Raw genomic sequence first — 50,907 nt, 5'->3', positions numbered from 1 at the left:
TAGATAGATCAGTGTTCGGTTTTGAAGGTACAAGAGATATGAAAGACCATGCAGAAGCATGGTATTTTGTATATAAGGTATCTTATAATCCTCCTTAGCTCAGTCGGTAGAGCATTCGGCTGTTAACCGAAGTGTCGTTGGTTCGAGTCCGACAGGGGGAGCGATAGTACTTAGCGAGGTCTTATCGAGCTTAGTACGTAGCCTGGATGATCACTTGGTGAGGTATTTCCGAACCTAGTGAGGCAGCCGGAGTTAGAGTCTGCACCGCTACTAAGTTAGTAGAGTGGGCAGAGCGAAAAGCACAAAGCACCGTAGCACGGTTGCAAAGCATATGGCTCCGTGGTCAAGCGGTCAAGACATCGCCCTTTCACGGCGGTAACACGAGTTCGATTCTCGTCGGAGTCATTCAAATGAATATGGTGACATAGCCAAGTGGTAAGGCGTGGGTCTGCAACACCCTGATCGACGGTTCAAATCCGCCTGTCACCTCTAGAAAAACCAATAAGTTTTTGCTTATTGGTTTTTTTGTGCTATTAGAAATAGCGATGATCTTACGACCATCGCTATTTCAACACAAACTATATTAGGAAGAGAGAATTGCTGAATTATAATTCAACGATCACAGTATCAAATGGAGCTATATCGTTGAAGGATTTATTTCCGAACTCAGTTGCTACTGTAGTTGATTGTACTGAGTCGGAGTTGTTTATTACGATCAACTTCTTGTTAGCAGGGAAATAAGCACATTCTGTTGCTGGATTATCAGTAATATAGTTCTGCTTTAATGGCTTATTGGTTGCAAATAAAAGGATATTAAACAGTAATCTGTTGTTTAAGGTTGTTGTTTCAAATGTTGAAAGGTAGATACCTTTTCCTTTTCCAAAGTTATTGCAGGTGAAGAGTGGATTACCATTTTTGTCAGCCAGGACTGTTGCATTTCCGTCTGTAAGATGAACGTGAGCTCTTTCAGGGATATTACTTCCTTCAGGAATCAAATCTTTAACATCTGAGACTTCATATGACCATTTACCATGGCAAACTCTTGCAGCGGTATCTTTGTCTACACCAAGGACGGAGGACATCTTAAATGCGGCGTCAAAGCCCTCTACAGCTGAAGGCTCATTGACACCAATAAACGTTCCACCCTCATATACCCACTTTGTTAGTATTTCTTCAACCGCAGGATCTCTCCAATTATCTCCGCCGCTCCATGCTGTACCTGCAGCGCCGGCATTGATGATAATTTGGTATTTAGACAAATCAGTTGTTTTAACATCGTTAAAGTTTATAAATGATACGTTTACAGGAAGTCCTGATAAAGCTTCATTGATATGAATAAGATCATTCATGTATGTTTCATGGAAGTGGCCGCTTAAAGTCCAGCTTCTAAGGCTTCCCCAGCTGTGAAGAACAGCTACATTGATATCTAGTGTATAAGGTGAGCCTGACTCATGAAGATCTCTGATTGTTCTGAATTCATCTGATATTTTTGCGATATAATCGACAAAGTCAGGATAATCCTGAACAAGATGTAAGTAACCACCAAGTCCGATACGATCGATTTTTGCGCGAAGTAAAGCTCTTCTTGTATGATTCCAGTACTCTTTTGCATCTCTTGTTGGATCTCCGCCGGGAGCGAAGGTTGGAAGACCGCCAAGTCCAACAGGGAAGAGGTATGGATGGAATCTCAGCTCGTGAGTTCCTATATCCGCACCAGCGCAGAGTCTAACCTCATAACCGGAAAATACGCATTTTATCAGACCATCAAAATTAAAATCTTTAAATCTCTTGCTGTATGGCTCAACACCAACCCAGCTGTCGTCGTAGAATACATAAGCTTTTTTGCCATATTCATGAACAATATCTACAAGCTTTCTTCCAAAAGATACTACGAAAGAATTTACGAAGTCCATGTAATCAAGCTGTGTTTTTACAGGTGGCATATGTGTTACGTGAAGATTGCCTCTGTTAATGAAATCTTCAGCGGTAAGTTTATAGCCATACTTATCTGCAAATGCATCAAGCATTTTTGGGCTGACAGTGAAATCGTATGAACCCCAGTCAGTAAAGAGATTACGATTGCGGGTGCTGCTACCCCAGATCCAGACAAAGTTGTAAAACATTGAAGTGAATCTTACTACCGTAGTAGCAGGATGAGTTTCGCACCAGTTGCGAAGCCATGTGAGCATATATTCCTGTGTTTCAGGATAAATGGGATCAATCTGCATAAGATGCTCTTTGTCCCAGTTATTTGTTGTGTGGTTGTACATGGAAATTTCTTCCCATATACGATAAGCCAGGAAACTTACAGTATATCTGTGCCAGGGAATAACATTGTTAACTATGACATTTCCTGCTTCTTTTTCGTAGGTCCAGAAACTGCTGCTGACTTCCTGATTAGTAGTTCTGTCAAATACCTGCCAATACTTCATGGAAGCCTTGCTGTCATTAACCATGAACTGTTCATCAAAAAAATCATCCAGCAAATGAAAAGTCAGGTAAGAATCTTCAGCAATTTTAGGCTGTGTCATTAAGAATGTCTGCTGAAGCTTGTCCATGTTTTCTTTTGCCCATGCATTATGATCTCTGATTATGCAGATGGTAGAGTAGATGCCATATCCGGAATTAAGGATTTCATCTGATAAAACAGTTCCGTCACTATCTCTGATTACATCTGCTCCCCATTTTTGTGCCAGATCAAGAGTGAGTTTCTCGTATCCTGATTCTCCTGGGAGAGTGAACCCTCCCTTAGTTTGACTATTTTGTGAATCCATTGGTTTGTCCCCCAAGTGTTTATGTTGATTAAAGCGCGCCATCGCTTCTTACCTTGTCGTAATTTAAAACTCCTGATAAGTAGGCCAGTGCAAGACCCTGTCCCCAACCCTGGATCCAGTCCCTTGAGATGTTTCTGTAGCCATCTCTGTCTTTCATGACAGCAGTACCACCTGAAACATTGAGGACTCTTCCATCTTCAGAGATGTTCTCAAGTATGCCCTTGGTAGCTTTGTTGATGTATTTGATGTGAAGAGGATTTCCTTTGTTGATCATTGCTGCTGCGATTCCGCAGGAAGCTGATATTTCCTCATATGAATCAGGGTCATCAAGAATAGTTCTGAAAAGACCATTCTCTGTCTGTAAAAGTTTGATTGAAGCAAGCTGTTCGTTAAGAGAACCAACGATATCAAGGAATTTTGGATACAGATAGCACTCTGGAAGAACGCGTCCGACTTCTGACATAGTGTATGCGGCCCAGGCATTAGCACGTCCCCAATAAAATCCAGACATATGGTCTTTGGTGATGTTATTGTAACCATGATAGAAAAGACCTGATGCAGGATCCTGAAGATATTTGATGTGCCAGTAGTACTGATTAAGAGCATCATCTATAAGCTTTTCATCTTTTAAAAGAACTCCGGCTCTTAAAAGGAAGAATGCAGCCATAAATAAAGTATCTGCCCAGCACTGCTCAGGGAAATCGTTATTAACTGAAACGGTGTGCTGGAGGACATTGTCTCCAAAGCGAAGAGCATCTTTTTCCAGATAGTCGATTTTGCTTTTGGCTATATCGAGATATTTTTCATCTCCTGAATATTCGTAAAGAGTAAGCATTGCATGGCCCATAGCGCATGTGTTAACGGTCCATGATGGAAGGCCAAGTTCAATGTACTCATCAATTCTTTCTTTGAGCATTTCGATATATTCCGTTTTTTCAGTAGCAAGATATGCCTCGCAAACGCCATAATATGCTACTCCACCAGGCCAGTCCCATGTAAGGTCCATTCTCATTGTTCTTTTTACGATCTGGTCAATAGCTTTCTCAATTTCTTTTTTGTCATAAATTAGATTTGCCATAGTGCCCTCTTTTTATCCCAAGATAATAGTATTTTGAGCAAATTATAGATTGGGATGGTCGAAAAGTCTATTCAAGTAAATAAAAAAACTATGCAATTTCAACTATTTGATATAGAATAAGTGAATATATGAAATAGACGATATTTTAACATCTGAAAAAGAGGGCAAAAGAATGTCTAAACCAAAGAAAACAGTCATAGAATACAGAAATTATGAGCTTCCTTTGAATTTTCCGATACTTCTTTTATCTGGGGACAGATGGCATATTTCAGACGTAAAGTCTGGAAAACTGCATTTTCACAATTGCCTTGAAATAGGAGTATGTCATTCGGACAGCGGAGTAATCGAATTTGACAATAGGCCTGTTCAGTTTAAGGCAGGTGATATGACCTTCATTTCGCGCAATGTTCCGCACACCACTTATAGTAATAAGGGTGAAGCGAGTCTTTGGTCATATATATTCCTTGAGCCCGCAGAGCTGCTGAAAGGCGACTTTGGCGGAGCTTCGCCTTATGCAAATATCTTTGAAGACATGATGCAGAACTTTCAAATGATAATAAATCGCAAGGATTATCCTGATATCTATTTCCTTATAACTGAGATAATCGAGGAATTGAGCCACAAAAGGATGAATTATCAGCTATCAGTTAAGGGACTGATGTTATCTCTTTTCATGAAGATGATGAGGATTTATTCAGACAATAAAGATCTGACTCAGGATGATAAGGAAACTCATGAAAACGCCATAGTTATCGCACCTGCGCTGGATTATATAAAGGATAATTATATGGTTAATTTTCCTATAGAAGATCTGGCTGACATGTGCCATTTGAGTCAGACTCATTTTAGAAGAGTGTTCAATGAGATCATGAACACAAGTCCTCTAAGTTACCTCAACACCACCAGAATACTGCAGTCGTGCATTCTTTTGCGTACAACAGAGGAATCAATCCTTTCAGTATCTGAGCAGGTAGGCTTCAGGTCTGTATCCAGCTTTAACAGGCACTTTTCTGAAATAATGGGCACTCAGCCCAGTGAGTGGCGGCATCGCATGGCCAAGGTGGATAATGCATCGATTCTTGAGTACACAGGATGGATGCAGGCACAGAATCTTTCTGAAGAAAAGAAGTAAAACGGAAAATCGAAGAGATTGATTTGTGAATAATTAACAAATATTACTCCTTCCAATTATTAAAATGCAACATATCGACCTATAAAGTTGATGATAAATGGTCGTTTATGCAAAGTTTTTTCGACTAAGTGATTAGATATACCATCTAAATTATTTTAGGATTTAACTTATAAAAGGGGAGGAGCAATATAGTATGAAAAAGAGTAACACCAAAAGCATGGGGGTAAAGACAACCACATCGTGGAAGAATGCACTTAAACGCGATTGGCAGTTATACCTACTTTTGCTTATTCCGTTGATTCTAGTTTTTGTATTTAGTTACGGTGCTTACCCAGGACTTAGAATGGCATTTATGGATTACAAGCCGGCTAAGGGATATGCAGGAAGCAAATGGGTAGGATTTGGCACGTTCCAAAAAATCTTTAAAGACGCTGATTTCATCAGAGCACTTAGAAATTCAATAGTATTCAATATTTCAGATCTCCTTGTTGGATTTCCAATGCCTATCATTTTGGCGCTTATCTTAAATGAATTACGTTTCCAGAAATTTAAAAAAGTTTCGCAGACAATACTTTATCTGCCACACTTCCTTTCATGGGCCATCATCGGTTCAGTAGCGCTTACAATGTTTAAGCCTGCATCAGGACTTGTGAACATCGCTCTTATGAACGGTGGATTCATTCAGGAAGGAATACCATTCCTTAATGAAAAGTGGCACTGGGCTGTAACATACCTGCTGATTGGTGTATGGCAGGGCATGGGCTGGGGCTCAATCCTGTATCTGGCAGCTATCACCGGTATTAACGGAGAGCTTTATGAGGCAGCCATGATCGATGGCGCCAACAGATGGCAGAGAATGTGGCATATTACACTTCCAGGTATCAGAAGCACTATCGTTACACTGCTTATCATGAACCTTGGCCGTGTTATGGGAAGTAACCTCGAGCGTCTTACAGCTCTTGAGAATACACAGGTAAAAGACTTCCAGTATCAGCTTGCTGTCTATATCTATAACAAAGGTCTTGGAACCGGTAAGTTCTCTATGGCGACTGCGGTAGGTCTTTTCCAGTCACTCATTGGACTTTTCCTTGTACTTATTTCAGATAGAATAGCCAAGAAGCTTGGCGAAGATGGTTTGCTGTAGGAGGTAGCCTTTAAATGTCAAAGAAAAATGTTCGAGGCGAAGAGGTGTCCACTTCAGCAGGTGGAGCTCACGCCGTTAATAAATTCAGAGTTAGTGATGCTTTAATGATATTGTTCATAGTACTGCTTTGTCTTACCTGCGTACTTCCGTTCATCCATGTAGCAGCTAAGTCAATATCAGGAAATACAGCCGTAATGTCAAAACAGGTTTATTTCTGGCCAAAAGACATTACTATAGATGCTTACACAAGAGTTTTAGCTGACTCAACAATGACTCACTCAATGTTGTTTTCAGCAATTGTAACTTTAGTATTTACTATACTTGGAATGATCGTGTGCACATGTGCTGCGTATCCGCTTTCAAAAAAGAGATTGAAAGGAAGACATGTATTTACTTTCCTTTTGATGGTACCTATGTACTTTAGTGCGGGCATTATTCCTGCATATCTTCTTTATCAGGATCTGCATGTGCTCGATACAGTATGGGTTTTGATATTACCACTTATCTATTCACCATATAACATGCTCATAATGAAAAACTATTTCCAGAGCACAATTCCTGACAGTTTGGAAGAATCAGCTTTCCTTGATGGAGCTACAAATTTTCAGATCCTTGGAAAGATCGTGCTTCCACTGTCAAAGCCAATCCTTGCTACACTTTCTCTTTTCTATGCGGTTGGCAGATGGAATTCATATGCAGATAACATGTACTTCACAAGAAGCGCAGACCTTAAACTCATTCAGTACAAACTTTATCAGCTTGTTGCATCTGCTGCAGAAGCTCAGACAGCATCTCTTGCAGATACAGGCGGAGCAACACAGTCAACACCTGAAGTACTTCAGGCTGCCAGCATTATGTTCGTAACAATACCGATCCTTATAATCTATCCGTTCCTTCAGAAGTACTTCGTTCAGGGAACTATGATTGGGGCGGTGAAAGGCTGAGCTGTGAGAACTTGCTGAGGTTTTTTCGAAGCTAGTTCGAACGTGTTAAACCGAACAAAGTGAGGTTTAACTTCCTTATTCCTTATTCTTCTAATGTAGTGGAATAAACATAGTGGAGTTTAATTTTTCTATGTAAAAGAGAAATAGAAAATATTAACATACATTTTCTTATATAAAGGAGGAAAGAAATGAAAAAGAAAATTCTTGCAACATTACTTAGCGCAAGCATGGTAATGGGAATTGTAGCTTGTGGCTCAACAGAGACTGCAACTACAACAGAGGGTGGAGACACTCAGGCTGCTACAGAGACAACAGCTGAAGCAGCAACAGCAACAGAAGCAACATCAGCAGAGGCTACAGCAGAAGCTGGCGCTGGTATGGACTCATGGGAGCCATTTGCTGAAACTGTAAGCATCAAGATCCCTGTATATGACAGAGGAGACAATGGTAACGGATGTTCAGATGTTGAGAACAACTACTGGACAAAATGGGTTCAGGAGAACTTCGGTGACAAGTACAACGTAAACATCAGCTATGTTGGAATCACAAGAAGTGATGTTATGACTGACTACGCTATGCTTGCAGCAGGTCAGGATCTTCCTACAGTATGTATGGAATATGACTATGATAAGCTTGCAACATGGGAGTCTGATGGATATTTACAGCCATACAGCCTTGATGAGTTCGCTCAGATCGCTCCTACATACTATCAGTCAATGGTAGATTCAGGAAACATCAACTACACAAAGTTTGAAGGCGATGACTATCTTGTTCTTGGTTTCAGACCATATGGTAACACAACATATACATTTGGAACATTCTATCGTCAGGACTGGCTTGAGGAAGCTGGATTCACAGAGTATCCTCAGACAACAACAGAGCTCCTTGAACTCTATGCAAAGCTTGTAGAGAACGGACATGAGCACCCAGCAGGAGGCACAAAGGTTTCAGGTGCCGGCATCGACCAGAACTATGGCTTCAGAGATTATCCACAGGATGAGATCACATGGTGCACAACTGGTGACTATCAGATCCCAGCTCTTTCAACAGAAGCTCAGAAGAGATTCTTAAAGCTTGAGAACGAACTTTACAACGATGGTTACAAGAACCCTGAGTACTACTTAAGAGATGCTTCAGAAGCAATTTCTGATTTCGTAAATGGCCAGTCATTCACATGGTCAGGCTACATTTCATCAACAATGGATACACTCGTAGCTCTTTATGACAATGAGCCTAACGCAAAGCTTGGTCTTATCGTTAACTCTGGTAAGTTCACACAGGATGAGACATGGGGATCAAACAACTCATACAGACCTGGTTCAAACATCGGTATGATGATCGGTTTCTCAAACAGCGCAACAGCTGATCAGATGAAAGCAGCAATGATGTACCTTGAGTGGCTTTCACAGCCTGAGAACCTCTTCACAATGACATGGGGTATCGAAGGTGTTAACTTCAACTACAACGAAGCAGGCGATCCTGTAGCAGTTGGTGATCAGTCAGGTCTTGCAGAGCAGCAGGGTCACAACAACAACGTTGACTACTGGTGCGCAGTAACAGCTGTTAAGACACTTGGTTCAATCGAAAAAGATATCGCTGCTATCGCTCCTCAGGGACTTCCTCAGGACTTCACAGCAGATATCCTTGCAAACTACAATGGACAGGTAGCTCTTTACAACGCTGGATATGCTAACTCAGACTGCATGTTTGCTCAGGCTCTTGAGTCAGTAACAGAGTACAACCAGACACTCTATGACCTCTATGCTGAGTACCGTGATAAGCTCACAATGTGCCCTAAGGAAGAGTTCGATGCACTTTATGATGAACTTTCACAGAAGTACCTTGATGCTGGATATCAGGCAGTTATTGATGAGAGAAAGCAGCTCCTTGATGATGGTCTTGCTACACATCTTCAGTAATAATTTTTACAAGTAAAAAGAAATTTCTTGAGCCGTTCGATGTATTCGGGCGGCTCAATTTGTTATAATTGATATTGAGCTTGGAAAGGGGGAACTATGGAAGAAATTCAGAAGCTAAAAGAACTAATAGATTCATCGGAAAACATTGTATTTTTTGGCGGAGCTGGTGTGTCCACGGAAAGCGGAATACCGGACTTTCGCAGCAAGGATGGCTTGTACAATCAGCACGATGTCAGGTTTGATAAATACCAGCCGGAATATCTTTTAAGCCATAGTTGCCTTGTGTATGAGCCAAAAGTCTATTATGAATTCCACAGACAAAAGATGGATACCAGAAATATAGAGCCCAACAATGCCCATAAGTATCTGGCAGCTCTGGAAAAAACAGGTAAGCTGAAAGGCATTGTAACTCAGAATATAGATGGTCTTCATCAGAAAGCCGGCAGCAGGGTTGTATATGAGATTCATGGAAGCGCGCTCAGGAACTACTGTATGAGCTGTGGAAAAGAGTACCCGGAAGATTATATATTTGAATCTGAGGAACCTATCCCTAAGTGCAGCTGCGGAGGCATAATAAGACCTGATATCACATTATATGAAGAAGGACTTCCTGAAGATCAGGTGTCAGGGGCAATAGAAGCTCTTTCTAAAGCCGACATGCTTATAATAGGAGGAACTTCATTATCAGTTTATCCTGCAGCTTCATTTATTAATTATTTCAGGGGAAAAAGCTTAGTGGTAATTAACGAGAGTGATATAGCAGTCAGAGGAGCTGAGAATACACTTATAATAAGAGAAAAGATAGGAAAGGTATTCACAGAATTGGCTAAATTACAGGGGATAGAGTTGAAATAATCTGACGAAACAAGTAACTGACAATATTACAAAAAGCCACAGAAAAAACGCAAAATAATACGGAAAAATGCTTGCATTTGTCACGCGGATATGATAACATACCATTCTGTGATAAATTCCTTGCTGCTTGACTGATACAAGTAGCCAGAGACCAAAAGGAGGTAACAATAGCATGAACAAATACGAATTAGCCGTTGTTGTTAGTGCAAAGATCGAAGACGATGCCAGAACAGCAGTCATCGAGAAAGTAAAGAAGACTATCGAGAAGCATGGTGGTCAGATTACTAATGTCGATGATTGGGGTAAAAAGAAGCTCGCTTATGAGATCGAGAAAATGACAGAAGGCTTCTACTACTTCATCCAGTTCGACGGCGAGCCTACTGCACCAGCAGAGATCGAAGCTCGTATGAGAATTATGGACGGCGTCATCAGATATTTATGCGTTAAGAACGAGGCTTAAATAGAAGAGGACGAAAATATGAATAAAGTTATACTATGTGGACGTTTAACAAGAGACCCAGACGTAAGATATTCACAGGGAGAGTCAGCTACAGCTGTTGCAAGATATACACTTGCAGTTGACAGAAGATTTGCGAGAAGAGATCAGCAGGATGCACAGACAGCTGATTTCATTGGAATCGTAGCTTTTGGTAAGGCTGGAGAGTTCGCTGAGAAGTATTTTAGAAAGGGAACCAAAGTTATCGTAACAGGACGTATCCAGACTGGTAGCTATACCAACAAGGATGGCGTTAAGGTATACACAACTGATGTAGTTGCAGAGGATCAGGAGTTTGCAGAGTCTAAAAACTCTTCTGCTGGAAACAGCGTTAGCTATGACAATGCACCTTCAAATGAACCTGCACCTTCTGCGGCTGGGGATGGCTTCATGAACATTCCTGACGGAATTGACGAGGAGCTTCCTTTCAATTAATTAAGGAGGTAATTAACCATGGCTTTCACAAAGTCTGATAAGTCCGATGCTCCTGTAAGGAGAAAGGGCGGAATGCACAGAAGAAAGAAAGTTTGCGTTTTCTGTGGCAAGGATAATGTAATCGATTACAAGGATACAGCAAAGCTTAAGAAATTCGTTTCTGAAAGCGGCAAGATTCTTCCTAGAAGAATCACAGGCAACTGCGCTAAGCACCAGAGAGAGCTCACATCTGCAATCAAGAGAGCTCGTCACTTGGCACTTATGCCTTACGTAGCTGAGTAATTACAGTTATATATATTGAGTTAATTAGAGACACTTTTTAGAAGAGATTCTAAGAAGTGTCTTTTTTGATATTTTTTCTCATATCAAATTCCGTAATGTTATTGACACTAAATCAGAACCGAGCCTAGAATGTTAGCTGTAGCTAACTATATAAAGCTAGCAAATTGCGTATTTTTGCTTTAGATGCATGAATATAGTGACAAAAGGAGGAAATATGTATGGAGGAAAAGAAAAAAAGTGATATTGCGATACTTTTGGGGTATGCAGGAAAATACAAGATCCTGACGTTTCTTGGACTTGCCTTGTCAGGAATTGCAATGTTTCTTGGAATGTTGCCTTATATTTGTATATGGCTTGTGGCGCGGGATCTCATTGCAGTAGCACCAAACTGGACATTGGCAACAGGGGTTCAAAAATACGGATGGATGGCATTTGTATTTGCAGTAGTAGGAATACTTGTTTATTTTGCTGCACTTATGTGTACGCACCTTGCAGCATTCAGAACGGCTTCAAATATCAGAAAGCAGGGAATGGCGCATCTTATGGAGGCACCCCTTGGATTTTTTGATTCTAATGCGTCAGGTCTTTTACGAAACCGCCTTGATGGTGCAGCATCAGAAACTGAAACACTTCTGGCCCATAACCTGGCTGATATTGTTGGAAGTATTGTTATGTTTGTTGGGATGATAGTCCTGATGTTTGTGTTTGACTGGAGAATGGGTGCTTCATGTCTTTTGGCAGCAGTTGTATCTGTGGCTGCCATGTTTACAATGATGGGCGGTAAGAATGCACAGCTTATGCATGAATATCAGGCTGCGCAGGATTATATGAGTAAGGCAGGAACGGAGTATGTAAGGGGAATACCGGTCGTTAAAGTATTTCAGCAGACAGTTTATTCCTTCAAAGCATTTAAGGATGCTATAGAAGATTACAGTCAGAAGGCAGAGCATTATGCAATTAAGGTTTGCCGCGTCCCTCAGTCAGTTAACCTCACAGCAACCGAAGGAGCATTTATTTTCCTTGTGCCGGCAGCAGTTCTTATCGCACCTGGAGCATTGAAGGACGGGAACTTTGCAGGCTTTGTGACTAATTTTGCTTTTTATGCAGTTTTTTCTGCTATTGTATCTACTGCCCTTGCAAGGATCATGTTTGCTACAAACGGTATAATGCTTGCAAGTAGCGCAATCAAGAGGATCGATCAGGTTATGGGAGCGCCGACGCTTAAAGTAACGGATGACCCCAAAGAGCCTAAAGATAACAGCATTGAATTCAAGGATGTAAGCTTTACTTATGAAGGGGCAGATATCCCTGCAATCGACCATGTTTCTTTTAGAGTGGAGCCGGGGCAGACAGTAGCGCTTGTCGGGCCTTCAGGAGGAGGAAAAACAACTGCGGCCAGCCTGATACCTCGTTTTTGGGATGCTACATCAGGAGCTGTGTATGTTGGAGGCGTGGATGTAAGGGAAATGGATCCACATGTCTTAATGGACAGGATTGCATTTGTTTTCCAGAATAACAGGCTCTTTAAAGCGAGCATTTTTGAAAACGTCAGGGCAGCAAAGCCAGGGGCTACTAGAGAAGAAGTACAAACAGCTCTGGATGCAGCACAGTGCGGCGACATTCTTGCTAAGCTTCCAAATGGCATGGATACAGTAATAGGAACAGCCGGTGTTTATCTTTCCGGTGGAGAACAGCAGAGAGTGGCGCTTGCAAGAGCAATCCTTAAGGATGCGCCTATAGTCATCCTTGATGAAGCGACAGCTTTTGCGGATCCGGAAAATGAAGCGCTCATTCAAAAGGCCTTTGCAACACTTACCAAAGGAAAAACAGTCATTATGATCGCTCATCGTCTTTCAACAGTTGTGAGCACAGGTAAGATAATCGTGCTTGACGAAGGAAAGACTGTAGAAGAGGGCTCACATGAAACCTTAAAGCAAAAGAACGGAATGTACTCACACATGTGGGCAGACTACAATCAGGCGGTTAATTGGCGCATATCTGCAGGGGAGGCGATGTAAATGTTTGGAAAAGAATTTCAAAGAAAATATGCACTTACCGATCATGGAATAGAAAATACAAAGAAGGCAACATTTTGGACGACTGTAGTAAATCTTGTTACTATGGGCGGAATGGGAATTCTCTTTTATATGATTTCCCAATATATGGATACGCTAACAAAAGGTACTGCGCTTCCTAGTGCAGTAATGATCCTTTTGCTGGTACTTGGATTTGTTGTGATATCTTTTGCTACACATTTTCAGCAGTATAGGGCAACATATGGGCTGGTCTACGGGGAAGTAAAAGATGTCCGTATCTCTTTGGCCGAGAGAATGAGAAAGCTTCCGCTTGGATATTTTGGAAAAAGAGATCTTGCAGATCTTACAGAAACCATTATGGGCGATGTTAACAGATTGGAACATGTGTGGTCGCACTGCCTTGGATATCTGTATGGATCATATATATCGACAGCAGTAGTAGCGGTAATGCTGTTTTTGTTTGACTGGAGACTTGCAGTCGCCTGTTTATGGGGAGTGCCGGTTGCGTTTATTCTTTTATTTGGAAGCAGGAAAATTAATAAGCGCAATTCGGAGATCACTAAAGAGGCTGGGATCCAGGTGTCTGACGGTATTCAGGAGACAATTGAGAATATCAGGGAGATAAGAGCTACTAATCAGGAAGAAAGATTCTTAAAGGACCTTGATGAAAAGATAAATGAGCATGAGAAAAAAATGATCTCGGGAGAACTTTCCTGTGGAATCTTTGTGAATGCGGCCAGTGTTATCATGCGACTTGGCGTGGCTACTACAATCCTTACGGGAACAAGACTTATCCTTTCCGGAAGCGTGGATTTCATGGTCCTGTTCATGTTTCTTATGGTTATTACGAGAATCTATGCGCCTTTTGATCAGGCACTTGCTCTTATTTCAGAAATGCTCATGTCGCAGATATCAGCTACACGACTAATGGAAATTTACGACACAAAGACAGCGGAGGGGGCAGGAAGCTTTGAACCGGCAGGACATGACATTGTTTTTGATAATGTTGGTTTTGCATATCAGGATAATGAAGGTAATGAGAATGGTAAAGCTGCCGGCGATGAGAAGGTTCTGAGCGGTGTCAGCTTTACAGCAAAAGAAGGAGAAGTGACAGCACTTGTTGGCCCGTCTGGCTCAGGAAAGAGTACCTGCGCAAGGCTTGCTGCCAGACTATGGGATGCTTCCACAGGATCCATTAAAGTGGGCGGCGTTGATATAGGCTCCGTTGATCCGGAGGTGCTTTTGTCTGACTACTCTATGGTGTTCCAGGATGTTGTTCTCTTTGATGATACGGTAATGGAAAATATCCGGCTTGGTAAGCATGGCGCCACTGATGAAGAAGTAATGGCAGCAGCAAAAGCAGCAAACTGTGATGAGTTTGTTCTGAAATTGCCAAAGGGTTATAACACGACAATAGGTGAAAATGGAGCAAAACTTTCCGGAGGAGAGAGACAGCGTATTTCAATCGCACGAGCTCTTTTGAAGAATGCTCCAATTGTCCTTCTTGATGAAGCTACGGCATCTCTGGACGTCGAGAACGAAACAAAAGTTCAGGGAGCTCTGTCACGCCTGCTTGCCGGCAAAACTGTTCTTGTTATAGCGCACCGCATGCGTACTGTTGAAGCGGCGGATAAGATCGTGGTTCTTGCAGATGGAAAGGTTGCTGAGGAAGGCAGTCCTTATGAGCTGATGAAAAAGAATGATGGAATCTTTAAACATATGACAATGCTTCAGAATGATAGCGCTGAGTGGAGTATTGCGTAAAATAATTATTATAATGAATTGAATATGATTATTTTGGAAAAGGTGCTTATTGGCACCTTTTTCTTTATTACCCCCAATCCTACATAATATGGTATACTAGTGGGGAGAATGTCCATAAAGTTGGGGAAGAGGACAATTATATGTCTAATAAGAATAGAATTAAATTAAAAGGTAAGTTAAAAACATATCTTAGTGTCTTTACATTTCTTGGAATTCTGCTTCTTGTGGTAAACATCGGTGTGTTTACCGTGGATTTCACGGCAGGACTGATACTCCTTGCATTTACGGGGCTTTATTTTGTGGCGGTTATTTATCTGAATTTCTATAACAAGCCCATCATCATGAATGAGCTTGTGAGCTTTGCTACGCAGTATGGACAGATCCAGAAAAAGCTTTTACGAGAACTGGACCTTGCCCACGCAGTTCTTGACGACTCAGGAAAGGTTGTCTGGTCAAACATAGCTTTTGAGAGAATAGTTCATCAGGAAAAAGGTTTCAGAAAGAATATCACAGCTCTTTTTCCAAGTATTACTCAGGATAAATTCCCTGCAGGATACGATGAAGTTTCCTATGAAATAGAGTATGAAAACAGTAACTACACTATAAAGATGAAGAGGATCTCCCTTAAGGAGATGGCTGACAACAGCGATATCATTGATGCGCCAAACTACGAGGGAAGCCTCATTGCGATTTATTTGTTTGATGAGACAGCGTTGAAGCTGGCTATTCAGGAAGTTGATAATCAGTCGCTGGCAGCAGGTCTTATCTACCTTGATAACTATGAGGAGGCTCTTGATAGTGTCGAGGAAGTCAGAAGATCTCTTTTGACTGCACTTATCGATAGAAAGATAAACAAGTACATTGCTTCCTGCAACGGTATTGCCAAGAAAATAGAAAAAGACAAATATTTTGTAGTAATGCCTAAAAAATCCTGTGAGATGCTAAAAGAGCAGAGATTTGATCTTCTTGAGGATGTTAAGACAGTTAACATCGGTAATGAGATGGCGGTTACTCTTAGTATCGGTATAGGACTTAACGGATTGTCTTATGCGCAGAACTACGAGTTTGCAAGGAATGCCATTGATCTGGCTCTTGGACGAGGCGGTGATCAGGCGGTTGTTAAGAGTGCGGATAACATCTCTTACTATGGTGGAAAGAGTCAGCAGATTGAAAAGAGTACCAGGGTTAAGGCCAGAGTTAAGGCTCATGCCCTCCGGGAGATCATTTCCGGTAAGGATTCAGTTATCGTTATGGGTCACAGAATCGGTGACGTAGACAGCTTTGGTTCATCTGTTGGTATTTACAGGATTGCCAAGACTTTGGACAGAAAGTGCCACATCGTGCTTAATGATGTGACCACATCCATGCAGCCGCTGGTTGACCTGTTTAAGAACAATCCGGACTATGAAGATGACATGATCATCAACAATCAGCAGGCTATAGATATAGCTGGAAACAATACAGTGTTGGTTGTAGTCGATGTTAATAAGCCCAGTATTACAGAGTGCCCTGAGCTTTTGAGATTCTGTAAGACTATTGTGGTTCTTGATCACCACAGACAGGGAACTGAGATCATAGAGAATGCCACACTTTCATATGTTGAACCTTATGCTTCATCAGCCTGCGAGATGGTTTCAGAGATCTTGCAGTACATCGGTGAAAACGTAAAGATAAAGAACGAAGAGGCAGATTCTCTTTATTCAGGAATGATCGTCGACACCAATAACTTTATGAATAAGACCGGTGTCCGCACATTTGAGGCCGCTGCTTTCCTTAGGAGAAACGGCGCAGATGTCACAAGAGTAAGAAAGCTTTTCAGAGAGGATGCCAATGAGTATAAGGCCAAGGCTGATGCCGTAAGTCAGGCCGAGGTTTACCGTGGTAGATATGCTATTTCAGTGCTTATCAATGATGACATTCAGAGCCCGACCATCATCGGAGCTCAGGCTGCCAACGAACTTCTTAATATCAAGGGAGTCAGGGCAAGCTTTGTTTGCACCGAGTATCAGAACCAGGTTTATGTAAGTGCCAGATCAATTGATGAAGTCAATGTTCAGGTAGTCATGGAGAAGCTTGGAGGCGGCGGCCACATGAGCTCAGCGGGATGTCAGATGGAAGGCGTATCCGCAGCAGAGGCAGTGGTCGTTGTTAAGAATACAATAGATAAAATGATAGACGAAGGAGAACTATAACAGATGCAGGTTATTTTATTAGAAGACGTTAAGTCTCTTGGAAAAAAAGGACAGATCGTAAAGGTAAGTGATGGCTATGCCAGAAACTTTGTACTACCTAAAAATCTTGGAGTAGAAGCTACTCAGAAAAACTTAAACGAGCTTAAGAATCAGCAGAAAAGAGATTCCATCAATGCTCAGCATGCTCTTGAGGAAGCTCAGGCTTACGGCGAGAGGATTAGCAAGGAAACAGTTCAGCTCACAATGAAGGCCGGAGAAGGCGGAAGAGTATTCGGATCCGTTTCTTCAAAAGAAATAGTTACAGCAGCCAAGCAGCAGTTTGGATTTGATATTGATAAAAAGAAACTCCAGATGCCTGAACCTATCAAGGCTTTTGGCACATATGAGATCCCTGTAAAGCTTCATCCACAGGTTACAACCACATTAAAGGTTAGTGTAAAGGAACAGTAAAATGGCTGATGAGACACTGTTAAAACGTGTCGCACCTAACAGTCTGGAAGCAGAACAGTCTGTAGTTGGTGCGATGCTCATGGATAAAGATGCTATTGAGATAGCGGCAGAGATTGTAACAGCAGATGATTTCTATAACAGGCAGCTGGGAACGATCTTTGAGACCATGGTTGAACTGAATAGAGAAGGCAGTGCGGTTGATGTGGTAACACTTCAGAACCGCCTCCGTGAAAAAAATGTTCCGCCGAATGTGAGCAGTGTTGAATACATCGGCGAGCTTGTTTCTGCGGTACCTACCTCTGCAAACGTTAAATACTATGCGCAGATAGTTGCAGATAAGTCTACACTCCGTAAACTTATCCACGTAAGTGAAGACACTATCAACAACTGCTATGCAGGCGGTGAGAACATGGAAGGCATCCTCAATGATGTTGAAAAGAATGTTTTCCAGATCACACAGAAGCGCAATACAGGCGACTTTGTTTCAATCGACCAGGTTGTAATGAATGCCCTGAACCGTATAGAGATTGCCAGCAAGATGAAGGGGAATGTCACAGGTCACGCAACAGGCTTTACAGACCTTGACTACAACACAGCAGGTTTCCAGCCTTCTGACCTTATCCTTATTGCAGCCAGACCTGCCATGGGTAAGACAGCCTTTGTGCTTAACATAGCTGAGCACATGGCCTTTCATGACAACAAATGTGTTGCCATGTTTTCACTGGAAATGTCAAAGGAGCAGTTTGTTAACCGTCTCCTTTCCATGGAATCACACGTAGATTCTCAGCATATCAGAACCGGTAACATGTCAGATATGGATTGGGAAAAACTTATTGAGAGTGCCGATGTCATCGGATCATCAAAACTGATAATTGACGATACACCGAGTATCTCAATCCAGGAGCTCAGGTCCAAGTGCCGTAAATATAAGATGGAGTTTGATCTTCAGGTTGTCATGATCGACTACTTGCAGCTCATGTCAGGTGGAACAGGAAGAAGCTCTGAATCAAGACAGCAGGAGATTTCAGAGATTTCAAGATCTCTCAAGGCTCTTGCCAGAGAGCTCAATGTCCCTGTCATAGCTCTTTCACAGCTCTCCCGTGCAGTTGAACAAAGGCCGGATCACAGACCCATGCTTTCAGACCTTCGAGAGTCCGGAGCCATCGAGCAGGATGCGGATATGGTAATGTTCATCTACAGAGATGACTATTACAATAAAGACACAGAGAAAAAAGGTGTCGCAGAAATCATAATTGCAAAACAGCGTCACGGCCCAATCGGCACAGTTGAGCTGCTTTGGCTTCCTCAGTATACCAAGTTTGCAAATTTGGAAAGAGGACATTAAGGGCATAAAAAAAGGGCTTCCCATTTGGGAAGCTCTTGTTTTTTACGATTAACCCTGAGCGATTGCTGAAACAGGGCACTGAGCTGCGCATGATCCGCAGTCGATGCATGTGTTTGCGTCGATAACGTACTGTGTATCTCCCTGAGAAATAGCTGAAACAGGGCACTGTGCAGCACAAGAACCGCAGCTGATGCAACCATCACTAATAACGTATGCCATAATACTAGTCTCCTTCCATATAGAAAAAATAAATTGTGTAGCAAAAAACAGATTGGCTTTGCCGTTACCAATCTTTGATACAAAAATATCTTATAATAAGAGAACTGTTTTTACAATACTATAATCGAAAACTTTTATCAGATGAAATCATTAAATAAAAATAAATTGGCTGACAATATAGGTAATCTGTGGTACTATTGAAAGCGGCAGAATACGTGCAATTCTCTCCGTCACATTGATTTTTTCTAGGGAGGAAAAAGAGTGTGAACGGTGTTTTTGTGCGACAATTTAATAAAGAGCCAAAATAATCCAAAAATAAGGTAGGAGGAAACAAAATGGCAAGAAACATGAAAACCATGGACGGTAACGAAGCTGCTGCATATGCATCATATGCGTTTACTGAAGTTGCCGCTATGTACCCGATCACTCCATCATCTGTTATGCCAGAGCATGTAGATGAGTGGGCAACAGCTGGAAAGAAGAATATTTTCGGCCGTACTGTTCAGATTACAGAGATGCAGTCTGAAGCCGGTGCAGCAGGTGCTGTACACGGATCACTGGTAGTAGGTGCTCTTACATCTACATATACAGCTTCTCAGGGACTTCTTCTTATGATTCCTGATATTTACAAAATTGCAGGTGAGAGACTCCCTGGCGTGTTCAACGTATCAGCTCGTTGCGTAGCTTCTCATGCACTTAACATTTTCGGTGATCACTCAGACGTTTACGCTTGCCGTCAGACTGGTGCTGCAATGCTTTGCGATTCAAGTGTACAGGAGGTTATGGACTTAACACCTGTTGCATATTGTGCAGCAATCGAGGGTAGAATTCCTTTCATTAACTTCTTTGATGGATTCCGTACATCACACGAAATTCAGAAGATCGAGGTTTGGGACTATAAGGATCTCGACGAGATGGTTAACCATGATGCAATCGATGCATTCAAGGCTAACGCTCTTAATCCTAACCACCCATGCCAGATGGGCTCAGCTCAGAACCCTGATATCTTCTTCCAGACAAGAGAAGCTTGTAACACAGGTTACAACGAACTTCCTGAAATCGTTCAGAAGTACATGGATAAGGTTAACGCTAAGATTGGTACAGATTACAAGCTCTTCAACTACTATGGCGATCCTAACGCAGAAGTAGTTATCGTAGCTATGGGTTCTGTAAACGATACAATCGAAGAGACAATCGATTACCTTGAGAAACAGGGCAAGAAGGTTGGTGTTGTAAAGGTTAGACTTTACAGACCATTCTCAGCTAAGGCACTTGTTGCTGCAATCCCTGATTCAGTTAAGAGAATCGAAGTTCTTGATAGAACAAAAGAGCCTGGATCATATCGTGAGCCACTTGCTCTTGATGTTATCGCAGCTCTTAAGGGAACAAAGTTTGAGTCAGTTCCTGTATTCTGTGGACGTTATGGCCTTGGTTCTAAGGACACAACACCTGCACAGATCGTTGCAGTATTTGAGAATGACAAGAAGGAAGAGTTCACAATCGGTATTGAAGACGATGTAACAAATCTTTCACTTGAAGTTGGTGCACCTCTTGTTACAACTCCAGAGGGAACAACAAACTGTAAGTTCTGGGGTCTTGGTGCTGATGGTACTGTTGGTGCTAACAAGAACTCAATCAAGATCATTGGTGATAACACAGACATGTATGCTCAGGCATACTTTGACTATGACTCCAAGAAGTCTGGTGGTGTTACAATGTCTCACCTTAGATTTGGTAAGAAGCCTATTAAGTCAACTTACCTCATCAAGAAGGCTGACTTCGTAGCTTGCCACAATCCTTCATACATCCGCAAGTTCAACATGGTTCAGGAACTTGTTGATGGAGGTTCATTCCTTCTCAACTGCCCATGGACAGTAGATCAGCTTGATGCTGAGATCCCTGGACAGGTTAAGAAGTTCATGTATGATCACAAGATCAACTTCTACATCATGAACGGTTCTAAGATCGGTGTTGAAGTTGGAATGGGTCCTACAAGAATTAACACAATCCTTCAGTCAGCATTCTTCAACATCACAAAGATCATTCCTGAAGAAGATGCTATCAAGTTCATGAAGGATGCAGCTCAGAAGACATACGGCCGTAAGGGTGAAGATGTCGTTAAGAAGAACTGGGCAGCTATTGATGCCGGTGCAGATCCAAAGAACCTTATCAAGGTTGAGATCCCTGAGTCATGGGCTAACGCACAGGATGAAGGTCTTGACTTCAAGAAGGCAGAAGGATCAAGAAAGGATGTTATCGACTTCGTTAACAACATCCAGTCTAAGGTTAATGCACAGGAAGGTAACACACTTAAAGTTTCTGATTGTCTTCCATACGTTGATGGTGCTACACCTTCAGGATCAGCTGCATACGAGAAGAGAGGTATCGCAGTAAACGTTCCTACTTGGGATGCTTCAACATGTATCGGTTGTGGATTCTGTTCACTTGTATGTCCTCATGCAGCAATCCGTACAATCGCTATGACAGACGATGAGATCGCTAAGGCTCCAGAAGGACTTCAGACAAAGCCACTTGCTGGAATGGATGGATATAAGTATTCAGTTGTTATTTCTGCTCTTGACTGTACAGGTTGCGGATCTTGCGCAAATGTATGTCCTGGTAACAATAAGGGCGAGACACTTAAGATGGGTGCTATCGCTGCTAACAAGGATGAGCAGAAGTACTTCGACTATGCTGTAACACTTCCTATTAAGGAAGATGTTGTTGCTAAGTTTGGCGAAGCTTCAATCAAGGGATCACAGTTCAAGCAGCCTCTCCTTGAGTTCTCAGGAGCTTGTGCTGGTTGTGGTGAAACACCTTACGTTAAGCTTGTTACTCAGCTCTTTGGTGACAGAATGTACGTTGCAAACGCTACAGGATGTACATCAATCTGGGGTAACTCATCACCTTCAACACCTTACACAGTAAATGCTAAGGGACAGGGCCCAGCTTGGGATAACTCACTGTTCGAAGATAATGCTGAGTTTGGTATGGGTATGGTTCTCGCACAGAACGCTCTCCGTGATGCAATCAAGGAGAAGGTTGAAGAGATCGTAGCTGCAGGCGGCGCTGCTAAGGATGCTGCTCAGAAGTGGCTTGATACATTCAACATCGGTTCTGAGAACACAGCAGCTACAGAGGCTCTTGTTGAGGCTCTTAAGAACGACAGTTCAGATGCTGCTAAGTACGTTGTAAAGAATAAAGACTTTGCTGCTAAGAAGTCACAGTGGATCTTCGGTGGTGACGGATGGGCATTCGATATCGGATTCGGTGGTCTCGATCACGTACTTGCTTCCGGTAAGGATGTTAACGTTCTTGTTGTAAACACTGAGGTTTACTCAAATACAGGTGGACAGTCTTCAAAGGCTACTCCTACAGGTGCTGTTGCACAGTTCGCTGCAGGTGGTAAAGAGATTAAGCAGAAAGACCTTGCTTCAATCGCTATGAGCTATGGCTACGTATACGTTGCACAGATTGCTATGGGTGCTAACATGCAGCAGACAATCAATGCAATCAAAGAAGCTGAGGCTTATCCAGGACCTTCACTTATCATCGCTTATGCACCATGTATCAACCAGGGTCTTAAGGCTGGTATGAACAAGGTTATGGACGAAGAGAAGAAGGCTGTTGCTACAGGATACTGGGATATGTTCAGATTCAATCCTCAGGCAGAGAACAAGTTCACACTTGATTCTAAGCCAGCTACAGAGGACTTCCAGAGCTTCCTTGATGGTGAGGTTCGTTACCTTTCACTTAAGCTCAAGAATCCTGAGAGAGCAGCTAAGCTCAATGCTATGGCAGCTGAGCATGCTAAGGAGCACAGAGCTTATCTTGAAAAACTTGTTACACTTTACGGAAAGCAGTAATAAGAAAATAAAGATAAAAGAAAAGGCCGGTTCGAAAGAACCGGTCTTTTTTTAAACTTGAAATTAAAGATCAAATCTTAGAAAGCGTCTGGATGGCATTTTCAGGAATAACTATAGAATAATGCTCATCTAAGAACTGCTGTGTAGCAGTGCTTCCTATTTCTGTCTTGCCATACTCTGTAAGTAGAGAACAGATGTTGGCGAATAATCCATCTTCGATATCACCCTGGTGAAGTATCAGATAGAACTTACCATTTGCTTCATTCTTATAAAGGGTGTTTGTACCATTGAATTTCCTGCTTACTATACTTGAGAATCTCATGACTTCATGCAGTGAGTCGAAGGAAAAGATCCTTGAACCTTTTCTGCTTGGTTGCCCTTTTTTGCGAGTGCCTGAGGTCTTCTCTTTTACCTTTTTGGAATCTGACAGAGGAGATGAACTAAGAGGTCCATCCAGGAAATCGGACATATTGCTGTGCTGAAGTCTTCTGAAAAGACTGGAGACATCTTCTTCCTCGTCCTCATATTCGTCATCGTCATACTCATCGTACTCCTCATCCTCTTCGTCATCTTCATGAACGGAAGGAGCAAAGTTGGAAAAACGTGTGTCAAGTTCTTCCGGATCGTCTACCTTTGTGATGATAAGAACAATGCACTCAGAATTGATAGGGATTGCCTCAATCATTAGAGGAGTATCCTCTGCATCAAAGCCATATTCTAAATTGGCTTGCTGCATCATGTCCTGAAAAAGCTCTTTTGCTTTATCAGTTCCATACGCAAGCTCTGTGATCTTAAGGTCGCGTTTCGCAAGGTCATCTCTGGTAAGGGTGCATCGAATCTGGTGATCATTGACTTTTTCAATCTTCATGATGCTTACCTCCTGACTTTGGAATACATAGATACTAAGTGAAATGGTATCCTATGTCAATACTTATATCGGCTTATTTTACTATTTAATTTAAAGATACACAATAGGTTTTATGCAATTAAAATCTTAAGAAAATCTTAAGAATTTTCGACGGTATTTCTTAAGAATTTAATGCTATCATGTTTTCTTGTGAGATGCCTCGCCGAGTATATGAACCCGGAAAGGAGGCGGTTAATCCAGGGTATTATTTATTTTCTACTATTCTTTTTTCTATGATTCCTTCATAGATGTCTTATGTTTAGTTTCGAAATAAAATCCCCAATTAACGAGTAAATTTTTACCAACAACATTGAGCATTAACAAATATAGTATTTCCTAATACTATTATACCATATTTTGTATAAGAAAATATGGCTACAAGACAGGGTTTGGCGTTGGCATCTTACTATATTAATATATGTCAATTTGAAAGGAATATATCAAAACAGCGAGATAAGGAATTATCACATATAAAAATCCTTTTGGCTTTTGAAATCCAAAAAAACAATCAATTGTATAAAGAGGCTACCCCGCCATGAACATACATATAATGTAATGATTGGATAAGATACTTTCATAATGACGTAAGATTAATTGTTTGATATAATATAGGGCGATTGTAAAGGAGCTAGAACATGAAGAAAAAGGTGATTCCGGCGATTATTATAATCGCCCTTATTTTTATTATAGGAGGAATCTATGCACTTCAGATTGTGTATCAGCATTACTCTTACAGCAACGAGAAAGCAGATCTGAACGAGTATTTTGATATATCAGGTGACACTGATGTTGCTATTATTCTTGGCAACGAGAGAATAGGCGAGAGAGCATTTCTTTTAGATGACACCTATTACATGGATTTTGATTCAGTACAGAAGTACTTAAACGACAGATTCTACTACGGACAGGCAGACGGAATACTTGTTTATACAACACCTACCAGGATAATAACAAATGAAATCGGAACATCCACTTGGTCAGATTCAGACGGCGGCTCTGGTGATGAGGGCTACATCATATCAAGAATGGAGGGTGATACATTCCTTGTCGCTCTTGATTATGTAAAAAAATATACCAACTTTTCTTACGAAGCTTTTACCGAACCTAATCACATACAGCTAACAACAAGCTGGGAAGATCAGCAGGTAGCTACAATTAAAAAGAACACTCAGCTCAGAAAGCGCGGCGGCGTGAAGAGTGAGATCCTTGAGGAGCTTTCTGCGGGAGACACGGTTGTTATCCTCGAAGAGCTTGAGGACTGGGTGAAGGTAAAGAGCGCAGATTCTTATATAGGATATGTTGAGAAAAAGAGACTTGAGAACGAGACAACATTTAGTCCTATTCCTGTAACTGATTACGTTCCTGAAGAATATACTTCACTTACAAGAGATCACAAGATAAACCTTGGCTTCCACAATATTGGTGGCTACGCCGGTAACGAGACACTTATCGCTTATATCGAGAATACCAAAAAGATAAATGTTCTTTGCCCTACATGGTTTGCTCTTAAAGATAATGATGGTAATATTAACAGCATTGCTTCTGCAGCTTACGTTACTTCTGCCCACAATATGGGTATTGAAGTATGGGCCCTTGTGGACAACTTCACTGGTGGAGACGGTTTTTCCACTTCAGAAGTTATAACTCATGCAAGCAGCAGAGCAAACTTTATAGAAAACGTAGTTGCAAGGACTCTGGAAGTTGGAGCTGACGGCGTTAACCTTGACTTTGAGACAGTTGCAGCAGAGGACGGACAGTCTTTTGTGGAACTGGTCAGAGAGCTTTCAATTGCCTGCAGAAAAGCAGGACTTGTCTTTTCAATAGACAACTATGTACCTATGAATTTCAACGACTACTATGATCTTGAAGAGCAGGGAATCGTTGCAGACTACTGCATAATCATGGGCTATGACGAACATTATGCAGGCTCTGCAGAGGCTGGCTCAGTTGCTTCTTTATCATATGTAGAAAACGGAATCATCAATACCTTAAAAGAGGTTGATGCTTCGAAAGTTATAAATGCAGTGCCTTTCTATACCAGAATATGGCATACATCAGGCGGAGTTCTTTCAAGCGAAGCCGTATCAATGAAGGTTGCAAAAGAGTATATCAGCAGTCATTCAATCGCTATGGAGTGGGACTCAGACGCAGGACAGAACTACGGCGAGTTTACATCATCTGACGGAACATTCAACCAGATCTGGATGGAGGATGCTACTTCAATAGGTCAAAAGATTGATGCCATGAGAGCAAGCGGTATTGCCGGAATTGCTGAATGGGCAATTGGTATGGAGACCAGCGATGTTTGGGATGAGATTGCTGAGTTTGTAGAGGAATAAGAAAGTGGAAACAGAAGTTGTAATAATAGAAGAAAGTAATATAGACGAAGAAGCCAAAAAGCAGCTTAAAAGAGCCGGAGATATCATGAAAATGGGCGGCCTTGTAGCATTCCCTACCGAGACAGTTTACGGTCTTGGCGGAGATGCCTTAAACCCTGAGTCTTCCAAAAAGATCTATGCAGCAAAGGGAAGACCATCTGACAATCCGCTTATAGTCCACGTTTCAAACATGGATGATGTTGCAAAGATTGTAAAAGAAGTTCCTGAAGCTGCCAAAAAGCTTGCAGCTGCCTTCTGGCCGGGACCTCTTACAATGATAATGAACAAAAATGAGAAGGTTCCTTATGAGACTACAGGCGGCCTTGATACAGTAGCAATCAGAATGCCTAACAACAAGATAGCTCTTGGCCTTATCGATGCTGCAGGCGGATATATAGCAGCGCCAAGTGCCAACACATCAGGACGTCCAAGTCCTACTGTTGCCAGGTACTGCGAGGAAGATCTTTCAGGTAAGATTGAGATGATAATCGACGGAGGCCAGGTCGGTATCGGCCTTGAGTCCACTATCGTAGACCTCACAAGTGATGAGCCAATGATCTTAAGACCTGGATATATCACAGCAGATATGTTAAAAGAGGTCCTTGGCACAATTTCAATTGATAGAACCATAATAGACAGCACTTCAACTCAGAAGCCCAAGGCTCCTGGGATGAAATACAAGCACTACGCTCCAAAGGGCGACCTTGCAATAGTTCAGGGAAGCCAGGAGAAAGTAATAGAGTACATAAATGCCAAGGCAAAAGAGGCAAGAGCTGAAGGCAAGAGAGTTGGAATAATAGGAACAGATTCAACCAAGAATCTCTATGAAGCTGATATAGTAAAGAGCGTTGGAAACAGAGATGATGAAAGTACAATAGCTCATGAACTTTTCAAGGTATTAAGAGAGTTCGATGATGAAAACGTGGACGTGATGTTCTCAGAGTCTTTTGACGAGAACGGAATAGGTCAGGCTATAATGAACAGGCTTTTAAAAGCAGCAGGTCACAATGTTATTGTGCTTTAAGTAGTTCTTTTGACATTGAGACGACTGTATTATAATAGTAAGGGATGGTGTAAAAATGATAGCATTAGGTAGTGATCACGGCGGATTTGAACTTAAAGAGGCTGTAAAAAAGCATCTTGAGGAGAGAGGACTTGAGTATAAGGATTTTGGAACTTATGACCTTAACTCATGTGATTATCCTGACTTTGGAAGAGCAGCTGCAGAGGCCGTTGCAAGTGGTGAGTGCGACAGAGGAATTGTAATCTGCACAACCGGAATTGGTATTTCAATAGTAGCCAATAAGGTTAAAGGAATCAGATGCGCTCTTTGCTCTGAGAAGACAACAGCCAGACTTACAAGAGAGCACAATGATGCAAACATGCTTGCTATGGGCGGTGGCATGATAGGAAAAGTTCAGGCCCTTGAAATCGTTGATACATTTTTAGATACACCTTTTTCAGAGATGGAAAAGCACAGTCGCAGAATATCAAAAATAGAAGACTAATAAAACAGACCAGGAGGAAGATATGGGAAAAGTAGTTATTATGGATCATCCGCTGATTCAGCACAAGATTGGAATGATCAGGAGAGTTGAAACAGGAACAAAGGACTTCAGACAGACTATCAGTGAAATAGCAATGCTTATCTGCTATGAAGCAACCAGAGATCTTAATCTTAAGGATGTTGAAATTCAGACACCTATTTGTAAGACAACAGTTAAGGAACTTAAAGGAAGAAAGCTTTGCGTAGTACCTATTTTAAGAGCAGGTCTTGGAATGGTTGACGGTATGCTTGCACTTATTCCTGCAGCAAAGGTTGGCCACATCGGACTTTACAGAGATCCTGAGACACTTAAGCCAGTTGAGTATTACTGCAAGATGCCTGCTGACATTTCAGAGAGAGAGATCTTCGTAGTAGATCCTATGCTCGCTACAGGTGGATCATCTGTTGCAGCAATCCAGATGCTCAAGGACAGAGGCTGCAGCCACATCCACTTCATGTGCATCATTGCAGCTCCAGAAGGACTCAAGGCAATGCAGGAAGCACATCCTGATGTAGATATCTACGTAGGCTCCCTCGATGAGAAGCTCAACGAGCACGGCTACATCGTACCAGGTTTGGGAGACGCTGGAGACCGTATCTTTGGCACCAAGTAAGATTTAAGGAGGACGCATGAAAAGAGAGGACTACATATCCTGGGATGAGTATTTCATGGGTGTTGCAAAGCTTGCAGCCCTCAGATCTAAAGATCCTAACACCCAGGTGGGAAGCTGCATAGTTTCAGAGGACAACAACATCCTTTCAATGGGTTACAACGGTTTCCCTAAAGGCTGCGCTGATGAGGACTTCCCTTGGGAACGCGATGGCGAGGATGAACTTTCAACTAAATATCCTTTTGTTACACATAGCGAGCTCAACGCGATCCTTAATTACAGAGGTGGAAGCCTTGTAGGATCCAAGATATATGTCTCTCTTTTTCCATGCAACGAATGTGCCAAGGCTATTATCCAGGCCGGCATAAAGACAGTCGTTTATGACAGTGACAAATACAGCTCTTCTGCATCAACCAGAGCTTCCAAGAAAATGTTTGATGCAGCAGGAGTTAGGTATTATCAGTATCAGCCCAGTGGTAGAAGTATAAAAATTACAATTTGACCATAAAAAGACGGCATGAAAAAAAGAGGGGACAGGGGTATAACAACTAAATATAGAAAAAGAGCTTTATTTTTGGCTTTGGCAGCAGCTTCCTGTTTCATGGCGCTGACTCTTTTTCCTGTCAAAAGCTACGCTACGCAGACCACAAGGCAGCAGCTTGAGGAGGCAAAAGAAAAAAAGCAGCAGTCCCAGAACGAGCTTGATAACACAAAAGATGACATTGCTGAGATGAATGAAGAAAAATCTTCTCTGCAGGGACAGCTGAATTCCTTAAACAGCCAGCTAAGTGAAGTAAGTAACAATCTGGCTGAAATTGAAGAGCAGATTGATGATAAAGAGACTGAGATAGAGAATACTCTGGCAGAGCTTGAAGTTGCCAGAAATACTGAAGCAGATCAGTATGCATCCATGAAAAAGAGAGTTCAGTTTATTTATGAGAAACAGAACTTTATGCTTTGGGACATGGTCCTCAGTGCGGGAAGTTTTGCGGACTTCCTCAATCAGAATCATTTTATTGAAGAGCTGTCTGCTTATGATAAGAGAAAGTTCGAAGAGTACATCGAGACCAGAAAGCTCATTGAGGAAAAAGAAGCAACTCTCGAGAGCGAAATGGAGCAGCTTGAGGAATATCAGGTAAAAGAAAAAGCTGAACAGAGCAGGGTTTCGGGACTTGTAAGCCAGACCTCCGGGTCTATCAAACAGTATGCTAATGATATTTCTGATGCAGAGTCAAAAGCAGAAGAGTTGGAGGCACAGATCAAAGCTCAGGAAGCTGACATAAAGGCACTTGAAGCAAAGCTTGCAGAGGAGATGCGTCTATCAAGACTGGCAGCAGCTTCAAAGTGGAGAGATATTTCAGAAGTAACTTTTGCTGAGGGCGACAGATATCTTTTGGCCAACCTAATATATTGCGAGGCAGGATCTGAACCCTATGAAGGAAAGGTTGCGGTAGGCGCAGTAGTAATAAACAGAGTGCTTAGCTCTGTTTATCCTGATACTGTAGTAGGAGTTATCTATCAGAACAAACAGTTTTCGCCTGTTGCAAGCGGAAGGCTGGCCCTGGCACTTGCAGAGGGAAGAGCTACAGCATCCTGCTATCAGGCTGCAGATGAAGCCATGACAGGATACTCCAACGTCGGGAACTGCGTTTATTTCAGAACTCCGGTACCTGGACTTTCAGGCATTAACATCGGAGGACATGTTTTTTACTGATTATTTTTGGCAATTACGTTTTCAATTGGACCTATCAGGGACTCAATGCCATTATCGTAGATTTCATTTAAGAGTCTGTTCAATGTGAGCAGGCTCTTTTTAAGAAGATTCTCATCAATGAGTCTTTTCTCAAAAGCTTCAGAGAGCTCGTCCAGATCTACGACCTTAATGAGTCCGTTTGGATATATTTTTACATCGGCTAAAAGATCTATGACTAAGAGCTTATTATTTTCTTTATCATAGTCATAGGTAATTATGTCGCAGTACCAGCAGAGCAGGGACCCGTCTTCCTTCAGGAACTTGCTTACCTTGTAACCGCGATCTAAAAAATAACAGGAATAACCATGAGATAAGTCGCACCTTTGGTGAATGGTGCTCCACTTTGTAACAATGAAAGAATCAGTTTGATCAAGGATGATGTCTTCCTTGAGTTCAAGGCATTCATCCGGGATAAAGCGTTTACGATAAAGAATGGGGTTTTCCATAAGGGGCCCTCCTTTTGGAAAAATCTTACTATTATTAAAAATGAAAGTCAATTATGCGAGATAATTTAGTTAAAATTACGATTATTAAAACTATATATGCCATAGCAATATTCGTTATTGCAGTGTTTGTTCTGAGTAAGCTTTCAAACGGTGATAATGCGGATATGACGGCAAGAATGCAGCCCGCAACCCTTCCTGTGGTTACGCTTGTAACTGATGAAGGTGACGTGGATCCTCTTCACGGATATTTGTCCGACATTGATGTAAATTATATGAGAGGAACAGTTTTTCCTGTTGAGGGTGACAGGAGCTTTTCCTTTAAGATAAACACCTTTGGCAGCAAGGTATGGAATATTGGCTTTGAGCTTAGAAGCATCGACGGAAGCAGACTTATTGAGAATACGCAGCTTACTGACTACTCCGAGGACAGTGATTACATAACAGGAAAAATACAGCTAAAAGACCTGATCACAGCTGATACAGAATACATGCTCGTTTTTGTTATGGAGACTGAAAGTGGCACTGCCAGATATTATACAAGAGTTGTATGGCAGGAGAGCGGCGCAAAGTACAACCTTGACGAGTGCCTGTCATTTGTTCTTGGTTTCTCTGAAGCCACATTTAGTAAGACTGAGGCAAAAGAGTATTCGAAGTATCTTGAGTCTAATTCAGAGGGAGACAATACTTCTTTTAACAAGGTAAATATCCACAGCAGCTTCAGTCAGGTCACATGGGGCGACCTCAATATCACAAAGCACACAACCCCTGATGTTTATATTACAGATATCCATTCACAGACTGCCTGTATTGAGCTTCAGTACAGGGTTGCTCTTAAGGATGGAAACTATACGAGAGCCTACAACATTGTGGAGGACTATCGCGTAAGATATACATCTGACAGAGTGTATCTGCTGAATTTTGAAAGAACCATGAACTATATCTTTGACTATAATTCATATTCAGTAGGTAAAAATACTATTGCTCTTGGAATCGAAGATCCTGATATTGAATTCAGGGAGAGTGCCAGTGGTACGGCATTTGCCTTTGTCAGCGAAAACAGGCTTTATGCTTTCAACAACTCTGAGAACAGACTCGCTTATATCTTTGGCTTCTATGATGGCGACAATGATGACATAAGGACCAGATGGAACAAGAACCTGATTAAGATCCTTAATGTGGATGAAGCCGGCAATGTTAAATTTGCGGTAGCCGGCTATATGAACAGAGGAATCCACGAGGGAGAAGTGGGAATTGCGGTATATGATTATAATTCTTCATTAAACGCAGTGGAGGAGCAGATTTTTGTAAATAGCTCAAGCTCCCCTGAGATTCTCATGAGCTATTTTGACAGACTTGCATATTCCAGCAACAATGAGATGTTCTACTGCATGCTTGATCAGAATGTCTATGAGATCGATCTGATCGAAAAGACCGGAAAGTCTGTAGTTGACGACATTGGAACAGGTCAGTACAAGATATCTGAATCTCAGAATGTCATAGCATGGCAGAAAGATGATCTTAAGAGCCTGCAGCTCATGAACCTTAATACAAGAGCTACTTCGGAGATCACAGCAGACGACGGAGATTATATAGTTCTTTTGGGATTTATGGGAGAAGACCTGATATACGGTCTTGTACATGAGCAGGATGTTTTGAACGATCAGATGGGTAATCCTATCTACGCCATGTACTGCCTAAAGATTGAGGACAGTGATGGAAATCTCCTGGAAAAATATTCACCTGAAGGAATCTACATCACAGGCGTCACGGTAAATGGCAACCAGCTAAAGATAACAAGAGTTGTAAAGAACGAGGATGGCACCGGCTATGTCAGCACTTATGACGACCAGATAATGAATACGCTGGAAGTAGAAAGCGGCAATAACACAGTAGATGTGGCTTCTGTAGATGTTTTTGAAAAGATAGTTCAGATCACCACAAAGTCAGAGATAAAGTCTAAGCAGCTCAGAGTTCTTACACCTAACCAGACACTCTTTGAGGGTGACAGGGATGTGGACATTAAGATAGAAAGAGATATCGACAAAAATCCGCTTTACTATGTTTACGGATTGGACGGAGATGTTCGTATATATGCAAGTCCTGCCAAGGCGGTTATTGATGCCAATGATGCTCCGGGAGTAGTCACTTCTGATCACAACGAATACATATGGATCAAAGGAAATCTTTTAAGATCCAATCAGATAATGGCTATAACCAGAATGGCAGAGACCTATGAGAACATGACGTCACAGAATCCTGTGGCAGTCTGCCTTGACCTGGTACTTCAGTTTAGGGGTACTAACAGGGATGTGGAAGGCCTTTTGACTAATGGAATGGGCGTTGAGCAGATCCTTGAGAACTCCCTGACTGATGCCAGAGTCCTGGATCTTGACGGATGTCCGCTGTCTACAATGCTTTACTATGTAAATCAGGATATTCCTGTGATATGTCTTTTAAATAATGGGGATGCAATGCTGGTAATTGGATTTAATGAGCTCAATACAGTGCTCATGGATCCGATGAACGGTGCAGTTTATAAATATGGAATGAATGATTCCGCGCAGCTTTTTGAAAATAACGGAAATCATTTTATTACCTATATTACGGAGGGTTAATTAGTAATGGCGAATTTTGATTTTAACAGGGTAAAAGACCCGGAGTTTTTTAAAGAAAATGTGTTGCCTGCGCATTCTGATCACATTGCGTATGCTTCAAATGACGAGCTTGAGGCAGGTGTCAGCTCACTTAAGCTTTCACTTAACGGACTTTGGAAATTCCATTATGCAAAAAACTATAGAGCTGCAATACCTGGTTTTGAGAAGGAAGATTATGACTGCAATTTCTGGGATGATATCCATGTTCCAGCTCATATGCAGATGGAAGGCTATGACATTCCTGCATATATCAATGTGCAGTATCCATGGGATGGTCATGAGGACATTGAACTTGGACAGATCCCGGAAGAGTTCAATCCTGTTGGAAGCTATGTGAAGTACTTTGAAGTTCCATATGATTGGAATGGAAAAGAGATACATGTAGTATTTGAGGGCGTTGAGAGCGGATATGCACTCTGGCTCAATGGGGCATATGTTGGATACAGCGGAGATACTTTTACACCATCAGAGTTTGACCTGACACCATTTATCAAACAGGGCACAAATAAAATGGCCGTTCAGGTTTATAAATGGACATCCGGAAGCTGGATGGAGGATCAGGATTTCTTTAGATTCTCAGGAATATACAGAAATGTGTATTTAAAGCTCGTTCCGGCAGTTCATCTCGATGACCTTAAGGTGAGAACTCTTTTGAATGAGGAGCTTACTGAGGCGGAGCTGGAAGTAACACTTAAGCTCAATGGGGCAGCAGGAACAACTGACTACGTGCTTCTTAGAAACAATCACCCTGTAGTTAAGGGAACTGTAGCCAATAACAAGGAAGTTGTGATTTCTGAGAAGGTTCAAGAACCTGTTCTTTGGAGCGCAGAGGATCCACAGCTCTATCAGCTTCTTTTGCATATCAAGGGAGAAGACGGAGAAGACCTTGAAGTAGTTCGCCAGAACGTGGGCTTTAGACGTTTTGAGATGAAGAACGGAATCATGCTCATCAATGGAAAGCGTATTGTGTTCAGAGGTGTTAACAGGCATGAATTCTGCTGCGACAGTGGCCGTGTAGTATCAGATGAGGATACTCTTTTAGATATCCTTACCATGAAAAAGAATAATATAAATGCCATAAGAACCAGTCATTATCAGAACTCGTCCAAGATATATGAGCTCTGCGACATCTATGGCCTTTACATGATCGCAGAAAACAACATGGAAACCCATGGAAGCTGGTCTGCAGCTTCAAGTCAGGAAGATGCCATTGCCGGCGCTATTCCGGGCAGCAGGGACAACTGCATGGCTGTTATGCTGGACAGGGTAAATACAACCTACCAGCTTGATAAGAACCACCCGTCAGTACTTATCTGGTCTATTGGTAATGAGTCTCACGGCGGAAAGGTTCCTTTTGAGATGAGTCAGCTCTTTAGAAAGCTTGACCCGGACAGACTCGTTCACTATGAGGGAATCTGCCACGACAGAACCTACAACGACACCAGCGATATGGAAAGCCAGATGTATCCTTCTGTTGCAAGCATAGAGAAGTTCTTAAAAGAGCATCCTGACAAGCCATTTATCTGCTGCGAGTACACACATGCCATGGCTAACTCAAACGGAGGCATGTTCAAATACACAGACCTTGCCGACAGAGAAGAGAGATACCAGGGCGGATTTATCTGGGATTATGTTGATCAGTCCATCAGAAGCCGCAACTGTTTTGGCGAAGAATACCAGGCATACGGCGGAGACCACGGCGAGAGACCTACAGATTTCAATTTCTCCGGAAATGGAATAGTAGATGGTCAGAGAAAAGAATATGCCAAGATGCAGGAAGTTAAGTTTAACTACCAGAGCATCAAGGTTTATGTGGAAAAAGATAAGGTGAAGGTGGTAAATAAGAATCTTTTCACCAATACCAGTGAATATACCTGCGTTGCCACTCTTGAGAGAAATGGCAAAAAGCTCCTTGAAAGATTCATAGCTACAGACGTTGAGCCTTTAGCTGAAAAGACCTATGATCTTCCGGAAGCTATCGTTAACAGAATGGCTGTTGTGGGTGCTGATCCATATGATGAAAACGGCCCATTCCCTGTAGATGAATATGTGGTAACCGTCTCCTTCAGACTTCGCGATGACACAAGCTGGGCAGAGAGAGGCCACGAAGTTGCATTTGGACAAGGCGTATTTAGAAATGCTGTTTCTACATACATTTCATGCGCAAAGATCAAGGTGGTAAAAGGTTCATTCAATATTGGAGTAAAGGGCAATCATTTCTCAGTTCTTTTCTCAAGAGATCACGGCCTTGTTTCCTACAACTATGCGGGAAAAGAAATGCTTGATATGGTTCCAAGACCTAACTTCTGGAGAGCGCCTGTTGATAACGACAACGGAAACAGAATGCCTCAGAGATATGCTCAGTGGAAGATCGCAAGCAGCTATATGACTCACTATCCGATAGTTGAGGACAGCACCGGATATGTAAACGGCTCAGAGGAAGAGAGAAAGAAATACCCTGTAATAAAGGAAGAAGAAAACAGCGTAAGCTTAACATACAGATTCTTCCTTCCTACAACCCCTGCTTCATCTGTAGATGTTACTTACACAGTAACAGGCGATGGAAGAGTTTGGGTAAAAGAGGATTATGAACCTGTAAAGGGACTTACTCCAATGCCTGAATATGGCATGATGTTCAGAATTAGTCCTGAGTACAAGTTTGTTGAATACTATGGAAACGGACCTGAGGAGAATTACTGCGACAGAAATAAGGGCGCAAAGCTTGGTGTGTTCAAGACTTCCACAACAGAGGCTATGGAGAGCTATCTTGTTCCACAGGAAACAGGTAACAGAACAGATGTAAGATGGGCCAAGGTAGTGGACAGAAAGGGCAGAGGTCTTTTATTTGAAGCTCCAATGACTATGAATTTCAGTGCGCTTCCATACACACCTGACGAGCTGGAGGCAGCAAAGCACCCTTATGAGCTTCCAAGAGTATTTAAGACTATCGTAAGATGCAGCCTTGTTCAGATGGGAATCGCGGGGGACGACAGCTGGGGAGCAAGGACTCACGAAGAGTTCCTTCTTCCAAACGATAAGAAACTTTCATTTGTAATGTCATTTAAAGGAATTTGATGATAACCGGGGCAAAAGTACGCGACCCTAAAATCATTTGATCAAAGGAGGAAATGGAAAATGGAACCAATTAACAGCATTGATGCAGAGGACGATCAGTTTGCGTACAGATATGATACACAGCTTTTGATCGATAGAAGAGATGAGGATCTTGATGAGGATGAGATCGCAGATTACATCACAGCGCACATTGAGGGTAATTCCCTCATTGCTGCCGGAGATGAGGATCTTGTTAAGATTCATTTTCATACCAATGAACCTTGGAAGGTCCTTGAATACTGCAATTCAATAGGTGAGATCTACGATATCGTTGTTGAGGATATGATCCGCCAGTCAGCAGGACTTCAGGGATAAGTTGTTAGATAAATCGTGCATGAATAAAAGTAGGAGAGAAGGCTATGAACGAGAATATTGTTAAGAGAAACGAATTGTTGGCACAAAAAGTTATCAAGGGGCTTGAATCCAGAAACATGACAGGCTATTATGCAGCTACCAAAGAGGAAGCTCTTAAGAAGGCACTTGAGCTTATCCCTGAAGGCAGCAGCGTATCTATGGGCGGAGCAATGAGCGCTCATGAGATAGGTCTCGTAGAAGCAGTGAAAAAAGGCAACTACAACTTTATTGACAGAGATGCCATGGAAGATAAGCGCGCAGCGATGCTTGCTGCTTATGATGCGGATTATTTCCTTGTAAGTGCCAATGCTATGACGGAAGATGGTGTCATTGTAAATATCGATGGCAATTCAAACCGTGTTTCTGCAATAGCCCAGGGCCCTAAGCATGTTCTTTTCATAGTTGGGATGAATAAGATCTGTGATGATGTTGATGGTGCCATGAAGCGTGCAAGAAACGTTGCAGCACCAATCAACGCACAGCGCTTTGGCCTTTCTACTCCTTGTGCCAAGACAGGTTCATGCATGAATTGTAAATCTCCTGATACAATTTGCTGCCAGTTTTTGATAACAAGATTCTCAAGACATAAGGACCGTATCCATGTGATCCTTGTTAATGACAACTTGGGATTCTGAAAACTATAAATTGTGGAAAAGCCAGATAAAAAATTAAGGAATTGTGGATATGCCAGTTAACGATATAAAAGCCGTGATATTTGATTTGGATGGTACGCTTACTGATACCGAGAAGTATTATCAGATAGCATGGCCAAAAGCTTTTGCACATTTTGGATATGAAGCCCCAAAGGATTTTGCACTTGAACTCAGGTCTCTTGGAAGACCTTTTGCTCCTAAGCGGTTTAAGGAAGTATTTGGAGAAGACTTTGATTATGCAAAGGTAAGAGAGTATAGAAAAGGCCTAGTTGAAGAACTCATAAAAGAGCAGGGGATTCCTCTAAAGCCCGGTGCCAAAGAGATATTGTCATGGCTTCGAGAACATGGAATTTTGACAGCCCTTGCCACAGCCAATGAATATCCAAGAGCAGAGCGATATCTTAAGAAAATCGACCTGTTTGACTACTTCGACAAGATAATCTGCGCCAACATGGTTGAGCTTGGAAAACCTGCTCCCGATATTTATGCCTATGCCTGTGACCAGCTTGGATTATCCCCAAAGGAGACCTTCGCAGTAGAAGACTCTCCAAATGGTGTAAACAGCGCATACTTCGCAGGCTGCAACGTCATCATGATCCCCGACCTGACAGAACCCGACGAAGAACTCCGTGGAAAACTATACGCAAGATTAGATCGACTTGTGGATATTAAGAGTTTTTGGAATAATTTATGAAATGAAAAAAGAAGGTTCAAAGACCTGTTCTGAATAACATGAAAGGTCTTTGGGCCTTCTTTTTGAGTTTCAATAAATTACCAAAAAATCTATCAGAGAGCCGGATGCACTTGCCCCATTTCCCCTGCTTTCTTGTTCACAATTTAGATTTTTTTCTCTGCTTCAAGGCTAGCACGAAGCTCTCCGCTATTGTAGCGCTCAATGATGTTGTTGATACGCTCTACAGGGTTAAGAAGATCACTTATTGATGCATCGTGGTTAAGTGTATCGATAAGGTATGCGATGTACTTGCTCATATCGCAGCTGATGTACCATTCACGAGAGAGAAGCTCAGGTGTCTGATAAACAAGGTTAGTAGTGAATACTCTGTCGATGATACCTTCTTCATAAGCTTTGTCGAAGATTTCCAAACCACTTGTAAATAATCCAAATGTTGAGAAAGCATAGATTCTTGCAGCCTTACGCTCTTTAAGAGCTCTTGCTACATCGAGCATGCTCTCACCTGATGAGATCATGTCGTCTACGATGATAACTGACTTGCCCTCAACGCTTGTTCCGAGGAACTCGTGTGAAACGATAGGGTTACGTCCGTTTACAACCTGTGTGTAGTCACGTCTCTTGTAGAACATTCCTACATCGAGGCCAAGTACACTGGCAAGATAAATAGCTCTTCCCATCCCGCCTTCATCAGGGCTTATTACCATCATGTGATCTGAATCGATCTTAAGATCCCAGACATTGCGAAGGAGCGCCTTAATAAACTGATATGTTGTACGAACGGTTTCAAAACCGTTAAGTGGAATAGCATTCTGAACTCTTGGATCATGTGCATCAAAGGTAATGATATTATCAACACCCATGTTCACAAGTTCCTGAAGAGCGATAGCGCAGTCAAGAGATTCTCTTGAGCTTCTCTTGTGCTGACGTGACTCGTAGAGGAATGGCATGATTACAGTGATTCTTCTTGCCTTGCCTCCAACGGCTGCAATGATTCTTTTAAGATCCTGATAGTGATCATCAGGAGACATATGATTTTCTTGCCCGAAAAGAGAATAGGTCTGTGAATAGTTACATACATCTACAAGAAGATAAAGGTCATCTCCACGAACTGAAGTCCTGATCACACCTTTTGCTTCACCGGTTCCAAACCTTGGTACCTCGGCTTCCAAGATATAAGAAGGACGCTCATAGCCTGTAAATGCAAGGCTACCCTTGTGTTCGTTCTCCCTTTCTGCTCTCCATTTTACGAGATAGTAATCGACTTTCTCTGCAAGGGACTGAACTCCCTTAAGTGGAATAATTCCTAGAGATCCAACAGGAATAGTCTCCAGATTACGTTTCTCTTCTCTTTTTGGCATTACTGAAAATCCTCGCTTTCTTTTCTTGCAATTTTCTTTATTTTTCTAATATCCTGACCTGAAAGTTTCAGGAGTCTGAAATTACTTGTTATCCTCGAAAAAATTCTATCAGAGTATGTATTTTGCAATTGTTCAAGAGAAAGATTTGTGGTAATGATCGTCGCTTTTTTTCTGTTGTCGCGTTCGTTGAGACAGGAGAAAAGCTCGGAAGCCACAAAACTATTTGTACGTTCAGTGCCCAGATCATCGATGATCAGTAACTCACAATTGTACAAATCCTCATAGATCCCCCTAAGTTCCCCCTTATTCTTGTAGTCAAATGAATTTTCAGCCAGTAGTTCAAATAACCCCGTTGAGCTGAAATATATCACCGAATGGCCTTTTTTCAGAAGTTCATTGGCAATACAAACCGAAAGGAAAGATTTGCCAGTACCCACTGTACCATAAATAAATAGATTTTGGTAGTCAGAACCAAAATTATTTATAAATTCTTCAGCAGCTTTTACTGCGCCATGAAATTTTTTAAGGTCTTCACCCTGGTAGTATTTATCTGTTAAAAGCCTGAAATTAGCGCTTTTTGTAAGCATTCTCAAGTTGGATTTATCATAGAGTGTTTCAATTATTTTCTGTTTGAAACAGTGGCATTTTTCATTGCCAATGTAACCAGTATCCTTACAGTCCTGACAGGTATAACCCATATCAAGATAATCTGAAGAAAAACCTGCTTCAGTTAAAAGAATTAGTTTTTGCCTTGCAAGTTCCTCGAGCTCGCGCTTAAGAACAGAGCGGTCAAGTCGCTCGCCTGAGAGAAGTCTTTTGCCGAAAGAAACGCTGGCAGAAGCTGTTTCGTCTTCAAGCTCTTTATAGCCTTCGACTGTTTCATAGACATATCGCTGTCTATCTTCCAGTTCCTGTCTGTGAAGAGCGCGTCTCTCTTCATATTCATGCATTATTTCATCGTACTGAGCATTAGTTAATGCCATGGTCTGTCCTCCAGTAACCTTTACACAATATAGCCCTGTACGTGTTTCAGGGAAGGCAAAAGCCGCCGCCGAACCAAAAGTACAGGGCTGATATTATCTGCAGTTCTTATCTGATTCCCCAATCAAGTAAGAGCTATGAGAGTTACAGTTTAGTGAGTTGCTAAAAAGTAACCTTAGTTGTCCAGAAGCTGTTTCTCGAGTTCGGCAAAATCATATGTATTCTGCTGGAACTGATTAAAACGGTTCTGGCTGCCGCTGGGGCGAATATATGATTCGTCAGAGCGGATTTTATTTGTGATGGATGATACGGAAGCCTTTGATTTCTTTTTCTTAAGATCAGCGGTAAAGTCTGCATCCAGTCTGGCAATGTCCTCCCTTGAACTAGCCTTCTTTTCATGCCAGCTGCGAAGAATGCTGTCGCAATACTTTAAGCGATTCTTCTGTGTCGCCATAACAGTGCGGTCACAGGCTTCCATAATAATATCCATCGAAAATCCCAACTCCCCAAGCCAAGAACTGATGAAGTTTCCTTCCTTCTCAGTAGGACTGTTTTCCATACCCAGGGCCTTCATGATTCCCAAAATATTAGGGTCATGTTTGTAAATTTCCGCGTGAGCCTGTTTTGGCGTTTTGATGCCTTCCTGATTCCAGTTGATAGCCACCTTTTCTACGTATCTGAAATCAGCTTTATGATTATCGACGCAATACTGCATCAGATAGTCCAACAGATCATCAGAGAAATTAAGCTCATCATGAATATAATAAAGTGTTAATGCTTCAGTAGATGTGAGAGGTCTTCCGAAATACTGTTCTGCAAGGAATACGATTCCTGCGCCTTCCTCTTCTTTGAAAGCGCGAAGCTGAGCGGCAGAGTATTTAGGCTTTGCCGGAGCTTTTTTAACTTCCTTGACGACGTGCTCGTGCTCCTCAGCAGTTACTTCATGGATAGGAGGAACAGATCTTAGAACAGTGTCACTCTTTCTTCTTCCGAAGTTGGCAGGAGAAACAATATCCTCCATGTGGATTCCGGTAAGATTTCCTGCACCGTCATATTCTAGTGTGATAAGCTCTTTCTTTTCCCAGTATTTAAGTGCTCGAATTACGTCTTTTTCAGTATGATTGAATTTATCTGCAAGTGCCGAAACGCTGGTGGGCAGATTGGCACTCATCATACGCAGAAGAAAGAGGTAGATCTTAATCTGCGCATCATTCGCGTCCTGCATGTATTCGTCAATGAAAACATTGGAAACATTCGTTGAATCCTCCCCCAAATTATGACTGATTGTTACTCGCCCCATCATATACTATTTCACCTCAAGTTTAGTTACGAAGTTCAAAGATGCATTCTTAAAAATTTGGTGCTCTCTTTCGAACAATTCAAATCTTAACACACAAATTTCTGAAATGATATGGTTAAAAGTAACGAAGAAATCCAGCATTGGCGCGCTTTTCCCAAATTTAATAAATTGTGTGGACAATGTGGATAATGTGGATTATTTTATTAAAAAAATATAAAACAGCCAATCCATCAGTAAAGAATGGAGTGGCTGTTTTCCACTAGAAAATGTTTATTATTTTTTTAGAAAAAAAGTGGATATGTGGATAAGTATTATTTACCAAGTAGTTCGTCGCCTATTTTAACAACATCACCGGCACCCATGGTTATCAACAAATCTCCTTTAGTGCAATTTTGCAAAAGGAACTTTTCAATCTCACTAAAGTTTTCAAAAGTTGGTAAATACATACATTCGTGGCCAAGTTCTTTTATCTTATCGCACAGTGTTCGTGAGCTTATACCGAGGTTATCAGTCTCTCTTGCGGCGTAAATATCAGCAAGAACAACGTGGTCTGCCAGGGAAAGAGCGTCAGCAAACTCATTTAAAAGAGCCTTTGTTCTGGTATATGTATGTGGCTGGAATACGCACCATATCTTTTTATGTGGATAGTTCTGGGCAGCAGTAAGAGTTGCCTTGATCTCTGTAGGGTGATGTGCATAATCATCAATGATTGTGATGCCGTGCACTTCGCCTTTATACTCGAATCTTCTGCTTGTTCCGCCAAAGAGAGAAAGGGCTGTAGTAACATGAGCAGGGTCAACACTTAATATAGAAGAAACAGCTATAGCAGCAAGGGCGTTATAAACGTTGTGAACGCCAGGAACCGCAAGCTTTATATCAAGTACTAAGCCTCCTTTTAAGTGAGCTTTGAAAGAAGCATTGCCGTGATCATCATAAGTAATATCAGTTGGATAATAGTCAAAAGCATCTGTGGAACCGTAGGTTACAATTGAGCACTTAAGACCATCAGTGATATATGAAACATTATCAATATCGCCGTTGATAACAAGAGTTCCGTCTTCAGGTAAGAGTTCAGCGAACTTTTTAAAAGAATGTCTGATATCATCAAGATCCTTGAAAAAGTCCAAATGGTCAGCATCTATATTAGTAATGATACTGATCTTAGGGAAGAAACTTAAAAAGCTATTTGTATATTCACATGCCTCTGTAACAAAATATTCTGATTTACCAACACGGATGTTTCCACCGATGTCCTTAAATACACCGCCGATTGAAAGAGTAGGGTCGGTGTCTGCCTCCAAAAGGATTTTGGAAAGCATTGATGTTGTAGTTGTTTTTCCGTGAGTTCCTGCAACTGCAACAGGAAGATCATAGTGAGTCATGATCTGGCCAAGGAGCTCAGCTCTTGTGAGCATCGGAATGCCAGCCTCTTTTGCTGCCATAAATTCCGGGTTGTCAGGATGAACAGCAGCTGTGTAAACAACTACATCGATAGGTGAGCTGTTTGCGATGTTTTCAGCCTTCTGACCATACACAATGTTTGCGCCCTGGCTGGCGAGCTTTTCTGTCATTTCAGATTTTTTGTTGTCTGAACCTGAAACCTTAAAGCCCCTTTCTATTAATATATGGGCAAGGCCACTCATAGATATTCCACCGATACCCATGAAGTAAACATGTGCCGGTTTATCAAAATTAATTTTGTACATAAAATCCTCGATTCATGAATCTATTTTTCGCATCATATAACGCAATATATTCTAGCACTAATTTTATCAAAGTCAAAAAATGGAGACGTAATCGTTTAAGTTAAACCATATCTTAATAAAAGAGATTAATTGAGTGTTTTTAGTTTTTTTTTATGATATACTCATTAATAGAAAAAAGCGGTTTTCTGTGGCATGTCATTCGACATGTCTGGTGTATCAAAGTCACGTTCTTGTGACTACAAAATGCAACGAGGTGGAACATGATAAAGAAAGAAATGATCGCCATGCTGCTGGCAGGGGGCCAGGGCAGCAGATTGGGAGTGTTAACTGCCAAGATGGCAAAGCCTGCAGTTTCATTTGGGGGAAAGTACAGAATCATCGATTTCCCACTTAGTAACTGCATCAATTCTGGAGTGGACACTGTGGGAGTTCTTACACAGTATCGTCCCCTAAGACTTAATTCTCACATTGGTATAGGTATCCCGTGGGATCTTGACCGTAATTTTGGTGGAGTAACGGTTCTTCCGCCATACGAAAAGAGCTCTAACAGTGAATGGTATACCGGTACAGCCAATGCTATTTACCAAAACCTTGAATATATGGAAAATTATAATCCTGATTATGTACTGATCCTCTCGGGTGACCATATATATAAGATGGATTATGAAACTATGCTTGATTTCCATAAAGCAAGTCATGCGGATGCTACAATCGCAGTTATGCCTGTTCCTATGGAAGAGGCCAGCAGATTCGGTATTATGATAACCGATGAAAATAAGAAGATTGTAGATTTCGAGGAGAAACCTGAGCATCCACGCAGCAATCTTGCTTCTATGGGTATCTATATTTTCTCATGGAAAGCTTTAAAAGAGGCACTTATAGCTAATAAGGATCAGGCAGGCCTTGACTTTGGTAAGCATATTATTCCTTATTGTAAGGAAAAAGGCCAGGCTCTTTATGCTTACGAGTTTGATGGATATTGGAAGGATGTAGGAACACTTACATCTTACTGGCAGGCTAACATGGAGCTTATCGATATAGTTCCTGAGTTTAACCTGTATGAAGAATATTGGAAGATCTACACAGCCAGCGACGTTCAGCCGCCTCAGTACCTTGGATCAGATAGCGCAATTGAACGCAGTATCGTAGGTGAGGGCTGTGAGATATATGGTAAGGTCTATAATTCAGTTATCGGACCAGGCGTTAAGATAGGAAAAGATACAGTTGTAAGCCACTCTATCATTATGAATGAAACTGAGATCGGTGAAGGCTGTACTATTGAAAAAGGTATCATTGCCGAGAAGGTTAAGATTGGCAATAACGTCAAGATGGGAGCCTTCGAGGAAAAAGAAAATGAGACAAAGCCAAGCATATACTGTGAAGGTCTCTGCACTGTCGGCGAGAAATCTGTTATTCCAAACGATGTAACAATCGGTAAGAACATCATGATTTCCGGTATTACTACTGCTGAAGATTATCCAAACGGAATACTTGAAAGCGGCAGAACATTAGATAAGGCAGGTGATTGACATGAGAGCGATTGGCATTATTTTAGCAGGTGGTAGCAGTAGCAGAATGCAGGAGCTCTCCAAGAAAAGAGCGGTCTGCGCTATGCCTGTAGCAGGATTTTACAGAAGTATCGATTTTGCACTGAGTAATATGACAAACTCTCATATTCAGACAGTTGCAGTATTTACGCAGTACAATGCAGGAAGTCTTAATTCACACTTAAGTTCTTCAAAGTGGTGGGATTTCGGACGTAAGCAGGGAGGTCTTTATGTATTTACTCCTGCTGTTAAGGCATCCGGAAACCTCTGGTACAGAGGAACAGCTGATGCGATCGCACAGAACCTTGATTTCTTAAGGAGCTGCCACGAGCCATACGTTATCATCACTTCCGGTGACTGCGTTTATAAGATGGATTATGCAAAGCTTCTTGAATACCACATTCAGAAACAGGCAGATATCACAGTAGTATGTAAGGACATGCCTGCTGACATTGATACTGAGAGATTCGGAACCATCAGAATGAATGAGGAGAGCCGAATCGAAGAGTTCGAGGAAAAACCTGTAGTATCAAGGTCCAATACCATTTCATGTGGTATTTATGTAATAAGAAGACGTCAGCTCATCGAGCTTATTGAAAGAGCTGAAGAGGAAGAGAGATACGATTTCGTTAGAGATATTCTTGTAAGATACAAGGATATGAAACGAATCTATGGATACAAGATAAAAGAGTATTGGAACAACATCGCTTCTGTTGAGGATTATTACAGAACAAACATGGATTTCCTCAAACCGGAAGTCAGACAGTACTTCTTCCGTGAGTATCCGGGTATCTACACAAAGGTAGTTGATCTTCCACCTGCAAAATACAACGTGGGAGTTAACGTTAAAAACAGCCTGATATCCAGTGGATGTATCATCAATGGTGCAATAGAAGATTCCGTTATTTTTAAGGGGGCATTTGTCGGAAACAACTGTTACATCAAGAACTCAATCATCCTCAATGACGTTTACATCGGCGACAATTCTCATATTGAGAACTGCATCGTTGAAAGTCATGGAACAATTCAGGCAAATTCTTACTACAAAGAAGAAAACGGCATAAAGATTGTAGTTGAGAATAATGAGAGATACGTATTGTAATTTTTTACTTTATTAACTGTTATGACCGAGAGGGGGTACATGATGAAAATCACAGACGTAAGAGTTAGAAAAGTCACAAAGCAGGGAAAAATGCGTGCAGTAGTATCAGTTACTTTTGACAATGAATTTGTAGTTCATGATATAAAGGTAATTGAAGGTGAAAGAGGACTGTTCATCGCGATGCCAAGCAAGAAGTCAACTGACGGCGAGTATCGTGATATCGCTCATCCGATCAATTCTGACACACGTAAGATCTTACAGGATACAATTCTCGATGCTTACGACAAGGCAGCAGTAGAAGAAACGGCAGATGGAGAAGTTACAGAATAATCCATATCTACTTGCTTAAATTAACAAAATAATGGTATAGTGGAAACAATTAAATGGGGCTTAAGGTACATTATGTACTAAGCCCCATTTATTTCGGTGTGTAAAAGGGGATAATAAGCGTGTTGGGGATTTTTAAGAGATTATTTGGTAAAAAAGAAGAGGAAACAGGAAGAATGTTTGTAATAGCGGGACTTGGTAACCCTGAAAAGAAATACTTTGGAACAAGACATAACGTGGGCTTTGCAACAATAGATGCCCTTTCAGATAAATATGGAATAGAGCTTACTGAGACTAAGTTTAAGGCGGCTTTTGGAAAAGGAAGAATTGGTAATGAGAGAGTTATTCTCGTAAAGCCTCTTACCTACATGAACCTTAGTGGTGAAGCCATCAGACCCATCTGCGATTATTTTAAGGTGGATACAAAGGAAGAGCTTATAGTCATATCCGATGACGTGGAGCTGGATGCAGGAAACATAAGAGTAAGACCAAAGGGCAGCGCCGGCGGACATAACGGACTAAAGAGCATAATCGCCCAGCTTGGACACAGTGAATTTAACCGTGTCCGTGTGGGAGTGGGTAAAAAACCTAAAGAATACGATATGGTTGACTGGGTACTTGGCCACTTTGAGGGCGAGGACCAGGTCTCTATAAAAGAAGGAATAGATTTAGCAGCATCTGCAGTTGTTGAGATAATGGAAAATGGCGTCGACAGCGCCATGAACAAGTTTAATGGTAAAAAATAAATGAGAGCGATCACAACTCCTTTACATGAGTTAACTGAATTTGAAGAAATTAATAAGTACCTTGAGAAGCCTTTTGCCTGCGCAGAAGTTACAGGCTGCGTGGATTCTCAAAAGCTCCATTTCATCGACAGTCTTGGGGCAGATTTTAAGTATAAGATCATCGTGACTTATTCTGACCTTCGGGCAAAAGAGATCTATGAGGATTACAAGTTTTACGACAAGAACGTCACTGTGTATCCGGCAAAAGACCTTATCTTTTACCAGGCTGATGTTCACAGTAATGAGATTGTAAGACAGAGAATAAGATGCATGAGAAGGCTTATTGAGGGAAGACCTGTGACAGTGGTCACCACCTTCTCTGCCCTTATGGCGCCTCAGATAAAGCCTGAGATCATTAAGGAAAACATCCTTTCAATCGATAGACATAAGCCTGTTGATGAGACAGAGATCACCAAAAAGCTGGTAGCCATGGGCTATATCAGAAACTACCAGGTTGAGGGTCCGGGCGAATTCTCTGTTCGTGGTGATATTGTGGATGTCTTTGACCTGACTGAGGATAACCCCTACAGAATTGAGCTGTGGGGGGACGAGATACAGTCTATCAGAAGCTTTGATATTCTTTCTCAGAGATCACTTGAAAAGCTTGAATCAATCGAGATTTATCCTGCATCTGAGATCATCCTTGATGAAGATAAGCTTCAGGAAGGAATGGAAAGGATCCAGGAAGAAACTGACAGATGCGTTGAGGTACTGCGCTCAGAGTTTAAGACCAAAGAGGCACATCAGCTTAAGACTCAGACTGAGGAACTTAGGGAGCAGCTCTTTGAGCTAAAGACATCAGTTAACCTTGAGAGTTATATCAGATATTTTTATGAGGATACGGTAACCATTCAGGAAATGTTCCCCAAGGGAAAGAGCTGTATCTTTATCGATGAGCCCGGAAGAGTGGCAGAGCACGCCATGGCAGTTGAGACTGAATTTAGAGAGAGCATGACCCACAGAGCAGAAAAGGGATATGTTCTTCCGGGACAGATGGATCTTTTGTATGGGACTGATAACTGCGTCAGCAGAATGGCGAACGGCAGAAGAGTTATCATTTCTTCGTTACCTATCCCCAAGAGCCAGAATATCTTTTCACCGGAAAAGAGCTGGGATATAAAGGCAAGAAGTGTAGCGCCCTACAACAACAGCTTTGAGTCTCTTGTAAAAGACCTGAAGTCTTACGTGAAGCAGGGCTACAGAGTGCTTATTCTCTCAGGTTCCAGAACCAGGGCAAAAAGAATTGTTGATGACCTGAGGGATAATCTTGTCAGCGCTTTTTATAGCGAAGATCCTGGAAGAGTACTAAAGCCCGGTGAGATCATGACTTACTACGGCAGGATACTAAAGGGCTTTGAGTATCCTGATATTAAGTTTGCAGTAATTGCTGAGTCAGACATTTTTACCGAGCATACCAAGAAGAGAAAAAAGAAAAAGAGCACCTATAAGGGGGAGAAGATATCTGACTTTGCAGATCTTAAGATCGGTGATTACGTAGTTCATGAAGATCACGGTCTTGGTATCTACAGAGGTATTGAGAAAATTGAGACAGACCATGTGGTAAAGGATTACATTAAAGTCGAATATGGAGATGGTGGAAATCTCTACATTCTTGCGACAGGTCTTTCTGTTATTCAGAAATATGCTTCCGGCGGCGACGACAGCGAGCACACCCATAAGCCCAAGCTCAATAAGCTTGGAAGCGGCGACTGGAGCCACACTAAGGCGAAGGTCAAGGCAGCAGTTGAGGAAGTGGCTCAGGACCTTGTGGAGCTTTATGCAAAACGCCAGCAGGCCGTTGGATATCAGTTTGGAAAAGACACTGTGTGGCAGCAGGAGTTTGAGGATGCTTTCCCTTATCAGGAGACAGATGATCAGCTTACGGCCATAGAGGATACAAAGAGGGATATGGAGTCCACCAAGACCATGGACAGACTGGTCTGTGGAGATGTTGGCTTTGGAAAAACAGAGATCGCCATAAGGGCGGCCTTTAAGGCAGTTCAGGATGGCAAGCAGGTTGCAGTTCTTGTTCCTACGACTATCCTCGCTCAGCAGCATTACAATACATTTTCAGAAAGAATGCGTGATTTTCCTGTAAGAGTGGACCTTATGTCCAGATTCAGGACTGCAGCAGAGCAAAAGAAAACCGTTCAGGACCTGCAAAAGGGACTTGTAGATATTGTCATAGGAACCCACAGACTTTTGTCAAAAGATGTGAAGTACAAGGATTTGGGACTGCTTATTGTGGATGAGGAGCAACGTTTTGGCGTTACCCACAAAGAAAAGCTAAAGACACTAAAAGAGAATATTGATGTTCTAACTTTGTCAGCGACACCTATTCCTCGTACCCTTCATATGTCACTTGTGGGTATCAGAGAGATGAGTGTCCTTGAGGAAGCTCCTAACGACAGAATGCCGATTCAGACTTATGTTATGGAGTACAATGACGAGCTTGTACGAGAGGCCATTGTCCGTGAACTTTCCAGGAATGGTCAGGTTTACTATGTTTACAACAGAGTAAATACCATTGCTGATATGGCGGCCCAAATACAAAAGCTTGTACCGGAGGCCAATGTTGCTTTTGCCCATGGACAGATGAAAGAGTCTGAACTTGAAAGGATCATGTACGACTTTATTGATGGAACCATCGATGTGCTTGTTTCAACAACTATCATTGAGACGGGACTTGATATCTCAAATGTTAATACAATGATAATCCACGACTCTGATAAGATGGGACTTTCGCAGCTCTATCAGCTCAGGGGAAGAGTTGGACGTTCCAACAGGACAGCTTATGCGTTCCTTATGTATAAGAGAGATAAGATGCTAAAAGAAGTAGCTGAAAAGCGACTTTCCGCCATCAGAGAGTTCACTGATCTTGGAAGTGGATTCAAGATTGCCATGCGTGACCTTGAGATCAGAGGAGCTGGAAGCCTTCTTGGAAGAAAGCAGTCAGGCCACATGCAGGCAGTAGGATATGACCTGTATTGCAAGATGCTTGGAGAAGCAGTCAGGATCAAGAAAGGCGACAGCACCGACGATGAGCTTCTTAATGCTATCAACACCAGCATAGACCTTGATGTGGACGCATTCATTCCTAATGAATACATCTTAAATGAGGAGCAAAAGCTCGAAATATACAAGAGAATAGCAACATTGGAAAACCAGCAGGAATGCGATGATATGAGAGATGAGCTCATAGACAGATTTGGAGAAGTGCCTCAGGCAGCAGATAACCTTCTCAGGATATCTCTTTTGCGCTCAAAGGCCCATTCACTCTACATTCCTGAGATCAAAGGCGGTGGCGGAACGATTGAATTTAAGATTAATCCAAGCGCCAAGATTGATGCCGGAAAGATACCGGGCTTCATAGCTTCCTACAAAGGAAATATGGCTTTCCACAGCGCAGGAATACCGGTATTTGTCTACAAGTACCAGAAAGACGGCAATCCAACCAAGGCCGGACAAAAACTTCTCGAAGATGCCGAGGAGATTGTGGAAAAGATGAGAGCACTCGTCAGGGAATAACAAAATAACAAGAAGCTATACTTTCTTGCGAGTGGCATTAAATCCGAAAGTACCCATACCTTTGGATAGATCTCGGAGTATTCGCAAAGACACAGTAAATATAAAATAATGCGCCTTGTTTTCTTTCATGCTTATTCAAAACAGAAAACAAGGCTTTTATTTTATATTAACTGTCTCTATTGCTCATACTAAATCGCTCTATCCAAAGTTATGGGCACTTGTGGATTTATGG

39 protein-coding genes and 3 tRNA genes are annotated in these 50,907 nt (G+C 41.8%); 33 read left to right on the top strand and 9 right to left on the bottom strand.

Annotated features, from left to right (window positions below; all coding sequences use genetic code 11):
* Positions 1 to 88: 88 nt before the first annotated feature.
* The 3 genes from G585_RS0111955 to G585_RS0111945 all read left to right on the top strand — a co-directional run bounded on the left by G585_RS0111955 (position 89) and on the right by G585_RS0111945 (position 489).
* Positions 89 to 161, top strand: a tRNA-Asn gene (locus G585_RS0111955).
* Positions 162 to 333: 172 nt separating this feature from the next.
* Positions 334 to 405, top strand: a tRNA-Glu gene (locus G585_RS0111950).
* 13 nt (positions 406 to 418) lie between these two features.
* Positions 419 to 489: transfer RNA gene (locus G585_RS0111945), tRNA-Cys, on the top strand.
* 116 nt (positions 490 to 605) lie between these two features.
* Here G585_RS0111945 and gnpA read toward each other — a convergent pair.
* Together gnpA and G585_RS0111935 are read right to left on the bottom strand one after the other, a co-directional pair.
* Complete coding sequence (gene gnpA / locus G585_RS0111940; RefSeq protein ID WP_022775267.1) at positions 606 to 2,774, bottom strand: 1,3-beta-galactosyl-N-acetylhexosamine phosphorylase; 2,169 nt, start codon at positions 2,772 to 2,774, stop codon at positions 606 to 608.
* Positions 2,775 to 2,802: 28 nt separating this feature from the next.
* A complete protein-coding gene (locus tag G585_RS0111935; RefSeq protein ID WP_022775266.1) occupies positions 2,803 to 3,852 on the bottom strand; it encodes a glycoside hydrolase family 88/105 protein in 1,050 nt (349 codons plus the stop codon).
* Between the two features lie 172 nt (positions 3,853 to 4,024).
* Between G585_RS0111935 and G585_RS0111930 the strand changes: the two genes are divergently transcribed.
* The 13 genes from G585_RS0111930 to dnaB all read left to right on the top strand — a co-directional run bounded on the left by G585_RS0111930 (position 4,025) and on the right by dnaB (position 18,846).
* The gene (locus G585_RS0111930; protein WP_022775264.1) at positions 4,025 to 4,984 is read left to right on the top strand and encodes a helix-turn-helix domain-containing protein; all 960 of its coding nucleotides are present in this window, start codon (positions 4,025 to 4,027) and stop codon (positions 4,982 to 4,984) included.
* Positions 4,985 to 5,177: 193 nt separating this feature from the next.
* On the top strand, positions 5,178 to 6,128 hold the full coding sequence (locus tag G585_RS0111925) for an ABC transporter permease (protein WP_022775263.1): 951 nt from the start codon (positions 5,178 to 5,180) through the stop codon (positions 6,126 to 6,128).
* 14 nt (positions 6,129 to 6,142) lie between these two features.
* Entirely contained in the window at positions 6,143 to 7,072 is a 930-nt protein-coding gene (locus tag G585_RS0111920) for a carbohydrate ABC transporter permease (RefSeq protein WP_022775262.1), read from the top strand.
* Positions 7,073 to 7,260: 188 nt separating this feature from the next.
* A complete protein-coding gene (locus tag G585_RS18005) occupies positions 7,261 to 8,991 on the top strand; it encodes an extracellular solute-binding protein (protein ID WP_022775260.1) in 1,731 nt (576 codons plus the stop codon).
* A gap of 96 nt (positions 8,992 to 9,087) precedes the next feature.
* Entirely contained in the window at positions 9,088 to 9,846 is a 759-nt protein-coding gene (locus G585_RS0111910; protein ID WP_022775259.1) for an NAD-dependent protein deacylase, read from the top strand.
* A 172-nt stretch (positions 9,847 to 10,018) separates the two neighbouring features.
* Positions 10,019 to 10,306, top strand: coding sequence for a 30S ribosomal protein S6 (gene rpsF, locus G585_RS0111905; RefSeq protein WP_022775257.1), 288 nt, complete (start codon positions 10,019 to 10,021; stop codon positions 10,304 to 10,306).
* A gap of 18 nt (positions 10,307 to 10,324) precedes the next feature.
* A complete protein-coding gene (locus G585_RS0111900) occupies positions 10,325 to 10,777 on the top strand; it encodes a single-stranded DNA-binding protein (RefSeq protein WP_022775256.1) in 453 nt (150 codons plus the stop codon).
* Positions 10,778 to 10,795: 18 nt separating this feature from the next.
* Positions 10,796 to 11,059: a 30S ribosomal protein S18 gene (gene rpsR, locus G585_RS0111895; RefSeq protein ID WP_022775254.1), complete on the top strand. Its 264-nt coding sequence runs from the start codon at positions 10,796 to 10,798 to the stop codon at positions 11,057 to 11,059.
* Positions 11,060 to 11,277: 218 nt separating this feature from the next.
* Entirely contained in the window at positions 11,278 to 13,077 is a 1,800-nt protein-coding gene (locus G585_RS0111890) for an ABC transporter ATP-binding protein (RefSeq protein WP_022775253.1), read from the top strand.
* Positions 13,078 to 14,859, top strand: coding sequence for an ABC transporter ATP-binding protein (locus G585_RS0111885; protein WP_022775252.1), 1,782 nt, complete (start codon positions 13,078 to 13,080; stop codon positions 14,857 to 14,859).
* 140 nt (positions 14,860 to 14,999) lie between these two features.
* The gene (locus tag G585_RS0111880) at positions 15,000 to 17,051 is read left to right on the top strand and encodes a DHH family phosphoesterase (RefSeq protein WP_022775250.1); all 2,052 of its coding nucleotides are present in this window, start codon (positions 15,000 to 15,002) and stop codon (positions 17,049 to 17,051) included.
* 3 nt (positions 17,052 to 17,054) lie between these two features.
* Positions 17,055 to 17,501 carry a 50S ribosomal protein L9 gene (gene rplI, locus G585_RS0111875; protein WP_022775249.1) on the top strand — a complete coding sequence of 149 codons (447 nt, stop codon included), beginning with the start codon at positions 17,055 to 17,057 and terminating at the stop codon, positions 17,499 to 17,501.
* Position 17,502: 1 nt separating this feature from the next.
* Entirely contained in the window at positions 17,503 to 18,846 is a 1,344-nt protein-coding gene (gene dnaB, locus G585_RS0111870; protein WP_026663966.1) for a replicative DNA helicase, read from the top strand.
* 48 nt (positions 18,847 to 18,894) lie between these two features.
* Here dnaB and G585_RS0111865 read toward each other — a convergent pair whose 3' ends face one another.
* Positions 18,895 to 19,065, bottom strand: a complete 171-nt coding sequence (locus tag G585_RS0111865; protein WP_022775247.1) for a DUF362 domain-containing protein — start codon at positions 19,063 to 19,065, stop codon at positions 18,895 to 18,897.
* Between the two features lie 335 nt (positions 19,066 to 19,400).
* Here G585_RS0111865 and nifJ point away from each other — a divergent pair, with 335 nt between their 5' ends.
* Positions 19,401 to 22,931, top strand: coding sequence for a pyruvate:ferredoxin (flavodoxin) oxidoreductase (nifJ, locus tag G585_RS0111860; RefSeq protein ID WP_022775246.1), 3,531 nt, complete (start codon positions 19,401 to 19,403; stop codon positions 22,929 to 22,931).
* Positions 22,932 to 23,001: 70 nt separating this feature from the next.
* On the opposite strand, the gene G585_RS0111855 is transcribed toward nifJ, so the two are convergent.
* Positions 23,002 to 23,799, bottom strand: coding sequence for an adaptor protein MecA (locus tag G585_RS0111855; RefSeq protein ID WP_022775245.1), 798 nt, complete (start codon positions 23,797 to 23,799; stop codon positions 23,002 to 23,004).
* A 674-nt stretch (positions 23,800 to 24,473) separates the two neighbouring features.
* Between G585_RS0111855 and G585_RS0111850 the strand changes: the two genes are divergently transcribed.
* Genes G585_RS0111850 through G585_RS0111825 form a run of 6 tightly spaced genes read left to right on the top strand, consistent with a single transcriptional unit; the run spans position 24,474 to position 30,087 of the window.
* Positions 24,474 to 26,177 carry a glycosyl hydrolase family 18 protein gene (locus G585_RS0111850; protein ID WP_022775243.1) on the top strand — a complete coding sequence of 568 codons (1,704 nt, stop codon included), beginning with the start codon at positions 24,474 to 24,476 and terminating at the stop codon, positions 26,175 to 26,177.
* A gap of 4 nt (positions 26,178 to 26,181) precedes the next feature.
* Positions 26,182 to 27,240 carry an L-threonylcarbamoyladenylate synthase gene (locus G585_RS0111845; protein WP_022775242.1) on the top strand — a complete coding sequence of 353 codons (1,059 nt, stop codon included), beginning with the start codon at positions 26,182 to 26,184 and terminating at the stop codon, positions 27,238 to 27,240.
* A gap of 55 nt (positions 27,241 to 27,295) precedes the next feature.
* A complete protein-coding gene (gene rpiB / locus G585_RS0111840) occupies positions 27,296 to 27,724 on the top strand; it encodes a ribose 5-phosphate isomerase B (protein WP_022775241.1) in 429 nt (142 codons plus the stop codon).
* 22 nt (positions 27,725 to 27,746) lie between these two features.
* Positions 27,747 to 28,376, top strand: a complete 630-nt coding sequence (gene upp, locus G585_RS0111835; protein WP_022775239.1) for a uracil phosphoribosyltransferase — start codon at positions 27,747 to 27,749, stop codon at positions 28,374 to 28,376.
* Positions 28,377 to 28,392: 16 nt separating this feature from the next.
* Positions 28,393 to 28,875 carry a deoxycytidylate deaminase gene (locus tag G585_RS0111830; RefSeq protein WP_022775238.1) on the top strand — a complete coding sequence of 161 codons (483 nt, stop codon included), beginning with the start codon at positions 28,393 to 28,395 and terminating at the stop codon, positions 28,873 to 28,875.
* A 15-nt stretch (positions 28,876 to 28,890) separates the two neighbouring features.
* Positions 28,891 to 30,087, top strand: a complete 1,197-nt coding sequence (locus tag G585_RS0111825) for a cell wall hydrolase (protein ID WP_022775237.1) — start codon at positions 28,891 to 28,893, stop codon at positions 30,085 to 30,087.
* On the opposite strand, the gene G585_RS18000 is transcribed toward G585_RS0111825, so the two are convergent.
* Positions 30,081 to 30,572 carry a DUF402 domain-containing protein gene (locus G585_RS18000; RefSeq protein WP_022775235.1) on the bottom strand — a complete coding sequence of 164 codons (492 nt, stop codon included), beginning with the start codon at positions 30,570 to 30,572 and terminating at the stop codon, positions 30,081 to 30,083. The two genes, G585_RS0111825 and G585_RS18000, sit on opposite strands and share 7 nt — an antisense overlap.
* 53 nt (positions 30,573 to 30,625) lie before the next feature.
* Here G585_RS18000 and G585_RS0111815 point away from each other — a divergent pair, with 53 nt between their 5' ends.
* The 5 genes from G585_RS0111815 to G585_RS0111795 are packed head-to-tail and all read left to right on the top strand — an operon-like array spanning position 30,626 to position 38,041.
* Positions 30,626 to 33,187, top strand: coding sequence for a hypothetical protein (locus G585_RS0111815; RefSeq protein ID WP_022775234.1), 2,562 nt, complete (start codon positions 30,626 to 30,628; stop codon positions 33,185 to 33,187).
* 6 nt (positions 33,188 to 33,193) lie between these two features.
* Positions 33,194 to 36,301, top strand: a complete 3,108-nt coding sequence (locus tag G585_RS0111810; protein WP_022775233.1) for a glycoside hydrolase family 2 TIM barrel-domain containing protein — start codon at positions 33,194 to 33,196, stop codon at positions 36,299 to 36,301.
* Between the two features lie 60 nt (positions 36,302 to 36,361).
* Positions 36,362 to 36,655, top strand: coding sequence for a hypothetical protein (locus tag G585_RS0111805; RefSeq protein ID WP_022775231.1), 294 nt, complete (start codon positions 36,362 to 36,364; stop codon positions 36,653 to 36,655).
* Positions 36,656 to 36,699: 44 nt separating this feature from the next.
* Positions 36,700 to 37,329: a lactate utilization protein gene (locus G585_RS0111800; protein WP_022775230.1), complete on the top strand. Its 630-nt coding sequence runs from the start codon at positions 36,700 to 36,702 to the stop codon at positions 37,327 to 37,329.
* A gap of 49 nt (positions 37,330 to 37,378) precedes the next feature.
* Complete coding sequence (locus G585_RS0111795; protein WP_022775229.1) at positions 37,379 to 38,041, top strand: HAD family hydrolase; 663 nt, start codon at positions 37,379 to 37,381, stop codon at positions 38,039 to 38,041.
* Between the two features lie 143 nt (positions 38,042 to 38,184).
* On the opposite strand, the gene G585_RS0111790 is transcribed toward G585_RS0111795, so the two are convergent.
* The 4 genes from G585_RS0111790 to murC all read right to left on the bottom strand — a co-directional run bounded on the left by G585_RS0111790 (position 38,185) and on the right by murC (position 43,386).
* Complete coding sequence (locus tag G585_RS0111790) at positions 38,185 to 39,399, bottom strand: ribose-phosphate pyrophosphokinase (RefSeq protein WP_022775227.1); 1,215 nt, start codon at positions 39,397 to 39,399, stop codon at positions 38,185 to 38,187.
* Positions 39,399 to 40,382, bottom strand: coding sequence for an ATP-binding protein (locus G585_RS0111785; protein WP_022775226.1), 984 nt, complete (start codon positions 40,380 to 40,382; stop codon positions 39,399 to 39,401). Before G585_RS0111785 ends, G585_RS0111790 begins: the two co-directional genes overlap by 1 nt.
* Positions 40,383 to 40,555: 173 nt before the next feature.
* Entirely contained in the window at positions 40,556 to 41,683 is a 1,128-nt protein-coding gene (locus tag G585_RS0111780; protein ID WP_022775225.1) for a DnaD domain protein, read from the bottom strand.
* Between the two features lie 308 nt (positions 41,684 to 41,991).
* Positions 41,992 to 43,386, bottom strand: coding sequence for a UDP-N-acetylmuramate--L-alanine ligase (gene murC, locus G585_RS0111775; RefSeq protein ID WP_022775223.1), 1,395 nt, complete (start codon positions 43,384 to 43,386; stop codon positions 41,992 to 41,994).
* 260 nt (positions 43,387 to 43,646) lie between these two features.
* Between murC and G585_RS0111770 the strand changes: the two genes are divergently transcribed.
* The 5 genes from G585_RS0111770 to mfd all read left to right on the top strand — a co-directional run bounded on the left by G585_RS0111770 (position 43,647) and on the right by mfd (position 50,675).
* On the top strand, positions 43,647 to 44,915 hold the full coding sequence (locus G585_RS0111770) for a glucose-1-phosphate adenylyltransferase (protein ID WP_022775222.1): 1,269 nt from the start codon (positions 43,647 to 43,649) through the stop codon (positions 44,913 to 44,915).
* A gap of 1 nt (position 44,916) precedes the next feature.
* A complete protein-coding gene (gene glgD / locus G585_RS0111765) occupies positions 44,917 to 46,035 on the top strand; it encodes a glucose-1-phosphate adenylyltransferase subunit GlgD (RefSeq protein ID WP_022775221.1) in 1,119 nt (372 codons plus the stop codon).
* A 42-nt stretch (positions 46,036 to 46,077) separates the two neighbouring features.
* The gene (gene spoVG / locus G585_RS0111760) at positions 46,078 to 46,365 is read left to right on the top strand and encodes a septation regulator SpoVG (RefSeq protein ID WP_022775219.1); all 288 of its coding nucleotides are present in this window, start codon (positions 46,078 to 46,080) and stop codon (positions 46,363 to 46,365) included.
* A gap of 119 nt (positions 46,366 to 46,484) precedes the next feature.
* On the top strand, positions 46,485 to 47,108 hold the full coding sequence (gene pth / locus G585_RS0111755; protein ID WP_022775218.1) for an aminoacyl-tRNA hydrolase: 624 nt from the start codon (positions 46,485 to 46,487) through the stop codon (positions 47,106 to 47,108).
* Entirely contained in the window at positions 47,109 to 50,675 is a 3,567-nt protein-coding gene (mfd, locus tag G585_RS0111750; protein WP_022775217.1) for a transcription-repair coupling factor, read from the top strand.
* Positions 50,676 to 50,907 lie beyond the last annotated feature (232 nt).

Origin of the sequence: Butyrivibrio sp. AE2015 (genome assembly GCF_000420825.1) — a bacterium.
In the GTDB taxonomy this organism is placed as follows: Bacteria; Bacillota; Clostridia; order Lachnospirales; family Lachnospiraceae; genus Butyrivibrio.
This window is presented reverse-complemented; position numbering and strand designations above follow the sequence as displayed.

What these genes read in the sequence shown, in the direction of transcription:
- gnpA (WP_022775267.1), bottom strand. Translation starts at nt 2,774, where the DNA reads ATGGATTCACAAAATAGTCAAACTAAGGGAGGGTTCACTCTCCCAGGA.
- G585_RS0111935 (WP_022775266.1), bottom strand. Translation starts at nt 3,852, where the DNA reads ATGGCAAATCTAATTTATGACAAAAAAGAAATTGAGAAAGCTATTGAC.
- G585_RS0111930 (WP_022775264.1), top strand. Translation starts at nt 4,025, where the DNA reads ATGTCTAAACCAAAGAAAACAGTCATAGAATACAGAAATTATGAGCTT.
- G585_RS0111925 (WP_022775263.1), top strand. Translation starts at nt 5,178, where the DNA reads ATGAAAAAGAGTAACACCAAAAGCATGGGGGTAAAGACAACCACATCG.
- G585_RS0111920 (WP_022775262.1), top strand. Translation starts at nt 6,143, where the DNA reads ATGTCAAAGAAAAATGTTCGAGGCGAAGAGGTGTCCACTTCAGCAGGT.
- G585_RS18005 (WP_022775260.1), top strand. Translation starts at nt 7,261, where the DNA reads ATGAAAAAGAAAATTCTTGCAACATTACTTAGCGCAAGCATGGTAATG.
- G585_RS0111910 (WP_022775259.1), top strand. Translation starts at nt 9,088, where the DNA reads ATGGAAGAAATTCAGAAGCTAAAAGAACTAATAGATTCATCGGAAAAC.
- rpsF (WP_022775257.1), top strand. Translation starts at nt 10,019, where the DNA reads ATGAACAAATACGAATTAGCCGTTGTTGTTAGTGCAAAGATCGAAGAC.
- G585_RS0111900 (WP_022775256.1), top strand. Translation starts at nt 10,325, where the DNA reads ATGAATAAAGTTATACTATGTGGACGTTTAACAAGAGACCCAGACGTA.
- rpsR (WP_022775254.1), top strand. Translation starts at nt 10,796, where the DNA reads ATGGCTTTCACAAAGTCTGATAAGTCCGATGCTCCTGTAAGGAGAAAG.
- G585_RS0111890 (WP_022775253.1), top strand. Translation starts at nt 11,278, where the DNA reads ATGGAGGAAAAGAAAAAAAGTGATATTGCGATACTTTTGGGGTATGCA.
- G585_RS0111885 (WP_022775252.1), top strand. Translation starts at nt 13,078, where the DNA reads ATGTTTGGAAAAGAATTTCAAAGAAAATATGCACTTACCGATCATGGA.
- G585_RS0111880 (WP_022775250.1), top strand. Translation starts at nt 15,000, where the DNA reads ATGTCTAATAAGAATAGAATTAAATTAAAAGGTAAGTTAAAAACATAT.
- rplI (WP_022775249.1), top strand. Translation starts at nt 17,055, where the DNA reads ATGCAGGTTATTTTATTAGAAGACGTTAAGTCTCTTGGAAAAAAAGGA.
- dnaB (WP_026663966.1), top strand. Translation starts at nt 17,503, where the DNA reads ATGGCTGATGAGACACTGTTAAAACGTGTCGCACCTAACAGTCTGGAA.
- G585_RS0111865 (WP_022775247.1), bottom strand. Translation starts at nt 19,065, where the DNA reads ATGGCATACGTTATTAGTGATGGTTGCATCAGCTGCGGTTCTTGTGCT.
- nifJ (WP_022775246.1), top strand. Translation starts at nt 19,401, where the DNA reads ATGGCAAGAAACATGAAAACCATGGACGGTAACGAAGCTGCTGCATAT.
- G585_RS0111855 (WP_022775245.1), bottom strand. Translation starts at nt 23,799, where the DNA reads ATGAAGATTGAAAAAGTCAATGATCACCAGATTCGATGCACCCTTACC.
- G585_RS0111850 (WP_022775243.1), top strand. Translation starts at nt 24,474, where the DNA reads ATGAAGAAAAAGGTGATTCCGGCGATTATTATAATCGCCCTTATTTTT.
- rpiB (WP_022775241.1), top strand. Translation starts at nt 27,296, where the DNA reads ATGATAGCATTAGGTAGTGATCACGGCGGATTTGAACTTAAAGAGGCT.
- upp (WP_022775239.1), top strand. Translation starts at nt 27,747, where the DNA reads ATGGGAAAAGTAGTTATTATGGATCATCCGCTGATTCAGCACAAGATT.
- G585_RS0111830 (WP_022775238.1), top strand. Translation starts at nt 28,393, where the DNA reads ATGAAAAGAGAGGACTACATATCCTGGGATGAGTATTTCATGGGTGTT.
- G585_RS0111825 (WP_022775237.1), top strand. Translation starts at nt 28,891, where the DNA reads ATGAAAAAAAGAGGGGACAGGGGTATAACAACTAAATATAGAAAAAGA.
- G585_RS18000 (WP_022775235.1), bottom strand. Translation starts at nt 30,572, where the DNA reads ATGGAAAACCCCATTCTTTATCGTAAACGCTTTATCCCGGATGAATGC.
- G585_RS0111815 (WP_022775234.1), top strand. Translation starts at nt 30,626, where the DNA reads ATGCGAGATAATTTAGTTAAAATTACGATTATTAAAACTATATATGCC.
- G585_RS0111810 (WP_022775233.1), top strand. Translation starts at nt 33,194, where the DNA reads ATGGCGAATTTTGATTTTAACAGGGTAAAAGACCCGGAGTTTTTTAAA.
- G585_RS0111805 (WP_022775231.1), top strand. Translation starts at nt 36,362, where the DNA reads ATGGAACCAATTAACAGCATTGATGCAGAGGACGATCAGTTTGCGTAC.
- G585_RS0111800 (WP_022775230.1), top strand. Translation starts at nt 36,700, where the DNA reads ATGAACGAGAATATTGTTAAGAGAAACGAATTGTTGGCACAAAAAGTT.
- G585_RS0111795 (WP_022775229.1), top strand. Translation starts at nt 37,379, where the DNA reads ATGCCAGTTAACGATATAAAAGCCGTGATATTTGATTTGGATGGTACG.
- G585_RS0111790 (WP_022775227.1), bottom strand. Translation starts at nt 39,399, where the DNA reads ATGCCAAAAAGAGAAGAGAAACGTAATCTGGAGACTATTCCTGTTGGA.
- G585_RS0111785 (WP_022775226.1), bottom strand. Translation starts at nt 40,382, where the DNA reads ATGGCATTAACTAATGCTCAGTACGATGAAATAATGCATGAATATGAA.
- G585_RS0111780 (WP_022775225.1), bottom strand. Translation starts at nt 41,683, where the DNA reads ATGATGGGGCGAGTAACAATCAGTCATAATTTGGGGGAGGATTCAACG.
- murC (WP_022775223.1), bottom strand. Translation starts at nt 43,386, where the DNA reads ATGTACAAAATTAATTTTGATAAACCGGCACATGTTTACTTCATGGGT.
- G585_RS0111770 (WP_022775222.1), top strand. Translation starts at nt 43,647, where the DNA reads ATGATAAAGAAAGAAATGATCGCCATGCTGCTGGCAGGGGGCCAGGGC.
- glgD (WP_022775221.1), top strand. Translation starts at nt 44,917, where the DNA reads ATGAGAGCGATTGGCATTATTTTAGCAGGTGGTAGCAGTAGCAGAATG.
- spoVG (WP_022775219.1), top strand. Translation starts at nt 46,078, where the DNA reads ATGAAAATCACAGACGTAAGAGTTAGAAAAGTCACAAAGCAGGGAAAA.
- mfd (WP_022775217.1), top strand. Translation starts at nt 47,109, where the DNA reads ATGAGAGCGATCACAACTCCTTTACATGAGTTAACTGAATTTGAAGAA.